The organism is Solitalea koreensis (assembly GCF_900182575.1).
Taxonomy (GTDB): Bacteria; Bacteroidota; Bacteroidia; order Sphingobacteriales; family Sphingobacteriaceae; genus Solitalea; species Solitalea koreensis.
In genome coordinates this window covers 115,344-173,014 of record NZ_FXSZ01000005.1, presented here as the reverse complement: position 1 = coordinate 173,014, position 57,671 = coordinate 115,344, and the positions used below count along the sequence as shown (strand labels likewise).

52 protein-coding genes (2 of these 52 cut by a window edge) are annotated in these 57,671 nt (G+C 37.7%); 28 read left to right on the top strand and 24 right to left on the bottom strand.

The annotated features are described in order from the left end of the window. From gldC to FN756_RS09660, 3 genes are all read right to left on the bottom strand, one after another. Positions 1–287, bottom strand: partial view of a gliding motility protein GldC gene (gldC, locus tag FN756_RS09670; RefSeq protein ID WP_142603744.1) — the 5' portion only. It extends 49 nt beyond the left edge of the window; only the first 287 of its 336 coding nucleotides appear in the window; it begins with the start codon at positions 285–287; its stop codon lies off the left edge, out of view. Positions 288–445: 158 nt separating this feature from the next. After that, positions 446–1,852, bottom strand: coding sequence for a DEAD/DEAH box helicase (locus FN756_RS09665; protein WP_142603742.1), 1,407 nt, complete (start codon positions 1,850–1,852; stop codon positions 446–448). A 52-nt stretch (positions 1,853–1,904) separates the two neighbouring features. Next, positions 1,905–2,477 (bottom strand): ORF6N domain-containing protein, encoded by a 573-nt coding sequence (locus tag FN756_RS09660; protein ID WP_142603740.1) that lies wholly within the window; start codon positions 2,475–2,477, stop codon positions 1,905–1,907. A gap of 125 nt (positions 2,478–2,602) precedes the next feature. Here FN756_RS09660 and FN756_RS09655 point away from each other — a divergent pair, with 125 nt between their 5' ends. Further along, positions 2,603–3,943 carry a dihydroorotase gene (locus FN756_RS09655; protein ID WP_142603738.1) on the top strand — a complete coding sequence of 447 codons (1,341 nt, stop codon included), beginning with the start codon at positions 2,603–2,605 and terminating at the stop codon, positions 3,941–3,943. Between the two features lie 144 nt (positions 3,944–4,087). On the opposite strand, the gene FN756_RS09650 is transcribed toward FN756_RS09655, so the two are convergent. Continuing rightward, positions 4,088–5,245 carry a beta-ketoacyl synthase N-terminal-like domain-containing protein gene (locus FN756_RS09650; RefSeq protein WP_142603735.1) on the bottom strand — a complete coding sequence of 386 codons (1,158 nt, stop codon included), beginning with the start codon at positions 5,243–5,245 and terminating at the stop codon, positions 4,088–4,090. A gap of 235 nt (positions 5,246–5,480) precedes the next feature. On the opposite strand from FN756_RS09650, the gene FN756_RS09645 reads away from it, so the two are divergent. The 3 genes from FN756_RS09645 to FN756_RS09635 all read left to right on the top strand — a co-directional run bounded on the left by FN756_RS09645 (position 5,481) and on the right by FN756_RS09635 (position 9,151). Further along, the gene (locus FN756_RS09645) at positions 5,481–6,536 is read left to right on the top strand and encodes a PLP-dependent cysteine synthase family protein (protein ID WP_142603733.1); all 1,056 of its coding nucleotides are present in this window, start codon (positions 5,481–5,483) and stop codon (positions 6,534–6,536) included. Between the two features lie 239 nt (positions 6,537–6,775). Next, positions 6,776–8,632 (top strand): Fe-S protein assembly chaperone HscA, encoded by a 1,857-nt coding sequence (gene hscA, locus FN756_RS09640; RefSeq protein WP_142603731.1) that lies wholly within the window; start codon positions 6,776–6,778, stop codon positions 8,630–8,632. Positions 8,633–8,707: 75 nt separating this feature from the next. Beyond that, the gene (locus tag FN756_RS09635) at positions 8,708–9,151 is read left to right on the top strand and encodes an NUDIX domain-containing protein (RefSeq protein ID WP_142603729.1); all 444 of its coding nucleotides are present in this window, start codon (positions 8,708–8,710) and stop codon (positions 9,149–9,151) included. Between the two features lie 110 nt (positions 9,152–9,261). Here the strand turns inward: FN756_RS09635 and FN756_RS09630 are convergent, their stop codons facing one another. The 3 genes from FN756_RS09630 to accC form a co-directional block, all read right to left on the bottom strand. Continuing rightward, positions 9,262–10,467, bottom strand: coding sequence for a serine hydrolase domain-containing protein (locus FN756_RS09630; RefSeq protein ID WP_142603727.1), 1,206 nt, complete (start codon positions 10,465–10,467; stop codon positions 9,262–9,264). A 226-nt stretch (positions 10,468–10,693) separates the two neighbouring features. After that, positions 10,694–11,278: a riboflavin synthase gene (locus tag FN756_RS09625; protein WP_142603725.1), complete on the bottom strand. Its 585-nt coding sequence runs from the start codon at positions 11,276–11,278 to the stop codon at positions 10,694–10,696. 75 nt (positions 11,279–11,353) lie between these two features. Beyond that, entirely contained in the window at positions 11,354–12,832 is a 1,479-nt protein-coding gene (gene accC / locus FN756_RS09620; RefSeq protein ID WP_142603723.1) for an acetyl-CoA carboxylase biotin carboxylase subunit, read from the bottom strand. Positions 12,833–12,967: 135 nt separating this feature from the next. Between accC and FN756_RS09615 the strand changes: the two genes are divergently transcribed. After that, positions 12,968–13,468: a hypothetical protein gene (locus tag FN756_RS09615; RefSeq protein WP_142603721.1), complete on the top strand. Its 501-nt coding sequence runs from the start codon at positions 12,968–12,970 to the stop codon at positions 13,466–13,468. Between the two features lie 4 nt (positions 13,469–13,472). On the opposite strand, the gene arfB is transcribed toward FN756_RS09615, so the two are convergent. Continuing rightward, positions 13,473–13,883, bottom strand: a complete 411-nt coding sequence (gene arfB / locus FN756_RS09610; RefSeq protein ID WP_142603720.1) for an alternative ribosome rescue aminoacyl-tRNA hydrolase ArfB — start codon at positions 13,881–13,883, stop codon at positions 13,473–13,475. Positions 13,884–13,963: 80 nt separating this feature from the next. On the opposite strand from arfB, the gene cmk reads away from it, so the two are divergent. The 11 genes from cmk (at position 13,964) to FN756_RS09555 (ending at position 27,571) form a co-directional block, all read left to right on the top strand. Then, entirely contained in the window at positions 13,964–14,647 is a 684-nt protein-coding gene (gene cmk / locus FN756_RS09605; RefSeq protein ID WP_142603875.1) for a (d)CMP kinase, read from the top strand. 163 nt (positions 14,648–14,810) lie between these two features. Continuing rightward, on the top strand, positions 14,811–16,745 hold the full coding sequence (rpsA, locus tag FN756_RS09600; protein WP_142603718.1) for a 30S ribosomal protein S1: 1,935 nt from the start codon (positions 14,811–14,813) through the stop codon (positions 16,743–16,745). Positions 16,746–17,091: 346 nt separating this feature from the next. Next, positions 17,092–17,634 carry a bifunctional pyr operon transcriptional regulator/uracil phosphoribosyltransferase PyrR gene (gene pyrR, locus FN756_RS09595; protein ID WP_142603716.1) on the top strand — a complete coding sequence of 181 codons (543 nt, stop codon included), beginning with the start codon at positions 17,092–17,094 and terminating at the stop codon, positions 17,632–17,634. 89 nt (positions 17,635–17,723) lie between these two features. Beyond that, on the top strand, positions 17,724–18,656 hold the full coding sequence (locus FN756_RS09590) for an aspartate carbamoyltransferase catalytic subunit (protein WP_142603714.1): 933 nt from the start codon (positions 17,724–17,726) through the stop codon (positions 18,654–18,656). 210 nt (positions 18,657–18,866) lie between these two features. Further along, positions 18,867–21,908 carry a tetratricopeptide repeat protein gene (locus tag FN756_RS09585; RefSeq protein ID WP_142603712.1) on the top strand — a complete coding sequence of 1,014 codons (3,042 nt, stop codon included), beginning with the start codon at positions 18,867–18,869 and terminating at the stop codon, positions 21,906–21,908. A gap of 5 nt (positions 21,909–21,913) precedes the next feature. Then, positions 21,914–23,542, top strand: coding sequence for a TonB-dependent receptor (locus FN756_RS09580; RefSeq protein ID WP_142603710.1), 1,629 nt, complete (start codon positions 21,914–21,916; stop codon positions 23,540–23,542). Between the two features lie 7 nt (positions 23,543–23,549). Further along, positions 23,550–24,131 carry an HU domain-containing protein gene (locus FN756_RS09575; protein ID WP_142603708.1) on the top strand — a complete coding sequence of 194 codons (582 nt, stop codon included), beginning with the start codon at positions 23,550–23,552 and terminating at the stop codon, positions 24,129–24,131. Positions 24,132–24,150: 19 nt separating this feature from the next. Beyond that, positions 24,151–24,858: a MotA/TolQ/ExbB proton channel family protein gene (locus tag FN756_RS09570; RefSeq protein ID WP_142603706.1), complete on the top strand. Its 708-nt coding sequence runs from the start codon at positions 24,151–24,153 to the stop codon at positions 24,856–24,858. Continuing rightward, positions 24,855–25,250: an ExbD/TolR family protein gene (locus tag FN756_RS09565; protein ID WP_142603705.1), complete on the top strand. Its 396-nt coding sequence runs from the start codon at positions 24,855–24,857 to the stop codon at positions 25,248–25,250. The genes FN756_RS09570 and FN756_RS09565 overlap by 4 nt, the downstream gene beginning before the upstream one ends. A gap of 86 nt (positions 25,251–25,336) precedes the next feature. After that, complete coding sequence (locus FN756_RS09560; protein ID WP_142603703.1) at positions 25,337–26,185, top strand: energy transducer TonB; 849 nt, start codon at positions 25,337–25,339, stop codon at positions 26,183–26,185. A 144-nt stretch (positions 26,186–26,329) separates the two neighbouring features. Further along, positions 26,330–27,571, top strand: a complete 1,242-nt coding sequence (locus FN756_RS09555) for a bifunctional folylpolyglutamate synthase/dihydrofolate synthase (protein WP_142603701.1) — start codon at positions 26,330–26,332, stop codon at positions 27,569–27,571. A 64-nt stretch (positions 27,572–27,635) separates the two neighbouring features. Here FN756_RS09555 and FN756_RS09550 read toward each other — a convergent pair whose 3' ends face one another. Continuing rightward, entirely contained in the window at positions 27,636–27,824 is a 189-nt protein-coding gene (locus FN756_RS09550; RefSeq protein WP_142603699.1) for a cold-shock protein, read from the bottom strand. A gap of 169 nt (positions 27,825–27,993) precedes the next feature. After that, positions 27,994–29,478, bottom strand: a complete 1,485-nt coding sequence (locus FN756_RS09545; protein ID WP_142603698.1) for an APC family permease — start codon at positions 29,476–29,478, stop codon at positions 27,994–27,996. Between the two features lie 212 nt (positions 29,479–29,690). Here FN756_RS09545 and FN756_RS09540 point away from each other — a divergent pair, with 212 nt between their 5' ends. From FN756_RS09540 to FN756_RS09515, 6 genes are all read left to right on the top strand, one after another. Further along, positions 29,691–31,955, top strand: a complete 2,265-nt coding sequence (locus FN756_RS09540; RefSeq protein WP_142603696.1) for a sodium-translocating pyrophosphatase — start codon at positions 29,691–29,693, stop codon at positions 31,953–31,955. Between the two features lie 119 nt (positions 31,956–32,074). Continuing rightward, the gene (locus tag FN756_RS09535; RefSeq protein WP_142603695.1) at positions 32,075–33,757 is read left to right on the top strand and encodes an amino acid permease; all 1,683 of its coding nucleotides are present in this window, start codon (positions 32,075–32,077) and stop codon (positions 33,755–33,757) included. A 114-nt stretch (positions 33,758–33,871) separates the two neighbouring features. Beyond that, positions 33,872–34,438: a MarC family protein gene (locus FN756_RS09530; RefSeq protein WP_142603693.1), complete on the top strand. Its 567-nt coding sequence runs from the start codon at positions 33,872–33,874 to the stop codon at positions 34,436–34,438. Positions 34,439–34,520: 82 nt separating this feature from the next. Continuing rightward, positions 34,521–35,243 (top strand): YebC/PmpR family DNA-binding transcriptional regulator, encoded by a 723-nt coding sequence (locus FN756_RS09525; RefSeq protein ID WP_142603690.1) that lies wholly within the window; start codon positions 34,521–34,523, stop codon positions 35,241–35,243. A gap of 92 nt (positions 35,244–35,335) precedes the next feature. Then, positions 35,336–35,992, top strand: coding sequence for a DUF2490 domain-containing protein (locus tag FN756_RS09520; RefSeq protein WP_185955240.1), 657 nt, complete (start codon positions 35,336–35,338; stop codon positions 35,990–35,992). Positions 35,993–36,045: 53 nt separating this feature from the next. After that, entirely contained in the window at positions 36,046–36,804 is a 759-nt protein-coding gene (locus FN756_RS09515) for a tetratricopeptide repeat protein (protein WP_142603686.1), read from the top strand. Between the two features lie 94 nt (positions 36,805–36,898). Here FN756_RS09515 and FN756_RS09510 read toward each other — a convergent pair whose 3' ends face one another. From FN756_RS09510 to FN756_RS09490, 5 genes are all read right to left on the bottom strand, one after another. Further along, positions 36,899–37,705, bottom strand: a complete 807-nt coding sequence (locus tag FN756_RS09510) for a metallophosphoesterase family protein (RefSeq protein WP_246085460.1) — start codon at positions 37,703–37,705, stop codon at positions 36,899–36,901. A 309-nt stretch (positions 37,706–38,014) separates the two neighbouring features. After that, complete coding sequence (locus tag FN756_RS09505) at positions 38,015–39,202, bottom strand: RsmB/NOP family class I SAM-dependent RNA methyltransferase (RefSeq protein WP_142603684.1); 1,188 nt, start codon at positions 39,200–39,202, stop codon at positions 38,015–38,017. Continuing rightward, positions 39,199–40,467, bottom strand: coding sequence for an ABC transporter substrate-binding protein (locus FN756_RS09500; protein WP_142603682.1), 1,269 nt, complete (start codon positions 40,465–40,467; stop codon positions 39,199–39,201). The genes FN756_RS09505 and FN756_RS09500 overlap by 4 nt, the downstream gene beginning before the upstream one ends. Next, the gene (guaA, locus tag FN756_RS09495) at positions 40,424–41,953 is read right to left on the bottom strand and encodes a glutamine-hydrolyzing GMP synthase (protein WP_142603681.1); all 1,530 of its coding nucleotides are present in this window, start codon (positions 41,951–41,953) and stop codon (positions 40,424–40,426) included. The genes FN756_RS09500 and guaA overlap by 44 nt, the downstream gene beginning before the upstream one ends. 128 nt (positions 41,954–42,081) lie before the next feature. Continuing rightward, the gene (locus FN756_RS09490; RefSeq protein WP_142603679.1) at positions 42,082–42,543 is read right to left on the bottom strand and encodes a deoxycytidylate deaminase; all 462 of its coding nucleotides are present in this window, start codon (positions 42,541–42,543) and stop codon (positions 42,082–42,084) included. Between the two features lie 103 nt (positions 42,544–42,646). Here FN756_RS09490 and FN756_RS09485 point away from each other — a divergent pair, with 103 nt between their 5' ends. Both FN756_RS09485 and FN756_RS09480 read left to right on the top strand, forming a co-directional pair. Beyond that, on the top strand, positions 42,647–43,261 hold the full coding sequence (locus tag FN756_RS09485) for a LysE family translocator (protein ID WP_142603677.1): 615 nt from the start codon (positions 42,647–42,649) through the stop codon (positions 43,259–43,261). 144 nt (positions 43,262–43,405) lie between these two features. Continuing rightward, positions 43,406–43,777: a VOC family protein gene (locus tag FN756_RS09480; protein ID WP_142603675.1), complete on the top strand. Its 372-nt coding sequence runs from the start codon at positions 43,406–43,408 to the stop codon at positions 43,775–43,777. A gap of 126 nt (positions 43,778–43,903) precedes the next feature. Here the strand turns inward: FN756_RS09480 and FN756_RS09475 are convergent, their stop codons facing one another. After that, positions 43,904–45,805 carry an amidophosphoribosyltransferase gene (locus tag FN756_RS09475; RefSeq protein WP_142603673.1) on the bottom strand — a complete coding sequence of 634 codons (1,902 nt, stop codon included), beginning with the start codon at positions 45,803–45,805 and terminating at the stop codon, positions 43,904–43,906. Between the two features lie 110 nt (positions 45,806–45,915). On the opposite strand from FN756_RS09475, the gene FN756_RS09470 reads away from it, so the two are divergent. Further along, positions 45,916–46,362: a GNAT family N-acetyltransferase gene (locus tag FN756_RS09470; RefSeq protein ID WP_142603671.1), complete on the top strand. Its 447-nt coding sequence runs from the start codon at positions 45,916–45,918 to the stop codon at positions 46,360–46,362. 1 nt (position 46,363) lies between these two features. On the opposite strand, the gene FN756_RS09465 is transcribed toward FN756_RS09470, so the two are convergent. The 3 genes from FN756_RS09465 to FN756_RS09455 all read right to left on the bottom strand — a co-directional run bounded on the left by FN756_RS09465 (position 46,364) and on the right by FN756_RS09455 (position 49,393). Then, a complete protein-coding gene (locus FN756_RS09465; RefSeq protein ID WP_142603669.1) occupies positions 46,364–47,119 on the bottom strand; it encodes a carbonic anhydrase family protein in 756 nt (251 codons plus the stop codon). Between the two features lie 186 nt (positions 47,120–47,305). Next, positions 47,306–48,358 (bottom strand): agmatine deiminase family protein, encoded by a 1,053-nt coding sequence (locus FN756_RS09460; RefSeq protein ID WP_142603667.1) that lies wholly within the window; start codon positions 48,356–48,358, stop codon positions 47,306–47,308. A 165-nt stretch (positions 48,359–48,523) separates the two neighbouring features. Continuing rightward, the gene (locus tag FN756_RS09455) at positions 48,524–49,393 is read right to left on the bottom strand and encodes a carbon-nitrogen hydrolase (protein ID WP_142603665.1); all 870 of its coding nucleotides are present in this window, start codon (positions 49,391–49,393) and stop codon (positions 48,524–48,526) included. Positions 49,394–49,639: 246 nt separating this feature from the next. Here FN756_RS09455 and FN756_RS09450 point away from each other — a divergent pair, with 246 nt between their 5' ends. After that, complete coding sequence (locus tag FN756_RS09450) at positions 49,640–50,779, top strand: carbon-nitrogen hydrolase family protein (RefSeq protein ID WP_142603664.1); 1,140 nt, start codon at positions 49,640–49,642, stop codon at positions 50,777–50,779. 118 nt (positions 50,780–50,897) lie between these two features. Here the strand turns inward: FN756_RS09450 and FN756_RS09445 are convergent, their stop codons facing one another. Both FN756_RS09445 and FN756_RS09440 read right to left on the bottom strand, forming a co-directional pair. After that, on the bottom strand, positions 50,898–52,121 hold the full coding sequence (locus FN756_RS09445; RefSeq protein ID WP_142603662.1) for a BamA/TamA family outer membrane protein: 1,224 nt from the start codon (positions 52,119–52,121) through the stop codon (positions 50,898–50,900). 43 nt (positions 52,122–52,164) lie between these two features. Further along, entirely contained in the window at positions 52,165–53,313 is a 1,149-nt protein-coding gene (locus FN756_RS09440; protein WP_142603660.1) for an NAD(P)/FAD-dependent oxidoreductase, read from the bottom strand. Positions 53,314–53,535: 222 nt separating this feature from the next. Here FN756_RS09440 and FN756_RS09435 point away from each other — a divergent pair, with 222 nt between their 5' ends. Together FN756_RS09435 and FN756_RS09430 are read left to right on the top strand one after the other, a co-directional pair. Then, positions 53,536–54,837 carry a DEAD/DEAH box helicase gene (locus FN756_RS09435; RefSeq protein WP_142603658.1) on the top strand — a complete coding sequence of 434 codons (1,302 nt, stop codon included), beginning with the start codon at positions 53,536–53,538 and terminating at the stop codon, positions 54,835–54,837. A gap of 82 nt (positions 54,838–54,919) precedes the next feature. Then, positions 54,920–56,320, top strand: a complete 1,401-nt coding sequence (locus tag FN756_RS09430; RefSeq protein WP_142603656.1) for an MBL fold metallo-hydrolase RNA specificity domain-containing protein — start codon at positions 54,920–54,922, stop codon at positions 56,318–56,320. A 46-nt stretch (positions 56,321–56,366) separates the two neighbouring features. Here FN756_RS09430 and FN756_RS09425 read toward each other — a convergent pair whose 3' ends face one another. The 3 genes in view from FN756_RS09425 to FN756_RS09415 are tightly spaced (at most 42 nt apart) and all read right to left on the bottom strand, a layout consistent with a single transcriptional unit that may run on beyond the window. After that, entirely contained in the window at positions 56,367–56,711 is a 345-nt protein-coding gene (locus tag FN756_RS09425) for a TfoX/Sxy family protein (protein WP_142603654.1), read from the bottom strand. A gap of 42 nt (positions 56,712–56,753) precedes the next feature. Then, complete coding sequence (locus FN756_RS09420) at positions 56,754–57,095, bottom strand: hypothetical protein (RefSeq protein ID WP_142603652.1); 342 nt, start codon at positions 57,093–57,095, stop codon at positions 56,754–56,756. A 31-nt stretch (positions 57,096–57,126) separates the two neighbouring features. Further along, positions 57,127–57,671, bottom strand: partial view of a hypothetical protein gene (locus FN756_RS09415; protein WP_142603650.1) — the 3' portion only. Its footprint extends 124 nt past the window's final position; only the last 545 of its 669 coding nucleotides appear in the window; its start codon lies off the right edge, out of view; its stop codon occupies positions 57,127–57,129.

Sequence of the window (57,671 nt, the reverse complement as noted above, 5' to 3'; positions counted from 1 at the left end):
TCACGCAAATCTTCTACGATGGCTGTTTCCCCTGTTGCACGCAAAAAAGTATCACCCATGGTCATTAAAGTTTCAAAAAAGAATTGCTTCATTTCATCAACAGGCATTTCTTTTGTCCAAAGGTCAATTTTCAACGTGTTTTTATAGTTATGATCCCAGATGGATAGCATAAAAGCTTTTGCAGGCAATGCATCTTTACTTTCTGAATCAGTTGATTCCCAAGTAATGTTTTCCGGTATTTTATTGTCGTCGAGCTCTACAGTTAATTTGATTTCTGATTTTTTCATTGATTATATTATATTGGATTACACCGATTAATTATTGATTACACTAATTAGAATTGTGAGTTTCGGGTAAGGAATTAAACAAACCTCTATCCTAAAACCTTTGACCTACTACCCCAATGCCTACTAATGACTTAAGACTGATGATTCAATACTGAAGATTATCTTCTCTTTCTTCCGCCGGCACTTCCTTTACCGCCCGGCACCGGACTGCTTGACCGGGATGCTACTTTTGAATATCCTGATTTCGAGTCTTTCTTCTCCTTGAAACCTTTCCCTTTTTTTCCATCCGATTTCTTGGCACTGGCAGCAATTTTGGCTGCATGTTTTTTCTCATGAAAAGCCCCTTTAAATTCAGGGTTCTCTTTTCGTTTCTGCATATCAATTTCGCGAGCAATGTTTTGTTTTTCTTCGAAAGGAGTTTCATCGATGAAAACCTCCGAAGGAATTCCAAAAACAGGAATTTGCTGGCGAATCAGTTTCTGAATCTTATTTAAATGATACTCTTCTGCAGGGTTGCAAAACGTAATGGAATCACCCGTTTTGTTAGCACGACCTGTACGCCCGATACGATGCACATAGTCTTCATAAATCAACGGAACATCGAAATTGATAACGTGACTTACATCCGAAACATCCAAACCACGGGCCGCCACATCGGTAGCTACCAGGATTCGGATATTATCATTTTTAAAATCATTTATTGAATTGATACGTGTATTCTGTCCTTTGTTGGCATGAATCACCCGCACTTGCTCAGCTCCGAACTTGCGGCTCAAATAATGAAAAATATTATCGGCAGTTACCTTACTCTTACAGAATATGATCAATTTGTTTACGCTCTCCTCATCTTTAAGCAGATGCATCATTAAGTTGATCTTCGTTTTAAAGTTCGGAACAAAATACAATGCCTGACTTACGGTTTGCGCCGGAGTTGCCTGTGGAGTAATTGCCACTTCTACCGGAAACTTTAAAAAATCACCGGCCAGATTGCGCACCCGGTCAGACATGGTTGCTGAAAACAGTAAATTCTGACGCTTACGCGGAACAATTTCTAAAATACGATGTATTTGAGGAATGAAACCCATGTCCATCATCTTATCAGCCTCGTCAATTACAAAGTAAGTAAGGTGCTTTAAAACGATGTGTTCATCCAGGTATAGTTCCATGAAACGGCCCGGAGTTGCAATCAAAACATCGATACCTTTTGAAAGCGCTTCTTTTTGAGTTTTAGGCCCCAATCCACCATAAATAGCAAGCACCCGAAGATCAGTATAGATATTCAACAGATCGATGGCATCTTTTACCTGAAGCGCCAATTCGCGTGTAGGAACCAAAATTAAAGCACGCGGATCTTGTCCTTGAGCATATTTTAATTTCATGAGCATGGGCAAAACATAGGCAGCCGTTTTACCGGTACCGGTTTGCGCAATTCCCATCAAGTCTTGCCCTGCAAGTATTGGTGTAATGGCCTTTTCCTGAATCAGTGTAGGCTCCTCAAAACCTGCATCTGTAATTGCATTTAAAATCTGCTTATTGAATTTGAAATCCTCAAACGTTTTTGCCATGCAGCAAAGATAGTGTATTCAAGTTGAGAATTGTGGATGGAAGAGTTCGAGATTACTCTCCTTTAGGCTTATTCTCCTTTTCTTCTTCTTTCTTAATCTGAAATCCGATGGGTGATCGTGGTGTTTTGCTCGTATTTGTAGTCTTTTTTGATTCCAACACCTGTAAGAGCACTTTGAAAAACAACTCTATCTTTTCGACAGAATTGTTAGTTTCGATTTTACTTTCAGTTTTAGCAGTTGCTGAACTTTTCTTTTTGGCGTCGACCGAATTGCGAAATTTTATAAATGATCTGACTACGAAAATATCAGTTTCAATGGCTACCCTGGTATTTAAAATACTCGATAGCATCACAGCTCCCTGCTCTGTAAAAACATAAGGAAGTTCACTTAAGCTGCCGTGTCTTTGCTGACTTGGTGCTAACTTCAGGTATTCTTCATACTCGTTCTCCGTTAATTGGAACATGAAATCATCAGGAAATCGAAAGCTGTTTTTTTGCACTTGTTCAAGTAAACGCTTGGTTGTAACTTCATACATAGAAGCCATTTCACAATCAAGCATTACTTTATGTCCTCTGAAAAAATAAATCTGGGAGGCTATATTAGCTTCGTTAACTAACTGTTTCATAAACGATTAATCCTATCATAATTTACTTTAAAACTTCTCAAATAACAATAAGGCAAACATTTCAATTAACAACAGAAAAACCAACCATTTTTTTTGCATTTTTACTCATCTAATTTTGAAAACACATGAGCACCATCCTAATAAAAAATGCAACTATCGTTAATGAAGGTAAACAGTTTATTGCCGATGTATTTGTTAAAGACGGATTGATTGACAAAATCGACAAAAACATAACACTTGCCGCAGACAAGGAGATTAATGCAGAAGGGCAATATCTTTTGCCGGGCTTTATTGATGATCAGGTACATTTCCGCGAACCAGGACTTACGCATAAGGCAAATATTTACACTGAATCAAAAGCTGCAGTTGCAGGAGGTATAACTTCATTTATGGAGATGCCCAACACTGTTCCCAATACGCTTACTCAAAAGTTATTAGAAGATAAATACAAAATTGCTTCAAAAACATCCTTAGCGAATTACTCATTTTTTATGGGTGCTAGCAATAAAAATTTAGAAGAGGTATTAAAAACAAATCCTAAAAATGTTTGCGGGGTAAAGGTCTTCATGGGTTCTTCAACCGGAAATATGTTGGTTGACAATGAGCAAACACTGGAAGGTATTTTCTCAAAAGTACCTATGCTTATTGCAACTCATTGTGAAGATGAGGCTACCATTAAAGCTAATTTGGAACATTTTAAAACTGAATATGGAGAAGATAAACTAACGCCTGAAATGCATCCGCTAATACGTAGTGCTGAAGCTTGCTACACCTCCTCTAGCCTGGCTGTTGATCTGGCCAGAATGTTCAACACGCGATTACATATTCTGCACATCTCTACAGGAGTTGAGACCACCTTATTCCACAATCATACCCCTTTAAAAGATAAGCGTATTACGGCAGAAGCTTGTATTCATCACCTTTGGTTCAGTGATGCCGATTATAAGAAAAAAGGAAATTACATCAAATGGAATCCGGCTGTAAAGGCAGATAGAGATCGCAAGCAAATTCTAGAGGCGCTAATCAATGATCATATTGATGTAATTGCTACTGATCATGCACCACACACGATTGAAGAAAAAGAACAACCTTATAGCCAAGCTCCTTCGGGCGGGCCACTTGTGCAACATGCCCTTACGGCAATGCTAGAACTTCATAAACAAGGTAAAATCACTTTAGAAAAGATTGTTGAAAAGATGGCACATAACGTGGCCATTTGTTTCCAAATTGAAAAACGTGGTTTTATTCGTGAAGGTTATCATGCTGATCTTGTGTTAGTGGATCTGAACTCACCTTGGGTAGTGAACAAAAGCAACATTCTTTACCATTGTGGATGGTCACCTTTTGAAGGGCAAAAATTTCACTCAAAAGTTACCCATACCATTGTTAGCGGAAATTTAGTGTACGCCAATGGAAATTTTGATGAAAGCAGTAAAGGACAACGCATGCTGTTCGAAAGGAATTAAGCATTGAGAGGCTTATTTAAAGCAGAACAATCTATTTTTATCACGTTGAGCGGAGTCGAAACATTTTTCATTGATGTTACAGCCCCTTCGACTCCGCTCAGGGTGACACGAGAGGGCCCACTTTTCTACTAAACTGACAACACGTTAGTCTTTACTTACCAAAACACTTACAGCATTTCCTCCAAAGCCAACGGCATTTACCAATATTTTATTAAGCTTATGCTTTTGAATTATAGTTCCTAAATACGGAATACCAATAAAGATTTGATGCTGAAGCATAAGCAATGCCATTTCCATACTTAGTGTGCCTGAGGCGCCAAAGGTATGGCCAATTTTCCATTTGTTTGAAGTAAGCAAGGGCTGATGAGCACCAAATACTTTTTCAACTGCCCGAAGTTCTGCTTCATCGCCTTTTATCGTTCCCGGAGCATGCAATATTACCGCATCAATACTTGCAGGATCATGCCCTTCAATGGCCATTCGCATTGATTTTTGCATGCACTCCGCATCTGTCGAGATAGAAACATTGTGTTTTTGCAATTCGGTTCCATATCCAATTCCAACAATATAAGCCAAAGCTTTTTCACGCTCACGTTCTAAACAGAACATAGATGCCCCATCTCCTAAAATCATGGAATTATGCTTTTTCTTAGGATCAAGTGCACGACAGGGAAACTCACCTTGTTCATGAGAATAAATCTTTAGCGATTTCATCTGAGCAATAGTGAAAGGCGTAAGCGGAGCCTCACTCCCTCCTACTAAAAACTTGTCGCTTAAACCCGATTGAAGCCAAGCCACTCCATTTAATACAGCATGCAATGCTGATGAACATGTTATGGAATGTGAAATTTCCGGACCCTGCGAACCTAAATCATAAGCGACCCAGCTGGCAATATTGCCGAGTGTGGTGGTCGGCGAGCTTAATGGATCGGTTACTTCCTTACCGATAAATCCCTCGTGATACTTTTCAAATAGTGTAGTTGCTCCTCTTGATGAACCAACGTTGATTCCGAAATTATCTTCAGCTTTCCATCCTGCTTGCATTACGGCTTCACGAGCAGCCACAAGTGCATAATGCACAGATGGATCCAATTTTTGATACTTTGAATTTTCTGCAATAAGGGCCTTTACTTTTGATTGTTCTTGGTGTTGCAAAGGAGCCATCCACTCCGAGTCATGTAAAACAGGTTGCTTTACAAACAGATGTTTAGGCTGAAGGTAATTCTCCCACACTTGTCCAGCAGACGAGCCAAGTGCCGACACCGATCCGTATCCTGTAATAGCAATCTTCAAATTTTTCATGTGCTCCAATCGTAAATTTCAATCAAGGGCAAAAGTATTGAACCTATAACAAGAGGGAAAATTTTCTTTTGATTATTTCAATTAAAATCGAATAAACCAAAACCTGCTTATTCACCTGGACTACATCATTGTCAGTTTTTTTTCATAACATATACATTTACAGATAAATACAATTGATTTTCATTTTTCAATTCCATACCTTTGCGACCGTAAATCTAAAATCAGTAAAAGACTTATGATTGAACAATTAAATGGTTCTTGCTTTACTCCGGCCTTAGAAAATAAGTTTCGTCACCTATGGAAAATGGTAGGAAATACTCCAATGTTGGAAATTCACTATACCTATAAAAACGAAGCGAGAAAGATCTATGTAAAATGTGAGCATTATAATCTTACAGGAAGTATCAAAGACCGTATGGCTTTATATATTCTTGAACATGCTTACAGAAGCGGAAACATCAAGCCTGGCGCTACCATTGTTGAAGCAACCAGCGGTAATACCGGTATTGCGTTTGCAGCTATTGGTAAAGCTTTGGGTCACAATGTAACGATTATTATGCCTAACTGGCTCAGTAAAGAACGTATCGATATCATCAAAAGTTTGGGTGCTGATGTTATTTTGATTAGCAAAGAAGAAGGTGGCTTCCTGGGAAGCATTAAACTTTCTCAAGAAATGGCTGCTACCGACCCGAACGTATTCCTGCCAAAACAATTCGAGAATGAGTTTAATTGTAAAGCTCATGAAATTTCAACGGGTGTAGAAATCTGGAATCAAATGCGCTCAGTTGGAAAAACTCCTGATGCTTTTGTAGCAGGTGTAGGCACAGGCGGAACAGTTATGGGAGTAGGAAACTCGCTCCGTACAAAAAATCCGAATATTAAAGTTCATCCTTTGGAACCTGCTGAATCACCAACACTATCAACCGGATATAAAGTTGGGTCACACCGTATTCAAGGAATTTCTGATGATTTCATTCCTGCCATTGTTAAATTGAACAATCTTGATAAAGTAATGCAGGCTTCAGACGGTGATTCAATTCTTGTAGCGCAGAAACTTTCAAAACAATTAGGTTTAGCTGTAGGAATTTCTTCAGGCGCTAACATTATTGGTGCAATCAGATTACAGAATGAGATGGGACCAAATGCAAATGTGGTTACTGTTTTATCAGATAGTAATAAGAAATACCTAAGCACCGATCTAATGAAAGATGAACCTGTAAAAGAAGGTTATCTTGCTCCAGATCTTGAGTTCATCGATTTCAGCCCAATTGAACGATGTAATTGCATTTAACCACTTAATACTCCTCTATATTGAGCCTTTCATTTAAATTGAAAGGCTTTTTCTTTAACAACATTTATTCGTTAATCTAGTGTCAAAATCCTGTTTTTGCCTCCAGAGTCAAACTAATCCTTATCTTTGCCCTTAATTTAAAAAGTTATCAGTTATTGGTTATCAGATAATAGTAAATCTTGAAAAGACTCTATATGCAGCCAATAACATGTAACTACTTACTAATAACTAAATAATAGATGGCGAAAGTCTCAATTAACCTTTCTACAGGCTCACTACAAAAAGAAGATATTATTGTCGGCATTGACCTTGGAACCACTAATTCATTGGTGGCTTTTATTAATCCTGAAAAACATCCACAGGTCATTAATGATATGGGCAAAGGAGTATTGGTCCCTTCTATTATTCATTTTCCCAATAGCGGCAATGTTATTGTCGGCAACGATGCCAAATCGCATTTACTTGAAGATCCTGAACATACCATCTTTTCAGTAAAACGTTTGTTAGGTCGATCATATAAAGACATCGAACACTACCAAAATTTCTTTTCTTATAAGATTGTTGATGACGATACCGAAACATTGGTAAAGGTTAAAATCGGAGATAAGTTTTACTCTCCTATTGAACTTTCAGCTCTGATTTTAAAAGAACTTAAAGCCCGCGCCGAGCATGCTTTAAAAACTCCGGTAACTCGTGCCGTCATCACCGTTCCTGCTTATTTTAACGACTCTCAACGGCAGGCTACCCGTGATGCAGGTAAACTTGCCGGATTGGATGTTTTACGTATTGTAAACGAACCAACTGCGGCTAGTTTGGCTTATGGCATTGGCTTAAACCCTGAAGAAGAAAAAACAATTGCCGTTTACGACCTTGGCGGTGGAACTTTTGATATTTCCATCCTGAAAATACAAAACGGTATTTTCGAAGTATTATCAACTAACGGAGATACTTTTTTAGGTGGAGACGATTTCGACCGTTCCATCATTAATTTTTGGATAGAACGTAGCAAGCTTACTCCGGATGAGCTAAAACAATACAAAGAGATTCATCAATCCTTACGATTGAAAGCCGAAGAAGCGAAAAAACACCTCAGTTTCAAATATCATTTTGAAGGTGAAGTTCAAGGCATTAACTGCAACATCGACAAGAAAACATTCGAAATGTTGATCATGCCAAAGGTGGAGCAAACGCTAAAATGCTGTTCAAATGCACTCAACGATGCAAACCTTACAGCAGCCGACATAGATTCAGTGATTATGGTTGGTGGTTCTACGCGAACACCTTTAATCAAAAAATTAGTAGCCGATTTCTTTGATCAAACTGTAAACGACACTCTTGATCCTGATGAAGTGGTTGCATTGGGAGCCGCTATTCAAGCCGATATTTTATCAGGCAACCGTAAAGACATTCTTCTACTTGATGTAACTCCGCTTTCATTAGGCGTGGAAACCATGGGCGGATTAATGGACGTGATCATTCCTCGAAACTCAAAAATACCTACCAAAGCAGGCCGACAATACACAACCGCTATTGACGGACAAGCAAACATGAAGATCTCTGTTTTTCAGGGAGAACGAGATTTGGTAAACGCCAACCGTAAACTTGCTGAATTTGATTTAAAAGGCATTCCGGGAATGCCTGCAGGACTTCCGAAAGTGGATATTAATTTCCTTCTGAATGCCGATGGCATTTTAACCGTGCAAGCCATCGAGCTTCGTTCGGGAGTAAAACAAGAAGTGGAAGTTAAACCAACTTATGGATTAACGGACGCTGAAGTTGAAAAAATGTTAATTGAGTCCGTTACGCATGCGTCCGATGATGTTGCAACACGTATGATAATTGAAGCGCGTACCGAAGGCGAACAGATGCTTTATACGGTTGATCGCTTTTTGCATAATCAAGGCGAACATTTAAATGAAGCCGAAATAGCAGAAACCAAAAGATTAACTGAAGAATTAAAGTTGATTCTTCCAACAGGAACTAAAGATCAAATTCTTGCAGCAATTGATATATTGAATGAATATACTCGTCCTTTTGCTGAGCGTGTTATGGATATTACCGTATCACAGGCAATGAAAGGCAAAGCAATAGAATAATCTTGAGAAGAATTTTGTTCCTAGATTTTTATCTTTAAAATTCGAAACAAGGTTAAAGAGTAGATAATTAAGTTGATGAAAGTAAGACCCTCAGTAGTAATTTTAGAAGGTTATTCGGTTTTGTTAATGCGATATGTATATAATGGAACCGAAGTGTATTGTTTGCCGGGAGGAAATCCTGATCCTATGGAGACTCTACAAGAAGCCGTTGAACGTGAGCTAAAGGAAGAGTTAGGTTTAAAAGTAGAAGTACAGGACCTTCTTTTCGTAGCCGAAACGCATAAACCTGAAAAGCAAGAAATTGTCTTGCATCATATTTTCGAAGGAAAAATTGCAGAAGGCAATCCGACAATAAACCCTGAACAAACCAGTGCATTATCAGCAGAATGGATCGAAGTCGACAAACTGGGTGATAAAAACCTCTATCCAAACATCGGAGCCGAAATCAGCATTCTGTTAGGTTTAGGCTCAAAGGATAGGATCACCTATCTGGGAAACATTAACCAGCACTGGTTTTAATAAATTATTCAAATTTATAAATGATCATCCTGATTTACAGAGAGGAGTCAAAGAAAAAGATCCGAGTGTTCTGACCCGGATCCCTTTTATAGTTTCATACATACTACCTGTTAATCTGTAATATCTTCCTCAATATTTTGTACGTTATTATCTTCTTCAAGTATTTTCAACAGGCTCTTGATGCGATAAACTGTACCGTTTTTACAATTTGAAAGAATAATGATTACATAATCATCTTGGGGGCTGAACCAAAACAAAGTGCTATAGCCTTTCCACCAGCCATTATGATAAATATATTTGGCATGTTTTTGATCTTCATCAAGCAACATTCGGAAACCGTAACCATAATTTTTCAAACCTTTTCGTTCAAAACTGCGTGGTTCAAAAGCTTCATGCAGAGTTTTCTTGCTTAAAAGACAATTTGTACTCAACGCTTTATACCATTTCAACAAATCATCAACAGTAGAATAAACACCTTTATCTCCACATACATTATCATAGTAATCCTTGCAAATCAATCTTCTCCCTTCATGACCTTGCGTTCTATTGATATTGATAGAATCATTGCTTGTTGTTGATAGCCAGGTATTTTTCATACCCAAAGGCATAAAGACCTCTGAACGCAAAAATTGATCAAATGGCTTCCCTGATACCTTTTCAACAATAGACGCCAACAACATAAAATTGGTATTGTTATAAGCGAAACTTCGGTTAGGTGAATTATAAAGGGCCGGTTTTGACTGTTTAAACCAACGAATAATATCAAGATTAGTAGGAGGCGTTTTTACTCTACGAACGCTATCATCAAATGCATAGGCATAGTATGGCAAACCACTTCTATGCGATAACAACATTTTAATTTGAATTCCAGGGTAAGGAAATTCAGGAAAAAACTTCTGAACAGTATCTTCTAAACTCAACTTTTTCCGTTCGTATAACAGTAGCACGGCTGCGGCAGTGAACGTTTTCGACATGGATGCCAGCTGAAATTTTGAATCGATTCGAAGCGTATCATTCCGTTTTCTATCAAATTTGGCAAATCCAAATGACTTTCTGTAAAGCACCACTCCTTTTTGAGCAACGAGTACATTGCCATTAAAGCCTTCTCTCTTAACTTTCTTTTGAATTGCTGTATCTATTTGGTAGGTTTTCTTATCAGCATGAATTCGTTTCCTGATTCTTGCCAACTTAGCCGGGCTGAGTTCATCTTGTTCTATACAAATTTTAGTTTGTTGATGAGTTTGTGGTTTGTTTTCAGTGCATGACTGAAATAAAGTACTTACGATTAAACTACAAAGGAGTATTTTATGCTTCATCCTGATCACAATCATTTCCTATACAAGTACAAAAATGCAATTTTATGTTACTTAAGCAAGAGTAATTTTTACATGAATTAATACGAGATAAATTTCACTAACCCGTTGTGAGATTTGACTGACACAAGCTGAGCGGAGTCGAATCGTTTTTGCAATAAGTTTTCAACTTCGCTCAAACTGACCACTATTGAAAATCAGTATCTTAATATCGCACAACGCGTTCTCCCTATTTATTCATTAGTCGGGCAACATACTTACCGATAATATCAAATTCTAAGTTTACAACAGTTCCAATGTTGATCATGTGGAAACTAGTATGCTCATAGGTATAAGGGATAATAGCAACTGAAAACTCTCCTTCTTTAGAATTTACAACTGTAAGGCTAGTTCCGTTAACGGTTATTGAACCCTTTTCTACAGTCACATTTCCTTGAGAAGGATCGTATTGAAAGGTAAATTCCCAACTTCCGTCTTTAGCTTCAACTCTAGAGCATATTCCGGTTTGATCAACATGACCTTGAACAATATGCCCATCTAATCTTCCGTTCATCAACATGCAACGCTCCAGATTTAGCTTATCTCCTACTCCAATTTTACCTAAATTGGTTTTATTTAACGTTTCTTCAATTGCAGTAACTGTATGTGTTTGCCCATCAAGTTTTACAACCGTTAAACAAACACCATTGTGAGCAATGCTTTGATCGACCTTCATTTCATTCGAAATTGATGATTCAATTGTAAAATGAAGATTAGAACCTTCGTGCTCAATATTTTTAACAACCCCTAGGGTTTCGATGATTCCTGTAAACATTCTTTCAAACTAATTATGAATGATAAATTATAAATACTGAATATTTATAATTCAAATTTTATAATTCAACATTTCTTAAATCCTACTTCTCATTTTCCAGTTGCTTCTCTCCGAACTTTGCTGAGAAACAACTGTTGCAGGTTTACTGAATAGCTTTGCGGCTATTACAGCGGCAATTTTTGACTCCTCTTCATCCTCAATAAAATTCAGACTTTCACTGTTAAAGTATTTTTCAACGAAATGTGTATCGAAATTCCCCGAAACAAAAGCCTCATGCTCCATCACAAAACGCCCGAATGGTAAAGTGGATTCAATACCTGTAATTTTATATTCTTTAATGGCCCGTATCATACGTTCAATGGCTTCTGTACGGTTTTCACCAAAAGTAATCAGCTTGGCGATCATCGGGTCATAATAAATTGGAATTTCCATACCTTGCTCAAAACCATCGTCAACACGTATACCCGGTCCCTGAGGAGTTTGATAAGTGGTTAAAGTACCAATATCAGGAAGGAAATTATTATTTGGATCTTCAGCATACACCCGAAGTTCTATTGAATGACCATTGATTCTTAAATCATCTTGCTTAAAACTCAAAGCCTCTCTCCGTGCCACCTTAATTTGTTCCTTAACCAAATCGATACCTGTAATCATTTCAGTTACCGGATGCTCAACTTGCAAACGGGTATTCATTTCCAGGAAGAAGAAATCGAGATTTTCATCAAGAATAAACTCTACCGTTCCTGCACCAACATAATTACAGGCCCGGGCTACATCCACAGCACAAGCACCCATTTGCTCACGAATCTCTGGTGTCAGCACCGATGAAGGAGCCTCTTCAATTACCTTTTGGTGACGACGCTGCACCGAACATTCACGCTCAAACAGGTGAACAATATTGCCATGCGTATCGCCTAATACCTGAAACTCAATATGACGAGGAGAAGCCACGTAACGTTCAATGAATACAGAACCGTCACCAAAAGCTGATTGTGCCTCGCTGATTGCGCGAGTCATTTGCTCTTCTAAATCGGCCTCTTTTTGAACTATACGCATACCTTTGCCACCTCCACCGGCTGAAGCTTTAATCAAAATTGGGAAACCAACCTGAACAGCCACTTTTTTAGCTTCTTCAACATTAGCAATGGCTCCTTCGGTTCCCGGAACCAATGGAATATTATATTTTCTGGCAGCAGCTTTAGCAGAGAGCTTATCGCCCATCATTTCCATAGCTTCTGGTGATGGACCAATCAAAATAATTCCTGCCTTTCGAACCTGACGTGCAAATGCTGCATTCTCTGAAAGAAAACCATATCCGGGGTGAATTGCATCGGCTCCTATTTCCAACGCCGATTTAATAATCTTTTCTCCCTGTAAATAAGATTGATTTGAAGCTGGAGGTCCAATAAGCACTGCTTCATCGGCATAACGCACATGCAAAGCATTACGATCCGCCTCTGAAAAAACAGCGACGGTTTTTATACCCATTTCGCGTGCAGAACGCATAATTCGTAGAGCAATTTCTCCACGATTGGCTACTAGTATTTTATTCATTTTCAGTATTATTGATTGGTCGAGAACGCAAAATCCTAAAAAACAAGCTGTTTTAAACTTGTCTTATTGAACTGCATAATTTTTGAATTGCTAAAATTAAGCTAATTTTTTATTAAGTAAATGCTGATATCAATTATGAAGAAATTCCCCATATTAATACTTATTTCCTTTTTTGGATTTTCTGCTTTTGCTCAAGATTTACAAAGTGCTCAAAATGAACTGAACGATTTAATAAAAAGAAGAAATGAATTATTTCAGGAATGGAAAAGAAATGAAAATGAAAACAATGCCTTTTTCGGAGGAAAATCAAAAAAGGACTTACAACGAATTATAGAAACGCAACAAACCATTATTAATATAGATAATGAAATTATGACAGCGATTCAAAAAGTTGAAGGTCAACGTTCATCAGCTGTGATAGCCAAAAGAGATGATTTATCCGAGCGGACTTTAAAATTTGATCAGGAACAAAAAAGACTTCAAAATCTCATTTCTCAACGCAATTACAAAATACGCAATCAGGATGAACAATTGGGAGACCTGGAACAACGTACTAAGAATCTTTCTTATGCTTTATTTATCTGCGTTTGTTTATTAGTAGCTCTCAGTTATTTCACCGTAGCTTGGAAAAAATAACCTGCTATTCCAAAAAACTCCTTCCTCGATTGATCTTTATATAAGCCCTTGCTTGTTTTTCTTTTAATCGTTTTTCAACAGATGCTTTGGAGGGATTGGTTGCTTTACGCTGTTTTTTAATCTTTAACGATTTTTCAAGCAGATGTGCCAACTTTTCAATTGCTTTCTGCTTATTTAACAACTGACTTCTATCCTTTTCGCAAACTACCTTTATTAAATTATCATTCGTAATCAAACTTTGCAATTTGGTTAATAATACTTCTTTCTGCTCGGGATTAAACAAGTTGGATAACAGAATATTAAAACCCACTTCTACCTTACTAGCAACCTTATTTACATTTTGACCACCCTTTCCACAGCTTCGTGAGGTTTGGTAAATCAACTCTTTGGCCAATGCCATCCTATCAATTTTCATTTTACTACTATGCCTATACAATTAACAAAGCTGCACAAAATCAGCGGATTTTTTTATTTTTGGCCGTCGCAACCCTAACTATGCCCAAAAACTGTATCATCGCCATAGATGGCTATTCTTCCTGTGGAAAAAGTACCATTGCTAAAGCTTTAGCCAAAAGACTTAATTTTATTTATGTCGATTCAGGCGCTATGTACCGGGCGACTACTTTATACTTTTTACGCAATGGTATTGATTGGCATAACCATGATGCTGTAGTTGAAGCCTTAGAAAAGGTTCACATAGAGCTTCACCTTGAAAATGATCAAACTCAGGTTTTATTAAACAATGAGGACATTTCACAAGAAATTCGTCAAATGCCCGTTTCTCTAAGCGTAAGTAAAGTTAGTGCTATTAAAGAAGTGCGTAAAGCCATGGTTGCTTTGCAGCAAAAAATGGGTAAAACGAAAAATATAGTAATGGATGGCCGGGATATAGGCACTACTGTTTTCCCTAATGCGCAGCTTAAAATTTTCATGACAGCAGAGCCCTTGATTCGAGCAGAACGTCGTTACAAAGAACTTGCAGCTAATGGTGAAACGATTACAGTACGTGAAGTACTTGATAATTTGAAAGATCGAGATCACGCCGACACTACCCGCGAAGAAAGTCCGCTTCGCAAGGCAGAAGATGCAATTATTTTAGACAATTCACACATTTCACCCGAACAACAGTTAGAATTTGTTGAGAATTTGTACATGAATTGGACAGCTCAAAAATTTTAAAAAAACAACCGCATCAGCCCCGAAAAAAGGGTCCGCCCCCCTGATTTTTACTTCAAAACTCTTTTCGTCCTCATTTTCAATTAAATAATATTTCACTTATTTCAGAGATTATCGTTACTTTTGCATCCCGCCAAAGGGCGGAAAAAGGAGACATGAAAAATTAATGGCTAAAAAAGACAAAGAACAAGAAGTTCTTTCAGCAGAACTGAAAAACGTTGCTCTTGAAAACGTAGAGAAAGTTTCTCGTCGTGAGCAAATTGAATCTGAAGCAGATTCATTGTCAATCGAAGACATCAAGTCTAAAAGTTTGACCCCAACCCCAGGCGACTTCGATTGGGACAACACAAGCAAAACAGGCTTCGGTAACTACACCGCAGCAGAGCGCGAGAAAATGGAAGCGATTTACGCTACCACTCTTAGCTCAATCACCAAAGGAGAGATCGTTACCGGTAAAGTGGTATTGATCAACAACAAAGACGTGGTATTAAACATCGGTTTTAAATCAGATGGTTTAGTTTCATTGTCTGAATTCCGTGACCAACCTGATCTTAAAGTAGGCGACAACGTTGACGTATTCGTTGAAAGTCAGGAAGATGCTAACGGACAATTAGTACTTTCACGCAAACGCGCTAAAACCCAACGTTCTTGGGAAACTATCAATAGAGCGCTCGAAATGGACGAAATCATTACTGGTTTTGTTAAGAGCCGCACAAAAGGTGGTCTTATTGTTGACATTCAAGGTGTGGAAGCATTCTTACCTGGGTCACAAATCGACATCAAACCTATCCGTGACTACGATGTTTACGTAGGTAAAACTATGGAGTTCAAGGTGGTTAAAATCAATCACGAATTTAAAAATGTGGTTGTTTCACACAAAATCCTTATCGAGGATGACCTTGAAAACCAAAAAATCGACATCATCTCTAAACTTGAAAAAGGTCAGGTACTTGAAGGTACTGTTAAAAACATCACTGCATTCGGTGTGTTTATCGACCTTGGCGGCGTAGATGGTTTGTTACACATTACCGATATTTCATGGGGTCGTATCGAACACCCAGAAGAGGTATTGAAATTAGATCAGAAAATCAACGTTGTTGTTCTTGACTTTGATGACGATAAAAAACGTATCGCTCTTGGCTTGAAACAATTACAATCACACCCTTGGGAGTCATTAGATACTAATCTTGCTATTGGTTCTAAAGTTAAAGGTAAGATCGTTACTGTAGCTGACTACGGTGCGTTCTTAGAAATTATCCCAGGTGTTGAAGGTTTGATCCACGTTTCTGAAATGTCATGGTCACAACACTTACGCAATCCTCAAGAGTTCATGAAAGTGGGCGATGAGATTGAAGCAGTTGTATTGACACTTGACCGCGAAGAGCGTAAAATGTCATTAGGTGTAAAACAACTTTCTCCAGATCCTTGGGTTGGTGTTGCTGAAAAATATCCTGTTGGAAGCAAACACAAAGCAGTTGTTAAAAACATGACCAACTTCGGTGTATTCGTTGAAATCGAAGAAGGAATTGACGGATTGATCCACATCTCTGACCTTTCATGGTCTAAGAAAGTTAACCACCCTCACGAGTTCACTAAAAACGGTGAAACTTTAGAAGTGGTTGTACTTGAAGTAGATGCTGAAAACCGCAAACTTAGCTTAGGTCACAAACAATTAGAAGAAAACCCTTGGGATACTTTTGAAACTATCTTCACGTTAGATTCAGTTCACCAAGGAACTATCATTAAAATGGCCGATAAAGGTGCTATCGTTGCTCTTCCTTACGGTGTTGAAGGATTCGCTCCTACTAAACACTTGGTAAAAGAAGACGGTAAATCTTTAGGTGCTGATGACGTAGCTGATTTCATGATCATCGAATTCAACAAAGATTCTAAGCGTATTTTGGTTTCTCACTCACGTATTTGGGAAGAAACTAAACAAGCTGAGCGTCAGGTTGAACGCGAAGTGAAGAAAAAAGAAGCTGGTGTTCAGGCTAAAGCTGTTAAGAAAGTGAAAGAATCAGTAGAGAAAACTACTCTAGGTGATCTTAACGTTCTTGCTGAGCTGAAAGAGAAAATGGACAAAGAAGACAAAAAGAAATAGATTCAATATTCTTTTTAGATAGAAAAGCCCCGCAATTGCGGGGCTTTTTGCTTTTTTTTCATTCTGAAAACGTTTTATATTTCTACCTGCTTTGTTCAAGTTAACAGTGATCACTGCATATAACTCAGCACGATCTCTGAGCTACATTACTTTTTTGACCACACATGAAATAAATTTTGCTCATCACCACTTCGTCTGATATTACAATTATTATTTTTTCTGTTTTCATAATATTGCAAAAACACATATTTATAGTATTTATTATAAGCACAGTATAAGCATTTAAAGATTCGGCATTTACACCGTTGATACTTTTTACTATATTTGCCCAATTTAAATCTATTCAATGCTACACAAACAATTGCTAAGCAGTCCGAAGTTCGAATTAACCATTAAACGTCTATGCTATCAATTGATCGAAAACCACAACGATTTTTCTGATTCAGTAATCATTGGCTTACAGCCCCGAGGCATTTACTTGGCCTCATGCATTCAAAAAGAATTGCAAAACATACTTCCTAAGTCAACCATAAATTGTGGTTTTTTAGATATTACCTTCTTCCGGGATGATTTTAGAAGACGCGAATCGCCTCTGGTTCCTAACAGCACCCGAATCGACTTCATTATCGAAGGGAAAAATGTAATTATAGTAGATGATGTATTATTCACCGGTCGTACCATACGATCAGGAATGGATGCCATGCTGGCTTACGGTCGCCCTAAAACGGTGGAATTACTGGTATTAGTTGACAGACGTTTCTCGCGCGAAATTCCTATTGAACCTGATTACATCGGCATGCAGGTTGACTCCATCGCTTCACAAAATGTGCGCGTGAGCTGGAAAGAATCAGAAGGCGAAAATAAAGTGGAATTGATCACCAATAAATAAAAAGTTTATGAACAAAGATTAAAGAAACAAAGTTCAAAGACATACTGCTCTTTCCTCTTTCATCTTTTATCTTTTATCTGAATAAAAAAATGCAAAACTTAAGCACCCGACACTTACTTGGAATCAAAGATCTTACCGAAAACGACATCCAATTAATACTCGAGACTGCCGACAATTTTAAGGAAATTATCAATCGTCCTATTAAAAAAGTTCCTTCATTACGCGATGTAACTATTGCCAACATATTCTTCGAAAACTCTACGCGTACTAAGCTCTCGTTTGAACTTGCTCAAAAACGACTTTCGGCCGATATCATCAATTTTGCAGCGTCTTCTTCATCAGTAAGCAAAGGAGAAACACTGATCGATACAGTGAATAATATTCTTGCCATGAAAGTAGATATGATTGTGATGCGCCACCCCTATCCAGGCGCCGGCATCTTCCTTTCCAAACATATCAACGCTCAGATCGTCAACGCCGGAGATGGCGCACATGAACACCCGACTCAAGCGCTTTTAGATGCATTCTCCATCCGCCAAAAATATGGTGATGTTGCTGGCAAGAAAGTGGTTATTGTAGGGGATATTTTGCACTCCCGGGTAGCGCTATCCAACATCCTTTGTTTGCAAAAATTAGGTGCCGAAGTCATGGTTTGCGGACCTACAACCTTAATGCCTCGTTATATCAAAGATTTGGGTGTTAAGGTGGAGCATAACCTGCTGAAAGCACTCAATTGGTGTGATGTAGCCAACATGCTGCGCATCCAATTGGAACGTTTTGATATTAAATACTTCCCAAGCATCCGCGAATACTCGATGATGTACGGACTCAACAAACAAATTCTTGATTCTCTCGACAAAGAAATCATTGTAATGCACCCCGGGCCTATTAATCGCGGCGTGGAAATCACCTCTGACGTAGCGGACTCTAAACAATCTGTTATACTTGAGCAGGTTGAAAATGGCGTGGCAGTTCGTATGGCTGTTATGTACTTACTTGCTAGTCAAAACCAGGTTGGTTAGGCAATTGGAAAAGGTTAAAATTGAATTATTAACTATGCTAAACAATTTTAACCTTTGGTCAAACCTTCCAATTATCTAGTTATCAAATCTAAACGAGCGTCGTAATTCTTCATTTTGTTTTCCACAACTGTGAGTAATTCGAAAACTTTTTAGTTTCACGATTACAATAAATTTACGTTTAGAACATTCTATATAAAAGTCATCATCAATATGATAAAAAAACAAACTACTCTTACGCTCGCACTTTTGCTTCTCACACTAACTACATATGCTCAGCAAACGGCTTATTACACAGTAAATTCAACATATCGTAAGGCTATAGAATTATTTTTCAGTCAGAAGTATGCTTCTGCCAATGAATTATTTCGCCAGGTATATACTGAAAACAATGCTACCCGAAATAATACGCATGATGAAAGTTCAATTTCTCTTGCAAAAATTGATGCCCGATACTATGCCGCAGTATGTGCCTTGGAGCTAAATAATAACAATGCTGAAAGTGAGTTATTAAGTTTTATTAACAATTACCCGGAGAATCCAAATGCCAAAGCAGCTAATTTCCAGATTGGAAGGGTTTATTATAAAAAAGAAAATTACAGCGAAGCCCTTAATTGGTTTTCAAAAGTTGATGACATTGACCTTAATGAAACTGACCGTACGGAATACAACTTTAAAGTAGGTTACTGCAATTTTGTTCAAAAAGATTATGCAAAAGCCCAAAATAATTTTACAAAAGTAAAAAACACAACTAATAAGTTTAGTGAAGATGCTACTTACTATTTTGGCCATATTGCATACTTAAATAAAGATTATAAAACGGCTTTAGATAATCTGAATAAAGTAAAAAACTCAACGAAATATGCTGAGGTTTATCAGTATTATTCAGCACAGATTTTCTTAATTCAGGGTCGCTACGATGATGTAATTTTGTTTACTGAACCGATTATACGTCAAGGAAAATCAAAATATATCCCTCAGTTAAACAAAATTGCCGGAGCTGCTTATTTTAACAAAGCGGATTATGTAACGGCTGCTAAGTATTTTGATACCTATCTTCAAAACACCAAGGCCACAAGTTCACAAACAACCCAAGATACCTATCAAATTGGTTTTACTTTTTATAAAATCAAGGAATACGACAAAGCAACCGCTCAATTAGAGCGATTAATTGATGCAGATGATGTATATGGCCAATACGGAATGTTGACATTGGGCCAGTGTTTTCTCATTAAAAAGAATAAAATAAATGCAAGAGCGGCTTTTCAGCGTGGTTCCAACATGACCTATGATGATGCTGTGAGAGAAGAAGCTTTATTAGCTTATGCCAAACTTGCTTATGAAACCAATTTTGCTCAGCAAGGACTTGGAGCTACACGAGAGTTTGTAACTAAATATCCACGTTCAAAAAATATAGATGAAGCAAAAACCTTGTTGGGTGAAATCCTGCTCTCATCAAAAAATTATAAAGATGCCCTGGAGATTCTTGAAACGGTAAAGAAGCGTAAAGAAAACTCCGATTTACTTTATCAAAAAGTTGCCTATTATCGGGGAGTTGAGGTTTTTAATGCGCACGATTATGCATATGCCGTACAACTGTTCGAAAAATCATTAAACTATCCTGTTGATGGAAAAATTGAAATGCTATCTATTTTCTGGAAAGCGGAGTCAATGTTTGAACTTAAAAATTATGATGAAGCCATCTCTTTATACAATGAATTCTTTTCTTACCCTAATATAGTAGGATTACCAATCTATAAATCGGCTAATTATAGCATGGCTTACGCCTATTTTGAAAAAGGTGATTATAGCAAAGCTGCTGAATATTTCGAACGCTACTCGGCAAGTGCCAATACAGAGATGAAGATGCTTAATGATGCGCTGTTACGTTTAGGAGACAGTTATTTTGTATTGAAAGCATACGACAAAGCGCTTACGAATTATAATAAGATTATAATTGCTGGTGCAGCAGGAGCCGATTATGCAACCTTCCAAAAAGCAATGATTCAAGGAGTGCAGAATAAGCTAAACGAAAAAGTATATTCATTAAAAACACTTCAAGAACTTTATCCTAACTCATCTTATATTGATGACGCACAGTATGAAATGGCTTACGCTCATTTTACCTTAAATAATACCGAGCTGGCTAAACAAGAATTTAATGAATTGATTAAGCGTTTCCCGAACAGCAGTTATGTTCCTAAATCGTTGTTAAATATCGCTTTAGTCTACTACAATACTGAGGACGATAATAACGCATTGACCGCTTATAAAAATGTAGTAGCTAAATATCCAGACTCTCCTGAAGCAAAAGAAGCTGTGTTAGCGATCAAAAACATTTACGTTGGCAAAGGAAACGCAAGTGAATTTATTGCCTACACTAAAAATACTCCCGGAGCATCACTTAGCGCGAGCGTTCAGGACTCTATTAGTTTTGAAGCAGCCAACAATCTATATTTAAAAGGCAAGTGCGATCAAAGCATTCCAGCTTTTGAAAGCTATCTCAAAGAGTTCCCGGCAGGGTATTTTATCAACGAGGCACATTTCTATCATGCAGAGTGTTTGCTAAAGCAAAAACGTAGTGATGATGCACTTCCAGACTACCAATACCTAGTTTATCGCTCAAATGGAATGTTTACTGAACGTTCTTTGGTTAATGCATCAAAAATTTTGATGAGCCAAAACAAATACGAAGAAGCGATTCCTTATTTAAAACGTTTGGAAGACAATGCTGATTATAAAGCCAATTACGGTTTTGCCGTTGCCGGTTTGATGCGTGCAAATAGCAGTGTGGCTAATGCTGATTCTACCTTATATTATGCCAAAAAGGTGATTGCGTTTGAAAAAATGCCACAAGATGAAGTAAATACAGCATATCTATTCTCAGGTAAATCCTATTTAGCATTGAGAGATACATCAAATGCCATGAAATCATTAGGAAATGTATCAACGAATACTAAGTCAGTTGCAGCTGCTGAAGCAAAGTACTTAACTGGAGTTATTCAATTCAACAAGGGTCAATATAAAACATCGCAGAAAACCTGTTTTGAGGTAATTGACAATCTTTCTAATCATGACTACTGGGTAGCTAAATCTTTCATCTTATTGGCCGATAATTATATCAAACTTGGCGACGTATTTCAGGCAAAAAGTACTTTACAAAGTATAATTGATAATTACAGCGACAATGATGATGTATTACCTACTGCTAAAAGTAAACTGGCTGAAATAAACGCTCTAACCAAACAGAATTAATTATCATGACAAGCAACAAAAAACTACATATTACTTTGCTTAGTCTGCTCCTATTGGCAGGATCAGAAGCTTTTGCACAAAAAAAACTGGAGGAAGAAATTGATGTGGTGCGTCCGTATAAACCAGTTTTGGGCGATGCTATAAAGATTCGTAAAAACCCTGATTTTAACGATGATAAGACTGAAAAACCAACATTACAATATAATATTGCCGACAAACAATACAATCAAAATGGGAATGTAAATAAAGTAGATCCTCAAAAGATCAAGTCGGAAGGCGATGCTGTGTTACCTCTTTTCTATGCTAAACTCGGATTAGGAAATGTTTCCGGCATATTGGGTGAAGCTTATTTCAATAGCGCTCAGTCACCTACCGAACAATATGGTTTTTATTATCAAAACTATTCTGCTAAAGGAAGCCTGGAAAATCAGGATATGAGTAGAAATAATGTTGGTTTATTTGGTAAGTTTCTTTCCAAAACAATCACTACAACAGCAAACATCAATTTTAAACAAAACAACACATATTTCTACGGATATAACAATCTAGACACCAGCTTTAGTCGGTCATCAGTTCTACACAAGATGAATAACTTTAACGGAGAAGTTGAACTCAGCAATAATGAGCAGGGCAATGCTGATGCCCTTACCTATGCCTTTAAACTGGGCGGATACACCTTTAAAGACAATTACACTGCAAGTGAAAACAATCTTTTGTTAAATACTTTATTAGCTAAAACCTTTAATAGAATCTCTGGAAATCTGGTAGTAAACTTCGACTTTAACAATTATAAAGATTCATTGAAGATCAAAAATAACTTCACCCGAATTGTCCCTACGGTGGTTTTTAACCGTGAAAACTACTATATAAAAGCGGGTTTCAATTTGGTAGCTCAGTTTGGAACCGAAAGTAAATTCAATGCCTTTCCAACCGTGTTTGCTGAATACCATCTTATTCCTAAATACTTGAACATGTTTGGAGGCTTTAATGGTGATGTAAGAAAAAATACGTTAAAAGACTTTTCTCATAACAATGGCTTTTTAAGTCAAAATATTCAGGTATTAAATTCAACGGAAAGAATGAAATTATTTGGAGGTTTGGAAGGAACCATTGTAAATGGCTTGGGCTTCAAAACTCAATTTGTGTACAGCGACATCGACAACCTACCTTTCTTTGTGAATAATGATCAGGATATTAAAAAGTTTGAAGTAGTTTATGCGGGAAATCATAGTAAACAAAGCACATTAACCGCCGAGTTCAACTATACTGCATCTGATCGTTTTAAATTAGGGTTAGAAGGTATTTATAATAATTATGACCTCAACGGATTGGATAAAGCATGGTATGCGCCTAAATTTAAGCTGAATACTTCATCTATTGTTAATGTAAATAAGCAATTATCTTTTTCAGCTGATCTTTTCTATTCAGGTGAACAATTTGCCCGTTTAGATGAGAACACATCTACTACCTTGAAAGGCTATACCGATTTAAACCTAGGTTTTAATTATCGCTTTCATAAAAACTTCGGTGTATTTACCAACGCTAATAATATTTTAGGTAACAATTATGATTTGTTCCTCAACTATCCAAGCTACGGTTTTAACTTTATCGCCGGGATTAGCGCAACCTTTTAAGTAAAACATGGAAACATTAAAATATTTAATTGACTCCTTTTCAACGTCTGACCAGGTTATAGTACCTGACTTAGGTTGTTTTTTTGTAAGTCGACATGAGCTTAATCATGATAAAGGTGCAGGAATTGTAGTTCCTCCTTACATTTCAGTGCTTTTTAATCCGTACATAGCAAATAATGATGGTGTATTGGAGCGATATATTTCAAAGGAAAAAAATATTACGCTTGAATCTGCAGCCAATGATTTACAAAAGTTTATCCTTAAAATTAAACATGAATTAAATCATAAAGGTGAATTCGAAATACCAAGAATTGGCAAATTAAGGACTGACAAAACGGGTAATATAACTTTTACTCAACAAGAAAATTCATTCATTAACCGAAGTTCATTTGGATTAACATCTGTTCCTGCAAAAATACATCCGCAGGATAGAGCACAAATGGCCATTGAACAAAAAATAAAGCGTAACTCTGGCGAAAAAGAAGAAAGTAGTGTTTTAAAATGGTTGTTTATATCTTTGGCGATCATTATTATTACTTCACTCGCCCTATTATTAGCCTTCCAGTATTATTACAACAGTAAGTTTTAACGTTAACTCAAAATAAACTATGCTATTATTGCAGATTAGTGAACCCGTAAACCAATTAGCCGATACCGCACATCAGGTAGCTGTTCAAGCAGTAAATCAACAACCACAAAGTCTTAACCTTATTGATTTGTTATCAAAAGGAGGATGGGTAATGATTCCGCTTGCTATACTTTTATTTTTAGCCTTTTACATCTTTTTTGAACGCTATTTTACGATCAGAAAAGCAGGAAAAAGCGAAACTTCTATCATGTTTCAAATTCGTCAATATGTGTTGGCCGGCAATCTAGAGGCAGCTTCTACCGTTTGTAAAAATAGTAACACTCCTATTGGACGTATGTTGGCAAAAGGATTAGCCCGTATCGGCAAGCCTATTAAAGAAATTGAAGGGGCCATCGAAAACGTAGGTAAACTAGAAGTATCAAAACTTGAAAAAAACACCAACATTCTTGGAATCATAGCAGGGGTTGCTCCTATGTTAGGTTTTGTGGGAACTATTTCAGGCGTTATCCGCATTTTCTACAACATCTCACAAGCCGGTGAAATTAATATTGGTTTGGTTTCAGGAGGTCTATATGAAAAGATGATTACTTCGGCTACCGGTTTAATTATTGGTATTTTTGCATATATCGGACATCACATTTTATCAATGATGGTTGATAAGATAATTTTGAAGATGGAAACTGATGCGATTGATTTTATTGACCTGTTAGAAGAACCGACACGATGAATTTAAGAAGAAGACATAAAATAGGTGCAGAAGTTAATACTTCGTCATTGAATGATATCATGTTCTTTCTGCTCCTATTCTTCCTGCTTGCTTCAACCCTGGTTGCTCCTCATGTTATTAAAGTAACATTACCCAAAGCATCCACCGGACAAAGCGTTCCAAAGAAGAATGTAAGCGTTTCTGTAAACAGAGAAGGGCAATATTTTATTGAAAAAACTCTTGTTACAGAACAACAACTTAATGAAGAATTAAAGAGTTACCAAGGAAAAGCAGAAGAAGTTACGGTGATTATTAATGCTGACTCTGCTGCAATGGTACAACCTTTCGTTAACGTAATGGATATTGCCAGTCGCTATAAATTAAAACTGGTAGTAGCTGCACAAAAGAAATGATTGAATAAAGGAATGATTGAAGGATTGAATAAATCTTTTATCATTCTTTAATTCTATCATTCTCACATTCACTCATTTTTTAAAACATGGCAATCGCTCAACATAAAGAAGAAGAAGATAACTCAGGAAAAGCTTTTTTGTTCACGACGTTATTATACGTGTTCCTGATTGCTCTTTGTTTTCTTTTTCGTATCACTAATCCGTACACTCCTGAAGACTCGGAGGGGGGTATTGTAGTTAATTATGGCACTTCTGATGTGGGGATGGGCGATGATTTTACAAGCGTAGAAGAACCATCTGTTGATCCTAATGCCAACGGAAAACAGCCTAAAGAACGAGTAGAAGAAACAACTCCTACAAAATCGAATTCTTCACAGAATGAAAAAGCATTAATTACTCAAGATGATCCGGAAGCTCCGGAACTAAAAACAGCGGTAAACAAAACTGTTAAAGTCAAAACTGAAACTCCGGTTACTACCCCTCCCAAAACTGAAACTCCAAAAGAGCAACCTCATATAGCCGATCCGAATGCTTTATATAAAGGCAAAAAGAACACCGGAGTTGGCACTGGGGATGGCACTGGCACCGAACCCGGTAATCAGGGTAAAACGACTGGAGACCCTAACTCTAACAGTTATTCAGGAACAGGAACCGGTGGCGGAGGAATTGCATTAAATCTATCAGGCAGAAAATTCATTAGCAGACCTACTATTGAAGACAATGGACAGACTGCAGGTAAGGTAGCTGTAGAGATTGTGGTTGATCGTAATGGAAACATTTCGAGTGCGAAGGCAGGAGCTCGGGGTACAACCATATCAAATGTTGCCCTATGGAAAAAATGCGAAATTGCAATAATGAATTGTAAACTTAACGCGATTAGTACCGGCCCAGACACTCAGGTAGGAATGGTCGTAATTACGTTCAGATTAGAATAAAAAAAGAAAAGGCAATAGATGGTTTATTCAATTCTATTGCCTTTTCACTTTTCACTTTCAAACCGGCTTGTTACTTTTGTTAATCTAAAGCCATCCGCATTGAATTACCAACAAACATTAGAGTATCTTTTTAGTCATCTGCCTATGTTTCATAGGGTTGGTGTAAAAGCGTACAAAGCCGATCTTCATAACATCTTAGCAATTAGCGAAGTACTTGATCATCCTGACAGAAAATTCAAAACTATACATATTGCAGGTACCAATGGAAAAGGTTCTACCTCACACATGCTGGCCGCTATTTTACAAGAAGCCGGTTATAAAACCGGGCTCTACACATCTCCTCATCTGAAAGATTTTCGTGAACGGATTCGGATAAACGGACAAATGATTCCCGAAAAAAAAGTCACTAATTTCGTAGCAAAACACAGAAACGATTTTGCCAAAATAGAGCCCTCTTTTTTTGAGATGAGTGTAGGCTTGGCCTTTGATTATTTTGCAGAAAAACAAGTTGATATTGCTATAATTGAAACGGGTTTAGGAGGAAGACTAGACTCCACCAATATCATTACTCCCCTGCTTTCCGTTATAACCAATATTGGATTTGACCATATGGCTATTTTAGGAAATACACTCGAAAAAATAGCTCATGAGAAAGCCGGAATCATAAAACCGAATATTCCAGTAGTAATTGGACAATACAACACTGAAACAGCTCCTGTTTTCATTCAAAAAGCAAAAGAATGTGATTCGGAAATTCATTTTGCTTCTGAAGAATATGAAGTGGAGTATTCAGAACTAAAAAATGGATACCTAAACCTCAATATTGATCGCTTTAATAAAGACATCTTAAAAAATTTAGAACTTGATCTGACAGGCATTTATCAAAAGAAAAATATTTGTACTGTACTCTGTGCTGTTCATCAATTGATTGAACAAGGTTTTAAGATTGACGAAAAAACTATCCGTTCTGCCTTAAAAAAAGTCAAAGAATCTACCGGATTAATGGGCCGTTGGTACACAATTTTAACCCATCCGTTAACCATTTGCGATACAGGACATAATGAAGATGGAATTACGGAAGTAGTTAAACAGATTCAGCAAACTCCGCATGAACATTTACATATGGTTTTTGGGATGGTAAAAGATAAAGACATTAACCATGTTTTAGAGCTATTACCCAAAAATGCTACCTATTATTTCTGTAAAGCGGATATTCCGAGAGGTATGGATGCAGAGGAACTCAGCACACTTGCCCGTGAGCACGGATTAAAAGGAATTCTATTCTCTTCTGTTAAGGATGCCTTAAAAGCTGCACAAACAGCCGCTCAAGCCCATGATTTGGTATTTGTTGGTGGCAGTACATTTGTAGTGGCTGAAGTCGTTTAAAAACAAAATGGGAGTTTGTTTTATCAACAACCTCCCATTAAAGCAAAAAAACACTAAATATATCTTAAGCTAACCTTACGTCCACTGCATTTAATCCTTTTTTGCCTTGGGCAACTTCGTAAGTTACATCGTCATTCTCACGAACTTTGTCGATAAGACCTGTAACGTGAACGAAGATCTCGTTGCCTTCGTCGCCTTTAATAAATCCATAACCCTTAGACTCATTAAAAAATTTAACTTTTCCTGTTTTCATTATTAATTATTAAAAATTGAACATTTTAGGTAGAATCATTAAAAAGTAAATGGCTAACCTGTTTTAATTTGGAAAAGTCGGTTTTACTATTTCAATCAATTCAAAAAGGAAACTTTAACCACCTGTTAAAGTGACCGAGCAATAAAAATAAAAAAAATATTTAATTTTCTTAATTTTTCTTTGAAAGATAATAAACCGGAATTCCGGTCAATACTATTGCTAATCCTATAAAGCTGGTTTGAGGCTTCACAACTAATAAATCAATACAAATTGAACCTGCTAAAAGGATATATAATGCCGGTAAAACCGGATAACCAAAGGCTTTATAAGGCCTTTCTGCATTAGGTTGTTTTTTACGCAATATAAAAATTCCTGCTATGGTTAACGAGTAGAAAATCAGTACTGCAAAAATTACATAATCAAGTAGCTCATTGTATTTTCCTGAAAAACATAGAACAGAGGCCCATACCCCTTGAATAATCAATCCGAAGGCAGGAACCCCTTTATCATTTAAAGTCTCAGCCTGTTTAAAGAATAAACGATCCTTAGCCATTGCATAATACAAGCGCGATCCAGCCATAATAAGTCCATTGTTACATCCAAAAGTGGAAACCATAATCAGAACAGCCATAATAATAACGGCTGCACTACCGAAAATAATTTCTGCTCCGGCAGTAGCTACCCGATCATTAGTGGCGAACATAATTCCTCTTGATAGTACATCGGTACCTGCAGGATTTCCATTTACCGGCAATAAGGCTAAATAAGCCACATTCGCTAAAATATACAATACCGTTACGATCAGCGTTCCGAAAAATAAACTCAACGGAATATTACGTTTCGGATTTTTCACTTCCCCGGCAGTATAGGTAATGTTATTCCAGGCATCTGATGAGAATAATGAGCCTACCAAAGCCCCCCCGATCGCACCAATTAACGACCATCCTGAAAGTTTTACTACTTCCAATATGGAACTATGCTTATCGGTTATCGTTTGGAATGGCGTAGCAAAGAAATTAGAAAAATTAAAATGGAACGCATCAGAATTTAAACCGAAAGCAAGACCCAAAACAATTAGTCCTAATAAAGAAACGATTTTTGCCACTGTAAAAACACCTTGAATTATTTTAGCATTTTTAACCCCATAAAGATTTATAAAAGTTAACAATGCTATCAGTGCAACCCCTAAAAACTGTTGACTGGATAATGCTAATCTACCCAAATGGAACACTGGATTATCATTAATTAAATCAGGCAATAGAACACCAGTATATTTGGCAAACGCAATAGCAACAGCGGCAATAGTTCCGGTTTGAATAACTGCAAACGTTGTCCAGCCGAAAAGAAATCCAATTAGCTTATTATAGGCTTCTCGTAAATACACATATTGACCACCGGCCTTTGGCATCATTCCGGCCAACTCTCCGTAACTTAATGCTGCCATAAGGGTAATTACACCTGTTAAAAGCCAAACGAAGAGAATCCAAAAAGGTGAGCCCAACAAACGTGAAATATCACTGGTTACAATAAAAATACCCGAACCTATCATTGACCCCACCACAATCATGGTAGAATCAAACAGTCCAAGTTCACGCTTCAAACCTGTTTCCTCTAAAAGAATTGGATTTGAAGATTCAGTCAAAGTTTGATCCATAAAATTAAATTAGGTTGATTAAACCGCAATGTATAAAATTAAAATTAAGCAGTAGCAAAAAACACCCGCTTATATCAAGGATTTATGAACCAATCGATTTAGTTACATTAAACATCAAATACAAGTATTACTTCACTTCATAAAATTTATTTGAATATTAACTTCTCTAAAAGTATTTTAGGCGTTAGAGATATTAAATCAATAGAAAATTTATGAACTTTTTTTACAACAATTTAATTTACATGATTCCGCTTTTTGGCATTGTGGGATTGATATCAATGGCTGCTAAAAGAGCCTGGGTAGCAAAACAAGATGCCGGAGATGCAAACATGATCGAGCTATCGGGACACATTGCGGATGGAGCAATGGCATTTCTTCGTGCTGAATGGAAAATACTTAGTTATTATGCCATCATAGCCGGTGTGTTATTGGGTTTTTCAGGAACAATGAAAGGGACGGCTGAGCATCCTGTTCACTCTAGTCCTATCATTGCAATTGCTTTTTTAATTGGTGCTGTATTTTCAGCTACTGCTGGTTACATCGGAATGAAAGTAGCAACAAAAGCAAACGTACGTACCACACAAGCGGCACGTACAAGTTTGGCAAAAGCCCTCAAAGTTTCATTTACCGGAGGTTCTGTAATGGGACTAGGGGTAGCTGGCCTGGCAATATTAGGTTTAGGAAGTTTATTCATTGTTTTCTATAAATATTTCGTTCCTGCAGGTGCTTCAATTACCGGTGTTGAAATGAGAACAGCCATTGAAGTACTGACAGGTTTCTCTTTAGGCTCTGAATCGATAGCATTGTTCGCTCGTGTTGGTGGAGGTATCTATACTAAAGCTGCCGATGTAGGTGCCGATTTAGTTGGAAAAGTAGAAGCCGGAATTCCAGAAGATGACGTGCGTAACCCTGCCACTATTGCAGATAACGTAGGTGATAACGTAGGTGATGTTGCAGGTATGGGGGCCGATCTTTTCGGTTCATATGTAGCAACCATGCTTGCCACTATGGTTTTAGGCCAGGAGATAGATTCTAAGGATCATTTTGGTGGCATTGCCCCTATCCTGCTGCCGATGTTGATTGCCGGTATTGGTTTGATATTCTCTATCGTAGGAACCTGGTTTGTACGCATCAAAAATGAAACGGATAGTGTACAAAAAGCCTTGAACCTGGGTAACTGGTCATCGATAATTTTTACCGCCATCGTTTCCTATTTTGCGGTACATTTTCTTTTACCGGAAACAATGGTACTAAGAGGCACACAAGCTTTCACTCCTCACGATGTGTATATGTCCATCATTGTTGGACTGGTTGTAGGTACATTAATGAGTCTCATCACTGAATACTATACCGCAATGGGCAGAGGCCCGGTTAATTCAATTGTTCAGCAATCATCAACTGGTCATGCCACAAATATTATCGGAGGCTTGGCTGTTGGTATGCAATCGACTGTTATGCCCATCATTGTTTTAGCTGCAGGTATATACGGTTCCTATTATTTCGCAGGCTTATACGGTGTATCGATCGCCGCAGCGGGAATGATGGCTACAACAGCTATGCAACTTTCAATTGATGCATTCGGCCCGATTGCTGATAACGCCGGTGGTATAGCAGAGATGAGTGGTTTACCTAAAGAAGTTCGCGGCCGTACTGATAATTTAGATGCTGTAGGAAACACTACCGCTGCAACAGGTAAAGGTTTCGCAATTGCTTCTGCAGCCTTAACATCATTAGCCTTATTTGCAGCTTTTGTTGGGGTGGCCGGTATTCATACAATTGATATCTACAAGGCCGACGTTTTAGCCGGTTTATTTATCGGAGGAATGATTCCGTTTATCTTCTCTTCTCTTTGTATATCAGCCGTAGGAAGAGCGGCGATGGCCATGGTTCAGGAAGTTCGTCGTCAGTTCCGTGAAATCCCTGGCATCATGGAGCACAAAGCTCAACCTGAATACGAAAAATGCGTAGCCATCTCTACTGAAGCTTCGATTCGTGAAATGATTCTTCCTGGCGCCATTGCGCTAATTGTTCCGGTTATTATTGGTTTTATTTTCGGACCGGAAGTATTGGGAGGAACGCTGGCAGGTGTAACAGTTTCGGGAGTATTAATGGGCATGTTCCAAAGTAATGCGGGTGGAGCCTGGGACAATGCTAAAAAATCATTTGAAAAAGGTGTAAATATAAATGGAGAGATGTTTTACAAAGGCTCTGAACCTCATAAGGCATCCGTAACCGGTGATACTGTAGGTGATCCTTTCAAAGACACATCAGGTCCATCAATGAACATCCTTATTAAATTGATGTCGATTGTTTCATTAGTCATTGCTCCGCATATTGCATCAAAAGGCAGCAACATGGAAACGCAATCTAATCAGGTTAAAATTCGTAAAGAACTCAAAATTAGAACTATTGACTCAGCTGGCATAACCAAAACTGATACTGTAAGTTTTAAGCAGGACACAACAACAACCAAATAATCTTTCGAGAATTACCAAAAAAGGAATCTTTTATTAGGATTCCTTTTTTGGTTTCTGCGAAATTTAATTAGGTTTGAAAAATTAACCTTTAATTCAATTATAGCAACTTTTTACTAATCATGAAGTTTAGAAAACCATTAGAAGCCCTTCTTAGTGAGGCCAATGCGGTCGGAGAACACTCTCTGAAACGTACCTTAACAAGCTATCACCTGGTAGCTTTAGGTATTGGTGCCATCATTGGTGCTGGATTATTTTCAATTACAGGAGGAGCTGCAGCAAATAACGCAGGACCAGCTATTACCATTTCATTTGTTATTGCAGCTATTGGTTGCGCGTTTGCGGGTTTATGTTATGCTGAGTTTGCTTCCATGATACCGGTAGCAGGTAGTGCCTACACGTATTCGTATGCTACTATGGGTGAGTTTATTGCTTGGGTAATTGGATGGGACCTTGTGCTTGAATATGCTGTAGGAGCGGCAACAGTTTCTATTAGTTGGAGCAGGTATTTGGTTAAATTCCTTGATTATTATAATATCCATTTACCAGCCTCAATGACAATGTCGCCATTTGATACAGCTTCACTTGCGGATGGATCAATAGTTACCGGATTTGTAAACTTCCCAGCTGTTTTCATTGTAGTAGTAATGTCTTTAATCTTAATAAAAGGAACAAAAGAATCTGCTACAGTAAATGGTATAATAGTTCTATTGAAAGTTTCCGTTGTCTTAATCTTTATTGCACTGGGTTGGGCCTACATCAAAACGGAGAATTACACTCCTTATGTACCTCATAACGCCGGAACATTTGGTGAATTTGGATTTAGCGGAATCGTACGTGCTGCAGCAATTGTATTCTTTGCCTACATAGGTTTTGACGCAGTATCAACGGCTGCACAAGAAGCTAAAAACCCGAAACGTGATATGCCAATTGGTATTTTGGTTTCTCTCCTAATCTGCACAGTGCTTTATATCTTATTTGCACATGTAATGACTGGTGTGACTAGCTACCTATCATTTAAAGGCCAGGATGGTATTGCCCCGGTAGCGGTAGCAATTGATCATATGGGAACCAAAAATTCAGCAGGTATAATTGAACCAGCATTCCCATGGTTAAACAAAGCCATCATTTTAGCCATTTTGGCTGGATATTCTTCAGTAATACTGGTGATGTTAATGGGACAATCACGCGTATTCTTCTCTATGAGTAAAGATGGTTTAGTTCCGAAAGTATTTTCTGACGTAAGCACCAGGTTCCGTACTCCATCAAAAAACAACTTGTTATTCATGTTATTTGTGAGTTTGTTCGCGGCTTTTGTTCCTGCACGTGTTGTTGGTGAAATGACCAGTATCGGAACTTTATTCGCGTTCATTTTGGTTTGCATAGGTATTATTGTAATGCGTAAAAAAATGCCTGATGCTCCACGTTCATTTAAAACGCCATTAGTTCCATTGATTCCTATTTTAGGCGTAGCAACTTGTTTATTTATGATGGTATTCCTACCATTAGATACCTGGATCCGTTTAATTGTATGGATGATAATTGGTGTAAACGTTTACTTATCATTTGGAATGAAAAACAGTGTTTTGTCGGATAATAAAATTGAAACACTAAACACATCCAACAAAACTGTTTCATGGATAGGACTTGCACTTGCGGTATTATTAATTGGTGTAGCTATTACTCATCGCCTGACAGCGACAAGTGATGATACGGTTCTCTACTCATTCTCATTAATATTTGCTATTGTACATATAGTATTCTATTTATACAGAGCATTAGCATTTAAGCCAACAGCAAAATAATTAAGAAAACTAACTAATAGAAAAGGCTTCGAGATCGGAGCCTTTTTCTATTAGTTAAAATCCTATCAATAATAATTTTAGTTATTCCGTTATCTTTGCCACACAAATTTATTTATGGAAATATCTATCAAAGAAATCATCTCTGTGACAATGATCCTGTTTGCGATCATTGATATTTTAGGCTCTATACCAGTTGTTATTGAACTTCGTAATCGAGTTGGCCACATCGAATCCGAAAAAGCCAGCATGGTTGCCATGATATTGATGATTCTTTTTCTTTTTGTAGGACAACAGTTATTAAATATTATTGGGGTTGATGTAAAATCTTTTGCGATTGCCGGTTCATTGGTAATCTTTTTTATTGCGATGGAGATGGTCTTGGGAATTCATTTTTTTAAAGATCAATTGCCCGAAACTGCTTCTATTGTTCCTCTGGCATTTCCGTTAATTGCCGGAGCAGGAACAATGACTACTCTACTTTCCCTTAAATCTGAATATCAAACTATAAATATCATTATTGGTATTGTTATCAATATGATGTTTGTTTATTTCGTGCTCAAGAATGTAAAAAGACTTGAAGCATTATTAGGGAAAGCCGGTGTTGAAATATTACGTAAAGCTTTTGGTGTTATTTTATTAGCTATCGCGATAAAATTATTTAGAAGTAATACCGGCCTCTAGAATACAAGTATTAAAATTTTGAAAATTGTGGGGTTTCAGTAATTTTGAAATCTTAAAACAAAAGTAAAAGCTACATATAATAATGGGAAGAGCATTTGAAGCAAGAAAAGCAGGCAAGATGAAACGTTGGGGAAAAATGGCGAAGCTGTTTACCCGTATCGGAAAAGATATTGTAATTGCTGTTAAAGCCGGCGGACCTAACCCTGACTCGAATGCACGTTTGCGCGTAATTATGCAAAATGCAAAAGGTGCAAACATGCCTAAAGATCGTATTGAAGCAGCCATTAAACGTGCTACTGACAAAGATACTTCTAACTACGAGGAAATCGTTTATGAAGGTTACGGACCTCATAAGGTTGCCATTTTAGTGGAAACCTCTACCGACAACATCAATCGTACTGTTGGAAACGTAAGAAGTTATATCACTCGTTCAGGTGGAAGTTTGGGAACTTCAGGTTTATTAAACTTTATTTTTGAACGCAAAGCCGTATTCCGTGTGGCTGCTGAAGGTCAGGATGTTGAAGAATTAGAATTCGAGCTCATTGACTTTGGTGCTGAAGAAGTTTTCCTGGATGAAAACGAGATTACCATCACTACAGAATTTGAAGATTTTGGTAAGATGCAAAAAGCATTGGAAGAAAAAGGATTGAATATCATCAGTTCTGAATTTGAGCGTTTCGTAACTACTTTTAAAGAAGTTACTCCTGAACAAGAAGCTGAAGTTCAAAAATTGATCGACAAACTTGAAGAAGATGATGATGTGAATGCTGTGTATCACAACATGGCACCACGCGATGAAGCATAAATTTACAACCTAACAGTCCTGAGTTTTTCAGGACTGTTTCTTTTTACCCATCTCCTGTTTTGAAATCAAAAGGTTACTTTCTATTTATTTCATTGTTAACATCATCGTTATCAGCCTTTGCCCAGCAAAATCAAGTATGGACCGATGGTTCCTTGCAGTATAAATTCACCCCAAAATGGATTTTAACAACTGATCTGAGTTCGCGCCTAACCGTAAATGGACTAAAGCAAGACACTTATATGTTGGGAAGTTCGATTGGCTACAAAATAACTCCTCAATTAACCGCAATAGCTGATGTAGCATGGTTTTATACTGATGAACCCGGTGAAAGGAATACCAATGAAATTAGAGTTTATAATGGCATTCGGTATGGATTTCCAATTTTAAAACGTGTTTTATTAAGCCAGTTTCTCCGTTTGGAACAACGGTATTTAAGCGGATTACAGAGCAAAAACAGTGTTCGATTGAGATTTCAATTAGGGGCAACTATTCCCGTTAATCATCCCATTATGGCTCCGAACACGGCTTATTTTAATTTATCAGCCGAAGCATTTGACAACCTGACAGGAAGCTCAAGTGACATTATAGTCAACCGATACAGATTAACCAGCGGTTTTGGTTACATCTTACCTCAAAAAATCAAAACAGAAGTAAGCTATAACGTTCAACCTTTCAGAACTTCTGCTAATCCTCATTTCGGGCTTGGAGAAGAATTTCTAAGATTAAGGTTTATTTATCCGCTAAATTAGCGAAATTAATTATAGGTTAAACCCTTACACTAAAATTGACTAATTTAGCTCCTATGATTAAAACGCTCATCAGCCTTCTTTTATTAATCGTATTTACACAGTTTGCAAATGCGCAGAACTCAACTACAGCCGATAGCTTATATAATGCTGCTTTGACTGAATATGATCAACAACATATCAGTAAAGCAATCGAAGGCTTTCAAAAAGTACTTGCAATAAATCCAAATCATTTGGATGCCTTGTTTAATTTGGCCTCTTTAACTTATCAAGAAGGAGAAAAAGAAAAAGCAATCGAATTATTTCAGCACGCGGCTGCTTTGGGCGACAAACAATCAAAAAATATATTGAAAGATAAACTTCATATCAGGTTAATATATACTGATACGATGAATATTGATGATGTAGATAAAAAACCTTTGTTAATTGTTGGAGATAAAACTGAGCAACTGGAAATAAATGATGTTCTTAACAAGAATTTGATCACCCCAATTGTGGAGCGAATCGCAAAATCACAGGCAATCAGAAAACAGGCACTGGACGCTAAAGCCAAAGAAGATAAAATACCATTAAACAAAGTTACCGGAGCACGCCTTACACTCAGCATATGCTTTGGCAAAGATGGATCCATTTTCAATCAAGTAATGGGTTACGATGCTGAAAGCAGAAAAAAGATTCAGACTGAAGTCGATAAAGAATCCTCACATTTAGGAAAAGTGCAACCAGGCGAATACGATGGAAAAACGGTCAATGTTATAGGCTATTTATTTCCTATCAATTTTTATCCCGAAGAACCTACAATCAATACCAACTAGTAGCAGATTGCCTCCTCAACTTTAACTTGCTAAAACAAAGTCGCACAGAATCAACCTAATATTCTTCTGCGACTCCATTTTATTTTACCATCAATTAAAAGCCATGAGCAATATATTGATTAGTTACAGAACCATCTTCAAACAAATCAATAATAGCATATCCCGGAGGTGTTTGTTTGTAATACGATTTCCCAGCTGATTCCTTATCCCCTTCTTCCCACCAAAAAACACTTAATGCGCCATTACAGAAATACTGAACTCCATTATACTCCGCTTCATCCTGCAAATGAATGTGGCCACTCAAACAAGTAATTTTTTTATCCTTGTGTTTATAAAACAATTCACTAATGTATTTCGAATCAGTATGATTGCCCCCCTCAAGAATCGTACATACAGCCAATATTGGATAATGGCTAAAACAAATAACAGGTGTGCCTGCTTGTAATTTTGCAAGGCCTTCTTCCAACCATTTACGCTGATCATCATCCAATGCCCCGGCATTTTTATTATTGCTATCCAGAATAACGAAATGCCATCCTTGCTTATCAAAACTATAATAGCGATTTGGTATACTCAGTTGCTTAACAACATGATCTTTCCCATACATGGTATCCTGTTTGTCGGGAGCGGCCCACCACATATCATGATTCCCCAAACAACTATGTACTTCATAAGCATTGAGTTCAGTCCTCAATTTCTTCCATATGGCCCATTGCTCATTTACCCGTTCACGGGTAATATTACCATAATCTGCCGCAAAAATGGTATCACCGCCATTAAGAAAGAAATCAACCTTATGCTTTTTAATTTCTTCCATGCATTTGCGAAAGCGGTTGGGAGCATCATACTCAGGGCGCATGTGCACATCGGTAATATGCGCAATATGTAAGACCCGTTTCATTTTTTGTTTTTGTTCCCCAGCAAAAGCAGCACTGCCACTAATGGCTACTGAGCCTGCTGCAAGTCCTATGCTTTTTAGTAGTTCTTTTCATTTTTTCTTCAAATTCATAAGAATTCTGTGAAAATTTCTGAAGAAATGATCAAACTAGCAAATTCGAAATTATTGCGATTAACAATTAAAGAGAATTTCGCCTATTCCAAGCCAAACACTCATGTGCGTAATTTTCAATTATTGCGAAACACTAAAGGAATACTGGAAGCATTTTCTATTAAAAAACGATAACCGAGCGATTAATTTAAAGAGTAGTATTTAAATTGAAGACAATACTTCTTTCTTAATCAGTCTTGCTACAAACATGGTATCAGCAGTGTGTTCATATCCTTTTAAGACTTCCATTTTATCCAACTGAAAACCTAACTCAGTTTGAATGTATTCAACAACTGCTTCGTTTTCTTCTTTAAAAGCCGAACAGGTTATGTAGATAAGTGGCTTACCAGGTTTTAACCATTTGGCCACATTTGTGGCAATTTTCTTTTGAAGAGTACTAAACCATTCAATTTTGCTTTCTTCAAAAGCAGAAATCATTTCAGGAGTTCGCCCCCAGGTTCCTGAGCCACTGCACGGTGCATCTAAAACAATCCCATCAAATTCACGACCGGGCAAATACGGATCTAAGTTCTTAAGCAAATCGAGCTCCTTACGTTGGTACCCTTTAATACCAGCAGCCTTAAAACGTTCATCCAGATTATCCAGAATGCTTTCTCTTATATCAGAAACCAACAGTTTTATACCCGGTTCCTGATCAAACAGCATGAGTGATTTTCCACCTGAAGCGGCGCAGCAATCCCACCATTTTTCCCATTTAGCAGGGTTGAAGTAAGTACCGGTAAGCTGCGAACTGTAATCTTGTACCTCAAAAGGTTTATTGCTTGAACCTTCATACAAATGATCAATTTTGGTAGCATTTTTTAAAGAAAAACAGTTTTCATTTACTATTTCAAATTCAATCTGTTCAGCTACCATGCGTTCTTTCACCTCATTTACCCTACCCTTTCGGATGCGGATGAATAATTTAGGTTGCTCTAATTGAGCGGCAACAAAGGCGTTCTGATCTATTGAAATGGACAGATGCGCTGTAAAAGGAAATAGTTGTTTAGGGTCAAATTGTTCAAAAGCAGCATGAACGAACTTAAACTTTTCCTCAATTGAAAGACACATCTTATCATTCCAATCGGGTTTGTAATGAGCTAACAAAGCGTTGGGCTCGTTATTACAAAGGAAAAGACCCGAAAGAATTTTATCTTCCGGGCTTGCTCCTTCTAATGATTTACCAACTCTGAAATAGGAATACAAAAGCGTTGATGCCGTTTTCCGATCCTTGGAACCCATCTGCTTGTTCTTACGAAAGTAATTCGCCAGGAACTTTGCCAAGGGCATTTCAAATCCATACTCGTTGATAATTTCAACGGCAATTCGCAGCTGATTCTCAAATCTCATCGTTGTTCGGTAATGTGTCCGTTTTGGACTTTCAATATTTTGAGGCTTTGATTGAGATATCCGTTTGGAGTTTTGACAAACTGAAAGTTATTATGAACACCACTGTAAAACTTCCCTACATTTTGAGCGAAATTATTTTTATTAGTGCCTAACAAACGCGCAAAGTAAAAACCAATATCAAACCCTTTTATTGCATATTCGTTGGCATCTGCAGCATATATTGATTTATACTTTTCAAAAAAGCCCACATTTGCAGGATCATGCTTATCGACATGAAAGGATGACGTAAAATATACGTTTGCCTTTTCAACTGTTGAAAGCCCAATAGAAGTTGCTAACTTATCAAAGCCGGGATAAGCAAATAATGTAAACTGATAATTTGAAGAATTAGCATTTACAAACTTGATCAGATCCAACCAAAATGATTTATTGGATGAAGCAATAACAAGAATATTGTTTGCACCTTTCACCAATACGCTACGAATTCCTGAGAAATTATTACTTCCGATGCGAAACTCAGAAACGCCTACCCCAACACTTAATTCATCAACCTCTTTTTTGAATGAATCCACAAATTTGGAATCAAATCCGGCCGAATCTTTTATTAAAACAATACGTTTTGCTTCAAATTTTTCAATAATAAATTCAGCCTCCCGTTTTGCATGAACATCCAGCGGACTGTTCGGCATGATTAGGAAAGGGTTATTACTGATCGTCACCTTAGGCGATAAAGGCGAAACAAAAAACTGCTCATTTTCTTTAGTTATCGGGCTAATTACAGAAATTTCGGAAGGGTAAACAGGACCTATAACTAAGTTACTGTTCACTACTGCCGGGCTCTGTGCTAAACGCCTCACTTCACTGGCATCATCTCTTGTATCAAAGACCTGCAATTTAATCTTTGAACCTGCTTTAGTAGCTGAATCAACCCCCATACGAAAGCCCTGATAAAAATCGAGGGCTATACTTGAGTTTTGAAGGTCTTTTTTATTATTTACCGATTCAACATCAATATTATTGAGATTAAAAGGCAACAACAGTGAAATAACCGGTACAGGATTTGACTTACGTTTCATCGCTGCAGTTTTGGTTTTATCTTCAAAAGATGATGAATCCACTTTTGTTTCCGATTTTACAACAGGACTTTTAGTAGGTGCACTCACCTTTTTTGAACATGAAACAACAAAAAAGGCAAGGGCTAATAAAAGAAGTCTGGAAAACCTATTCCCATTCAATGGTTGCAGGCGGTTTTGAACTGATGTCATAAACTACGCGGTTAATTCCTTTTACGTTATTAATGATCTCATTCGAGATTTTAGCTAGTAATTCATACGGAAGGTGACTCCAGTCAGCAGTCATACCATCAACCGATTCAACAGCACGAAGACATATTACGTTTTCGTAAGTACGCTCATCTCCCATCACTCCTACTGAATGAACCGGTAGGAAAATAGCTCCTGCTTGCCAAACTTTGTCGTACCAACCTGAAGAACGTAAGTTTTCAATATAAATTGAATCTGCATGCTGTAAGATAGCTACTTTTTCAGGAGTAACATCTCCGAGAATACGAATAGCCAAACCCGGACCAGGGAAAGGGTGTCGACCTAACAATTGATCAGAGATCCCAAGCGATTTACCTACTCTGCGAACCTCATCTTTAAAGAGTAAACGCAAAGGCTCAACTACTTGCAATTTCATAAAATCAGGTAAACCACCAACGTTATGATGTGACTTAATAGTTGCAGAAGGTCCTTTTACTGAAACCGATTCAATAACGTCAGGATAAATCGTTCCTTGACCTAACCATTTTACATCTTCAATTTGATGAGCTTCATCGTCGAACACCTCAATGAATACACGACCAATGGCTTTACGTTTCAACTCAGGATCAGAGACTCCGGCTAATTGGCTATAGAAACGATCTTTCGAATCAACACCTTTAACATTTAGTCCCATTCCTTCGTATTGTTTCAACACACTAGCAAACTCATCTTTACGAAGCAATCCGTTATCTACAAAAATACAATAGAGGTTTTTGCCAATAGCCTGGTGCAATAATACCGCTGCAACCGTTGAATCAACTCCGCCTGAAAGACCAAGCACTACCTTGTCATTTCCGATCTTTTCTTTAAGATCATGAATAGTAGTTTCAATGAATGAATTTGGAGTCCAATTTTGTTTACAACCACAAACCTGAACCAGGAAATTATCAAGCAATAACTTACCTTCTAAAGAGTGAGTTACTTCCGGATGGAACTGAATTCCGTAAGTTTGAGTTCCTTTAATATGAAATGCAGCTACACGCACGTTATCGGTGCTGGCAATTATTTCGAAATCTTCTCTTACTTCTGTAATAGTATCACCATGCGACATCCAAACCTGTGAATTGTCGGTTAAGCCTTTAAGCAATTCATGGTCATTATTAATGGTACTTAAATTAGCCCTTCCGTACTCGCGAGTTTTTGACGGTAAAACATTTCCGCCCAAACTTTGAGCCAGGTATTGAGCACCATAACAAACTCCTAACGCAGGAAACTTGTTGAGAATTAGTGATAGATCAATTCCAGGAGCATTTTCTTCACGAACTGAATGCGGTGAACCTGATAGAATTACTCCCTTAACGGTTTCGTCGAATTCAGGAAGATGATTGTAGGGATGAATCTCACAGTAAACATTGAGTTCTCTAACTCTGCGGGCAATTAATTGAGTGAACTGAGAACCAAAATCGAGGATAATAATTTTTTCCAGCATGCGCAAAGATATGGATTTTGAGGAATTTGAAGAGTTCGAATTTGAAATTTGTAAATTGAGCTTAGTCGCCATTTTTCCTAACAAAAAACGCTTTTACCAAGCTCAATATGAATATCTCAAAAACACAATTATTTACCAGCAACGTATTTAGTAACCTCAACTCCAAATTTTGTCAGGAAATCAACACCTTCATCGGAGGTCAATCCTTTATAATGAGCATATGATTTTTTGTAGATTACTTTTTTGATCCCTGAAGTAAATATCAGCCGAGCACAAGGCAAACAAGGAGATAAGGTAGTGTACAACGTTGAACCCTCCAAAGATGCACCATTTTTAACGGCGTATAAAATTGCATTTTCTTCTGCGTGAACCGCCAATGAACAACTCCCTCGTGAATCACCAGGACAACCGGTTTCCGGCCATTCTTCATCACAATTATGCGTACCTGCTGGTGGGCCGTTATAGCCGATTGAAATAATTCGAGTATCTTTTGTAAGCACTGCACCTACCTGTGCTTTAACGCAATGTGACCGGCTTGACAGCTCAGATGCCAGATGCATAAAAATATCATTGAACTCAGGACGCTTCATTAATAACCACTTATGTTTTGGGAGCGCAAATTAAAGAGAAAAAATTTGGCTTTTAACTTCATAAGTTAGATTTTTACGAGAACCATCACAGAATCAAGCACGAATGTTGACAGCTATTGCTACAGGAATTATTGTAGGATTTATTCTTTCTCTTTTAACCGGACCTACATTTTTTTCCTTGTTGAAAATCAGCATCAGTCGCGGTTTCCGTTCAGGGATCTACTTTTCTTTTGGAGTTTTTCTTGGTGATCTTATTTATATCAGCCTAGCTGTCATTTTCAGTATATTGGTTGCATTTGAAGATCAATATCGACAACTTATTTCAATAGTTGGAGGATTGTTTCTTTTAGGAATTGGACTATACTATATCATCAGAAAGGTCACTATATCTAATGAGCCTACCAAAATCCTAAGAAACACAGCTTATTTTTTTAAAGGTTTTCTGATGTGTGTACTCAATCCAATCATGCTACTTTATTGGATTACTATCGCTACCAAATTCACTGAATCATATAATCAAACAGAACTGATAGGTTTTCTAGGCGCTACCTCCATAACCATTCTGAGTTCAGACGTATCAAAATCGTACTTTGTAAGTAAGTACAGAAGTCACATTAACGAAAACCATATTCTTTGGCTCAACAGAGTTGCAGGAGTTGTTATTATTGGATACGCTGTATTTCGCTTGCTAATACCTGTTATTTTAAAGCACGTTTAGATTTAGAGTCCATAAACTATGGAAGTAGTCCATAGTTCTTGTATCGTCCTCTTCAAATCTCCCATCTTTCATAAGCCTTGAACCATCGACTATGGACTTTTTTCATTAACTTTAATTCACACTCCTAAATCAACTACTATGACGATGCCTCAACACGCTATCAATTGGTTTGAAATCCCTGTTTCAGATTTTGAACGCGCACGCAAATTCTACTCAACTATTCTGGAAATTGAAATGTATGATATGATAATGGGAGAAAATCGAATGGGATTTTTTCCAAGTGAAGCAGGAAGTGTTTCCGGGGCAATTGTATCAGGAAAAGGATACGAACCCTGCACTAAGGGCAGCTTAATCTATTTAAGCTGTGGAGACGATTTGAGTAATACATTGGGTAAAGTTGTAGAAAATGGTGGTTCGGTATTGGTTCCTAAAACGATTATTTCACCGGAATATGGATTTTATGCCTTCTTTTCTGACACTGAAGGAAATAAAGTAGGCTTACATTCGCCACACTGATTATTCAGAGTCAAGACATAAGTATCAAGACACAAGAGCAAAGGATCATAAGACCAAGAGCCAGTAACATGACAAATCAGCTGTCATGTTACTGGCTCTTGTTTCTTTATACTTACTTCTGTGAAATTAAGCGTATGCTCGCTGATTTCTACCTTCTACAAAGTTCATAAATGCCCTGCTTACTACTTTGTTACCACCCGGAGTTGGATAATCTCCTGAGAAATACCAATCGCCTGTGTGATCAGGACAAGCAGCATGCAGATTTTCAAGTGTTTGATAAATCACTTCTACTTCAGCATTTATACCTGTCGGAGTTACAATTCGAGCAACTTCCTGCGAAATTTCATCATATGTAAATGGAGCATATATCTCTTTTACATAATTTTTTACTTCCTCTTTCGGTAAATGAGCTTGCTCTCTACATTTGTCGTACACTTCATGAATAATATATTCTCTGCCGCTTTTCTTTAACAAAGAAACTGCTGCCTGAAAAGCAACGAACTCCCCCATACGGCTCATATCAATACCGTAACAGTCAGGATAACGAATTTGAGGGGCTGAAGAAACGATAATGATTTTTTTAGGACCAAGACGATCCAAAATACGAATGATACTTTGTTTAAGGGTGGTACCTCTCACAATTGAATCATCAACCACAACCAAATTATCAATTCCGGGTTTAATTACACCATAAGTAACATCATACACATGGTTTACCAAATCATTACGATCTGAATCCTGAGTGATAAATGTACGCAACTTGGCATCCTTAATGGCTATTTTCTCAACCCTAGGTTTCAAACTAAACAATTCATCCAGCTCAGCAGAACTTATGTTTTTATTTTTCAGAAGTTGATCTTTTTGGAAATCACGAATGTGGTCGTGTATTCCTTCTACCATTCCGTAAAATGCTACCTCTGCAGTATTAGGAATAAAGGAGAAAACCGTATTCTTAATATCATTATTCACTGATTCAAGAATATCAGGGATTACCAATTTACCCAATTGTTTACGTTCGCGATAGATATCAGTATCACTGCCGCGTGAGAAATAAATCCGCTCAAATGAGCATGAAGCACGTTTAGCTGGCTCACGGAACATAGTTTCTGTATAAGAACCATCTTTCTTAATGATAAGTGCGTGCCCAGGAGACACTTCATCAATATCTTCCATAGGAACATTGAAGGCTGTTTGTATCGCAGGTCGCTCAGAGGCAACTACAATAACTTCGTCATCAATGTATTTAAACGCCGGACGAATACCATTCGGATCTCGCATCACAAAGGCATCACCATGGCCCATCATCCCAGCAATGGTATAACCACCATCCCAGGTTTTGGCTGAGCGGGTAAGTATATTAGCTACATCCAAATGATCGGCAATTAAATGAGAGATCGCTATGTTACTGTGTCCTTTTTTCTTAAAATGATCGAAAAGTTTTTGGTTTTCATCATCCAAAAAGTGGCCAATTTTCTCCAATACGGTAACTGTATCGGCACGTTCTTTAGGATGTTGTCCTAACTCGTACAATTGAAGCAACAGCTCATCAACATTTGTCATGTTAAAGTTACCGGCAACAACCAGGTTACGGGTCATCCAGTTGTTTTGACGAAGAAAAGGATGACAGTTTTCAATGCTGTTTTTACCATGCGTACCGTAACGCAGGTGGCCCATCAGCACTTCACCTAAAAAGCTTACGTTTTCTTTCAGCCACTGTACATCATTCATCAGTTCAGGATCTTTACGATGTACTTCAGCAAATTTGCCCAGTACATATTCAAAGATTTCGTTAACTGCTCTTGAAGAAGTAGAACGATGACGACTGATATAACGATTACCAGGTTCAATATCAAGTTTGATAGTTGCAATACCGGCACCATCCTGTCCACGGTTTACTTGCTTTTCCATCATAAGGTAAAGCTTATTTAAACCATAAAGCGCGGAGCCGTATTTTTCCTGATAATAAGTTAGGGGTTTTCTTAATCGGATGAGTGCGATTCCGCACTCGTGTTTTATAGCATCACTCATTGTTTAACCTCGAATCTGGTTCTGATTTTTTGAGAGCGCAAAGATAACTATTATTTATTCAAACTAATGTCGATTTTTATTTATAAAATTACTTAAAACTACTTGATTACATGCAGATTACAAAAGCATTTCTTCTTCATATCGATGAAGTTACATTCCTTTTTGAAGCTTATCGTGCTTTTTATAACATGACGCCTGATCAGGAGAAAGCACGATTATTTATAAAAGATCGGATAAAAAATGAAGATTCGGTGATTTTTCTTGCCAAAACTGACGATGGGACAGCTGTTGGATTCACACAATTGTATCCCTTATTTTCTTCCACCCGCATGACGAAATGGTGGTTATTGAATGATCTGTTTGTTTTACCTGAACATCGTGGACAAGGAATTTCAATTACCTTAATTAACGCTGCAAAAGATTTATGCCGAAAAACCGGAGCGGGCGGATTAAGCCTGGAAACGATGAAAACGAATACCATTGGCAATACCCTTTATCCTAAGACCGGCTTTAAGTTAGATGAAGAGAATAATTATTACACATGGGAGTGTGAGTAGTTTATTGAAAGAAATCAACTTTACCAGTTTCCATGTGATATTCGGCGCCTACAATCACGATTTCTCCTTTTTGCTCCATTTCCTTCAATATAGGACTGAGCGTTCGTATATCTTCGATTGCCTTTTTAACATTTTGATGACACACTGCTTCGACGAATTGCTGGTTTTTAGAAGTCTTTTCCTCTTTAAAATCGTTGAGGGAGTTAACTGAGGGCTTGATCTTGGATAACAAAGCGGTGATGTTTCCTAATTCCACATTATCAATAGCCGACTTAATAGCACCGCAATGTTCATGACCTAAAACAACAATGGCTTTGGCCCCTGATACCTTACAGGCATATTCCAGACTTCCCAAAATATCTTCATTTACAATATTTCCGGCTACCCGGGCTACAAATAAGTCACCGATGCCACAATGAAATACATCCTCAACCGGAACACGTGAATCCAGGCAGGATAAAACAACAGCTCCCGGATACTGTCCTAACGATGCTTCCCGGATTCGGAATGAAGTGTTCCGAACCGTCAAATTATCTTCCGTATAATCTTTATTTCCCGCTTTAAGGACTTCTAGGATCTTTTGGGGTGTTAGTTCGGATTGTTTTTCGGCAGTCAGAAACTCTGAATTGATAATTTCTTCATTTTTAATAACCGTTTGCCTCTCATTGTTTTCAATCGTAGTTGATTTGTTTTTACAAGAATTTAAGCAGCAATATAAGTACAATAATGATAAAACGAGAATGAATGCCTTTTTCATAAGCGTAGGTTTATGGTATTAAGTTCCGTAATTTTTTTAAAAAAATCATGGTTTTATTGCTCATAAACAATATCATTTCTACCAACAGTCACAAAACGATTAAGGATATACAATCCGGAGCAAAATAAAAAACTCCTGCATGACTTGTAAGGTATTGCAGGAGTTTCCATTTAAATTTTATCATTATTAAACCGCCGGCTCTTGCTGGCTCAGGCAGTGAAAACTTCCTAATCCCCAGATGATATCTGTAGAGTCGAGCCCGATTACTTTGCGATCCGGGAAACATCGAGTAAGAATATCTAATGCAGCCTCATCGTTTTTACAACGATAGGTTGGAACCACCACCGCAGCATTAGAAATATAGAAATTAGCATACGATGCCGGCAAACGCATATCATCATAAATCACAGCCGAAGGCATAGGCAACTCAACCACATTTAGTTGCTTGCCATTTAACAAACGCATTTTATGTAGGGCATCTAAATTTTCTTTGAGCAGATGATAGTTCTCATCATTTTTATCGTGCTCCACAACGGTCACTACGGTGTCTTCGTTCACAAAACGCGTGATATCATCTATATGGCCATCGGTATCGTCGCCAACAATACCATCTCCCAACCATAAAATTTGCTCAGCACCATAATAAGTACACAGGTACTCTTCAATTTGCTGCTGATTTAAATGCGGGTTACGGTTCTGATTTAACAAACAGGCCGTTGTGGTTAAAATGGTTCCTTTTCCGTTAAAATCAACCGAACCTCCTTCCATCACAATACCCGGATAATATACCGGTATATCATAATGTTTCGCGATTCTGGTTGGAATCACATCATCCAAATCATATGGAGGATATTTATCGCCCCAGGCATTATAGCCCCAGTCAACAATGATTTTTTTCTTTTCCTCCGGATTTATCAAAAATGCAGGTCCGTGATCACGGCACCATGCATCATTGGTAGGATGAATGAAAAAAGAAACCTTCGATAAATCAACGCCTTCTTTTTGCAAATGAGCCGTTGCAACAGCCTTCATTTGTTCATCATTTACATTGATGCAAACTTGTTCGCCTTCAGTAACTGCTTTAATAAACTGGCTGTAAATCGGATAAATCAAATCGATTTTACCCGGCCATGAGGCTTCTTTATGAGGCCAGCTCAGCCATGTTGCCGTATGTTTAGCCCATTCAGCTGGGAAAGAATATCCGGAAGGAAGTTTAGTATGGATGTTTGTATGTTGCATTAGTTCTTAGTTAATAGTTCATAGACATTGGTTATGCCTATAAAAAGTGTCATCCCGAGGAAGGGAACTGTTTGCCCAAAAGTACGCTATTGGGGATAACGTAATTGGACTCTAGATGCTTCGTTCCTCAGCATGACAACAAAATGCGTTCATTCAGTCTGTAGACTAATCCTCGTCAATAAACCTTTTGGTAATTGGCTGATACGAATCGATACGTCGGTCACGCAGGAACGGCCAGTGGGTACGGTAGCTATCGCTTGATTTTTTATCGATATCAACAACGGCTACTTCTTCATCTTCATGTGAAGCTTTATACAGTAATGAACCAAACGCATTCGTTACGAATGATCCGCCCCAGAATTTCATGAGTCCGTCTTGCTCAAAACCTACTCTATTTACACTTACCACCGGTACACCATTAGCTACTGAATGACTGCGCTGAATCGTTTGCCAAGCATTGTATTGTTCAGTATTGGTAGCCTCATCTTGTGATGTTGCCCAGCCAATAGCAGTAGGATAGAATAAGATTTCTGCACCCATCAACGAAGTAATGCGGGCCGCTTCAGGATACCATTGATCCCAGCAAATCAATACACCAAGGGTAGCAAATTTGGTTTTAAATACTTTATACCCCAAATCGCCAGGCGTAAAGTAAAATTTCTCATAATAAGCCGGATCATCAGGAATATGCATTTTGCGATATTTACCCAAGTAAGATCCATCGGCATCGATAACCGCCGTGGTATTATGATATAATCCTTGAGTTCGTTTTTCAAATAATGAGGCAATAATTACAACACCCAATTCGGCCGCAACTTTTTGCAATGCATCTGTTGATGGGCCAGGTATAGCTTCTGCCAGTTTAAAATTATCGTAGTCTTCCACATCGCAGAAATACAACGAAGTAAAAAGCTCTTGCAAGCAAACGATTTGAGCACCTTTGGCAGCTGCTTCTTTAATTTTCGTGATCGCTTTTTCAAGATTCAAGGCCGGCTCTTTCACGCACGACATTTGAACTAATCCAACTTTTACCAATTTTTATATCGTTTTAAATTCGCCGCAAAAATACGAAAATTTAATTGGGCGTAAAAAGTGGATTTCAGAATAGAAAATGGATCTAGCGTGACCGAAAAAGCAAGCTAAGATTTTATTAAATTCTTAAAACTTAATATTTCTTGCATGGTTCATCCCTTCGACTTAAATTGCTTGCTTAAACACCATCGGTTTTTCATAATAAATGGAAGTATCGGTTAACCAAATCAGCAACCAACAGTTAAATATATGACGTTTCGCTTTATCCGAATTGTATTTATTATTGTTTTTCTGTTGGGCATCTTCCAACTATGGGCACAATTTGGAAAAATCACAGAAATAAAATCATCGGGTAGTAAAATTATAGATTATCAAGAAGTTGGCCTATATTCTGGAAAAGGTAATTTATTAGCCATTCAACCTTACCTCTACCCTTCTGACTATGCCAATGAAGCTACATTTTACACCAAACTTTCGGGATATCTGATCCAGGCAAAAAGCAAAGGCCTGCTTAATAAAAAAACCATAGTCGTTTTTCCTGAATATACAGGAACCTGGTTAGTGGCTTGTGATGAAAAAGCGTCTGTTTATACTACTCCTTCAGTTGCTAAAGCCATGGAAATGGTAATACTCACCCACCCTTTTACTTTTTTTAGAAACTTTATTGTCGCCCCGGTTGCTGACAAGGCAAAGTATGCAGTATTCAGAATGAAGGGAGCAGAAATGGCAAGCATTTACGAGCGTGTTTTTTCAAAAATGGCTAAAGAATTTAAAATCACCATCGTTGCAGGATCAATTGTGTTACCTGAACCATCAATTTCCAAAGATGGCCATCTACAAGCTGGAAAAGGAAATCTATACAACATAACAGGAGTATTCGGGCCAACTGGAAAAATAATGAAACCATTAGTTGTAAAAGCATTCCCCATCAATGAAGAGAAACATTTTACAAGTTCAGGTAAAGTAGAAGATTCTCCTGTATTTCAAACTTCCGCCGGCCGACTGGGGGTGCTTATCTGTGCAGATTCATGGTATCCGGCAGCATACAAGGCACTTCAAAACAAACACGCAGAAATAATTGCCATTCCTTCTTTTTCTGCTTCTGAAAATAGTTGGGCAACCAAGTGGAAAGGATATAATGGAGCTGCAACGCCAACGGATGTCGACAAAACCGATATTGGCAAAATTACCGAAGCTGACGCCTGGCTAAAATACAGCATGGGTGGTCACGCTGCAAAATCCGGAATTACCAAAGGTATTAATGTATTTCTACGAGGCCAACTTTGGGATTTAGGCTCAGATGGGAGTACAATTTATATGGAACAGGACTCCGTGGCCAAAAAATCTAAAATTATAGAAGGAGCCAGTTTGATCAATCTTTGGTTGTAGGGTTACAAATATTTAAAGAAATGGAAGAAGAAAATATTCAACAAAATGATCGGCTATGATTGAACCTGAATTTCAACTGGGTACTATTTAGGGGCAATATCCCTGAAGATAATTTTTTCTAAAAAGCTTCCTGAACGTTAAAATAAATTCCTGAAGAATTTTGCTGTCCTCGTCCGTAATCAACTGTAATATTTGTTCGGGATAATTTATTGAGTTTTATGCGCAATCCTGCTCCATATCCAGGCCTGATTGTATTGAATAATTTTACGGAGCCATCGTCATTACTGGCGGTGGTGGCGTTTACAAACATCACCCCGCCTAACAATCCACTATTTACAATTGGGAATCGATATTCCGTTTCAGCATAAACCAATTGCTTCCCTCTAAAACGTCCTTGTTCATAACCTCTACCTGCATTACTGTAGGTATCCCAACCAATGGCAGGTAAGCTCATATAAGGTGCAGTACCCGAAATAATTAGGTTTGCATAAACCCAAAATGCTAATCGGCGATGTGCATTACGACTTAATCGCTGGTAAGCTCTAAACTCAGCTAAAAATTGCGACCAATTACTTGAACCTCCCAAGCCTTTCATATAAAACCGTTGACCCAATGAAGCGTATATCCCCTTATAAGCATTGATGGTGTTATCTCTGGAATCAACCTGCAAAGTCAGCCCCAATCCATTGGAATTATACTCACTTGGATCAAAACCATACTTCTCGGCATATTGTTGATAAGGGTCTTCAGCAGTGCCGTGATCGGCAATATTATAGTATTTGTCAATATAAAGGCCTGCACCGGCGTAAAAGGGTCCCGCCAATCGAACGACCACATTTTCATAAAAACGAAGCAAACTGTAATCTAAGTTGATGTCATCCTGAGCATTTGTTTGAGTTCCTAAACCGAAAGTAGGTTGTGAAGAGATATACCAACGCCAATCTCCAGTAAAATTAAGCCTGTTATTATCTGTGATAATATTTGAACGTATATAGCTAAAAAACTGCTTATTGGTTGTGTAAGATAAACGTACATTAACCACCGATAAACGCGTAGTAAGGTGATCGCCTAAATAAAAAGCGGTATTATTGAGCACCCCGAATTCAAAGCCAGTAGAAGGGTTATAAGAAACAACAGGAAGAAATACTTTATGAACCTTTTTGCTGCTATCCCGAGTTTCAAGCTTTAGTTCCTTATCACTTTTAAAAATATCCCAAATATCTTTCTCCGGCACTGCAGACGTATCGCTAATTTGAGCAAAAGAAACATGTGGCAGAATGATACATGTGAGAAGCAGTACACTCACTAAACAAAGTAGATTAAATCGGATAGGCACAAGCATATATAAAGGTAGCCGCAAATTTAGGGAATCGAACTCACAGTTATTAATTACTTTCCGTGAGCATCTCAGTCAGTTCTTTGGCCACTTTACTACCCAAGGCAACCCCCATTCCATTAAATCTGAACCCAGCAGCTATACGATTTCCATAGCGTATAATTTCAGGGGTAATTTCTTTTCCGAAAGCCATAATACCCGACCATCGGTTTTCAATAGTAAAATCTACTCCGGGCAAAATCATTTCTCGCAAATAAAACTCTAATTTCTCCTGAATAATCGGAGTTAAACCGAATTCATTGGTGGTTTCATAATCATAATCAATGTTTCTAGCTCCACCAAAAAGAACGCGTCCGTTAATGTTTCGAAAATAATAGTAACCTTCTGTAAATTGAAATGTTCCTTTTATTTTTAATTCCGGAATTACTGAAGTGCATACAACCTGTCCGCGACCCGGCTCTACATCAGCATTAGGAAAGAATCTTTTTGAGAAAGCATTGGTACAAACGGCCAACTGATTACAAGTAAATTGCAGATTGCTATCAGCCCCGTAAAGTGGATTTTTCACATTGATTTCAACGCAATCCGGTGTTTCATTAAACTCAGTTACCTCACAGCCTGTAAGCACTCGAATCTTTAATGAATAGGCGTAATCGAGCAAAGCATTCATCATTTTACCGGTATCGATCTGGCCTTCAATCGGATTTTGAATAATTGTTTTAACCATCTTCGGGTTCAAACCAAACCCTTGAATCAGGTCTTTGCGCTCTGAATATAAACGACACTGGAAATAGGGCTCCATCATATCATTTATTTTCTCTATTGCTAATTCATAATGGTAGGTATCATCATTGAGTACCAATTCATAACCGCTGTTCCGCTGAAAATCCATTTTTGCATCTCCAATTCGCGAACGCAGTAGCTGCAATCCTTCCCAACGATCAATCGTGAGCTTTGTTAATTTCTCCTCTCCAATTAATTTCAAATCAGCATACATCTCTCCCACATTACCGATGCAGGCAAAACCGGCATTTTTAGTACTTGCACCCGTTGGAAATATTCCTCTTTCCAATACCAGGACAGTAGCATCGGGATTTTTTTCTTTAATGCAACAGGCCGTTGATAAACCTACGATACCACTACCGATGATAATGTAATTATAGTGCATGAAAGACGTCTGCTCCCAGTAACTGAGCATAAAATTTTAGTTATTAGTGATAAGTGTTCCTAAATTTAGGAATTATATAAGAAAGGAATGTTAAGTAGATAGCATTGAACTATTATTCGGTAGAAGTTGATTACTTTTGGGAATTATCAAAAAGAAAATCCACTTTCACTTCTTATGGAAGAATTATTAAACAGAGCAGTGTTTTTCTTAATAACTGATAATAAATAATTAACAACTAAAATATTCGGATCCGTGTCGCTTGATAAATTAAAACTCAGCAAACAACTGGTAGCAGCTATGACTGATGCCGGCTACTTAACCCCAAAAGAAATTCAAACTAAAACGTTGTCGCGTATTATTGGCGGACAGGATATAATTGGTATTGGCCCGGAAGGTTGTGGTAAAACAACAGCCTATGTACTTGGGGTTTTAATGCGTTTGAAATACTCAACCGAAGATGCACCGCGAGCATTAATTTTGGTACCGGATGCTGAACGCGTTGAAGCCGTTATTGACCAATTTAAACTGCTCGCCAAAAACAAAAGCGTCCGCGTTATTGGATTGCATCCACAAATGGGTCAGGAAGAACAGCTGGATTTACTTGCTGAAGGTTGTGATATTGTAGTTGCCACCCCTGATCGTGCACGTTCACATTATTTAAAATTTGCCCTCAATTTAAATCTGATTCAAGTATTGGTTATTGATGATGCCGAACTGCTTATTAAAAAAGGCTTTCAACTACCTATTACCGAGCTTGCCAGAAGCATTACCAAATGTCAGCGCTTGGTATTTTCAGAAGTTATTCATTCCAAATTGGAAAAACTGATCGAACCGTTTATGAATCAACCGGCATTGATTGAGGTAAACCTTTTAGCTGAAAACAAAGCCGAAACACATGAGCAGCTTTTGTATCATGTTCCCAATTTCAGAACGAAACAAAATCTTCTCAACCTGTTAATGAGTGATGATGAGATTTTCACCAAAGTACTTGTTTTCGTAAACACTCGCTATAATGCCCAAGTACTCTATAAGAGTTTAAATAAACGTCTGCCGGGAGAGGTTGTATTATATAAACCAATGTTTTTTGATCAACTAGCTGTTGATTCGGTTGAAGAGTTTAAGGAACTTCCTGAAACTCGCATTTTAATTATAGCCAATGAGACCTACGAATCAACCGATATTCACGACGTTCCGTTTATCATTCATTTTGAATTACCATTAGAGAAAGAAACCTTAGTTGGTCGAATAGTAAAACGTTCTGAAGCGAGTACCGAAGAAATTTTGGCCATCACTTTTGCAACCGACCTGGAACTAAGTATGGTTCGTAAAATCGAACAATCAACGGGGCAAAAAATGCCTTTAGCTGATTTCCCTCCAGGTTTGATCATTGTTGGCGACAGACAAAAAAGTGAAGCATCTGATTCGGAAGAAGAGGAAGAAGAAAAAGACACTACTCCAACCAAAGGAGCTGCCTTTCATCCCAAGAAAGAGAAGAATGCAAAAACCACGAACTATAGTTCAAAAGTTAAAGCAAAAATGAAATATAAGAAATAGTGTTCTGGGGCTTAAGGATGTAACTTATCATTATCAGTCTAAATCCTTAAGCCCTGAAAACTAAAATTTCTTATATTTAAGAATGAACATAACCTTTCATGGTGCTGCCCAGTGCGTAACCGGCAGCAAGCACCTTATAACCCTTAATAACGGTCTAACTATTTTATTGGACTGTGGATTGTTTCAAGGACATGGAGCCGATACTGAAAATCTAAACAGATCTTTCGGATTTAATCCAATTGACGTCGACATTCTCGTTCTCTCTCATGCACACATTGATCATTCGGGATTGATTCCTCGTTTAGTTAAGGAAGGTTTTGAAGGGAAAATTTACTGCACGCCAGCTACTGTTGATCTAACCAAAATTCTGCTTCGGGATTCGGCGCATATTCAGGAAATGGATGTAAAATTCATCAATAAAAGAAGAGCAAGACAGCACAAACGGTTAATTAAGCCCTTATACATAGGCAAGGATGCCGAAAATTGTTTCGGTTTATTTCAGGCTGTCGAATACAACACGCCTTTTATCATTGCCCCCGGAGTTGAATTGACCTTTACAGATGCAGGACATATTATTGGCAGTGCAGCTGTTCATTTAAAAATTACTGAAAACCAAAATACCATTCATCTAACTTTTAGTGGTGATTTAGGGCGTTATAGTTCAGAAATTTTACGTTCACCTCAAATTTTCCCACAGGCTGATTATATCCTTCTTGAATCTACTTATGGAAATCGATTACACGAAGATCAAATTAATACTGAAAAAGAATTACTACGTCATATCACAGAAACCTGCATTGAAAAAGGCGGAAAACTTATCATTCCTTCTTTCAGTGTAGGCCGTACACAGGAAATTCTGTACACTTTGAATAATTTGGAGCTAGTAGGCAAGCTGCCTGAACTTGATTACTTTGTAGATAGTCCGCTTTCTGAACAGGCCACACTACTGCTTAAAAGCTTTCCGGATTATTACAACGAAACAGTTGCCAATACGATGAAATATGATAAAGATCCGTTTGATTTTAAAGGTTTGCATTTTATTGAAGATGTTGAAGAATCAAAAGCTCTTAATCAACGTAAAGAGCCCTGTGTAATTATTTCAGCATCAGGTATGGCCGAAGCTGGCCGAGTAAAACATCATATTAAAAATAATATTGAGGATGCGCGCAACCGGATTTTAATGGTGGGTTATTGTGAGCCTCAATCTTTAGGAGGTCGATTATTAGCGGGTACTGATTTGGTGCATATTTTTGGAGAAGGATTTATAGTTAAAGCCTCCGTTGCCAAAATAGATTCCTTAAGTGCTCATGGTGACTACAATGATTTAATTCATTTTCTAGCTTGTCAGGATCCTGGAAAAGTGAAAAAACTTTTTTTGGTACACGGCGATCCGGCAACAATGATCGAATTTTCAGCAAGACTAAAAGAAAAAGGATTTGCGAATGTAGAAATGCCTCGAATGCATCAAAACTATAGTTTGTAATTTGACAAACAGGTTCACTTATGTCTTCCTTGAAGAGTTAATGTTTTTACTTCTTTTTCTTAGCAGCCTTTGCTATTTTATTATACTCCAAAGCAAGCCCAACCCAGTACTCCAAATTCTGCATTGTATTTAAAGCGTCAATATCAACAAAAACAAAACCCTTCATTAGTTTTCCCGTAAATTCCATTGGAGTACACCCCTCCTGTCCTAAAGCTTCATCAAACTTTTCCGGATCCAAGCGAACCATCAAACTATCAAGCTGTACTCCCACACACATTTTATCATTCACCATAAAACACAAGCCCCCAAACATCTTTTTCTCTTCCACATTGTCATGGGTCATGGCAATTATTTCTCGTGTTCTGTTAGCTAAGTTTTCGTTATAGGCCATATAGAATAATTAGAAAACGCTAAAAGTTTTTAAAACAGATAATCAATTGATAGCTAAAGCATCTCCAGGAAAGCTTCTTGCCGAATGAGTTTCGTAAACAAAAACACCTTCTATTACACCTGGGTCAGCATCCATTATTTTTTTAGTCTCCCCTTCATCCGCATTAAAAATGCCTATACCCTTAACCTCGCTTTCATCCGTAACCGGACAAACGATCGACAACAATCCATCGGCTCGAAGGGCAAAGTTTCTACGAGCATGCTCCCAAATAATCTGTTGCACATCAGGCCTTTCTCTATTCGGTCCGGCTTTTAATATTACAACGGTATAACCTTTAGTCGATGTAAGCATTTGTTTCATGAAATCGTCTGAAATAGTTGTCATTTATAGAAGTGATTGGATAATGATAATCGTATTATTTTAGTAATTGCCGGATCGTTGCCAAATGCGAAAACAAAACCAAGGGAACTACACAACAAGGTAACCAAACAAAGGGAAAATATAAAACAGCAATATTAGGTTGATCAAAAGCGAATTGCTGAAATGGAAACGGGGCTGATAACACAGCATTAATCACAATATTGAACAAGAGCCCCAAACAGAGTATATTCCAAAACAGAAGCGCTGTTTTACCGATTTGTTTTTTCACATAACCGAAATAATAGATAACTGGTGCTGTTAACCCTGATAAAATATCAAAGTTCCGGCCTTCAAAGGTCATCAGCTGCGGGATAACTTTATAGAGAAATAGCCAAAGTAAAACTACTTCAACAGGAATTCTTACTACATGTAGAATCGTTAATATTCTCACATCAAGACTATCAATAAATTTTCTGCCTTTCGTTGTTGTGAAAAAAAGTATGATAAATAAAACAGGAGGAAAAACTAAAAGTGCAAACCTTGGGGGAATGGAATCTGTTTTGGTGTAAAAATCCGTAAAACTAATGATACCCTGTGGAA

Coding starts and splice junctions, on each gene's coding strand:
- FN756_RS09665 (WP_142603742.1), bottom strand. CDS start 1,852: ATGGCAAAAACGTTTGAGGATTTCAAATTCAATAAGCAGATTTTAAAT.
- FN756_RS09660 (WP_142603740.1), bottom strand. CDS start 2,477: ATGAAACAGTTAGTTAACGAAGCTAATATAGCCTCCCAGATTTATTTT.
- FN756_RS09655 (WP_142603738.1), top strand. CDS start 2,603: ATGAGCACCATCCTAATAAAAAATGCAACTATCGTTAATGAAGGTAAA.
- FN756_RS09650 (WP_142603735.1), bottom strand. CDS start 5,245: ATGAAAAATTTGAAGATTGCTATTACAGGATACGGATCGGTGTCGGCA.
- FN756_RS09645 (WP_142603733.1), top strand. CDS start 5,481: ATGATTGAACAATTAAATGGTTCTTGCTTTACTCCGGCCTTAGAAAAT.
- hscA (WP_142603731.1), top strand. CDS start 6,776: ATGGCGAAAGTCTCAATTAACCTTTCTACAGGCTCACTACAAAAAGAA.
- FN756_RS09635 (WP_142603729.1), top strand. CDS start 8,708: ATGAAAGTAAGACCCTCAGTAGTAATTTTAGAAGGTTATTCGGTTTTG.
- FN756_RS09630 (WP_142603727.1), bottom strand. CDS start 10,467: ATGAAGCATAAAATACTCCTTTGTAGTTTAATCGTAAGTACTTTATTT.
- FN756_RS09625 (WP_142603725.1), bottom strand. CDS start 11,278: ATGTTTACAGGAATCATCGAAACCCTAGGGGTTGTTAAAAATATTGAG.
- accC (WP_142603723.1), bottom strand. CDS start 12,832: ATGAATAAAATACTAGTAGCCAATCGTGGAGAAATTGCTCTACGAATT.
- FN756_RS09615 (WP_142603721.1), top strand. CDS start 12,968: ATGAAGAAATTCCCCATATTAATACTTATTTCCTTTTTTGGATTTTCT.
- arfB (WP_142603720.1), bottom strand. CDS start 13,883: ATGAAAATTGATAGGATGGCATTGGCCAAAGAGTTGATTTACCAAACC.
- cmk (WP_142603875.1), top strand. CDS start 13,964: ATGCCCAAAAACTGTATCATCGCCATAGATGGCTATTCTTCCTGTGGA.
- rpsA (WP_142603718.1), top strand. CDS start 14,811: ATGGCTAAAAAAGACAAAGAACAAGAAGTTCTTTCAGCAGAACTGAAA.
- pyrR (WP_142603716.1), top strand. CDS start 17,092: ATGCTACACAAACAATTGCTAAGCAGTCCGAAGTTCGAATTAACCATT.
- FN756_RS09590 (WP_142603714.1), top strand. CDS start 17,724: ATGCAAAACTTAAGCACCCGACACTTACTTGGAATCAAAGATCTTACC.
- FN756_RS09585 (WP_142603712.1), top strand. CDS start 18,867: ATGATAAAAAAACAAACTACTCTTACGCTCGCACTTTTGCTTCTCACA.
- FN756_RS09580 (WP_142603710.1), top strand. CDS start 21,914: ATGACAAGCAACAAAAAACTACATATTACTTTGCTTAGTCTGCTCCTA.
- FN756_RS09575 (WP_142603708.1), top strand. CDS start 23,550: ATGGAAACATTAAAATATTTAATTGACTCCTTTTCAACGTCTGACCAG.
- FN756_RS09570 (WP_142603706.1), top strand. CDS start 24,151: ATGCTATTATTGCAGATTAGTGAACCCGTAAACCAATTAGCCGATACC.
- FN756_RS09565 (WP_142603705.1), top strand. CDS start 24,855: ATGAATTTAAGAAGAAGACATAAAATAGGTGCAGAAGTTAATACTTCG.
- FN756_RS09560 (WP_142603703.1), top strand. CDS start 25,337: ATGGCAATCGCTCAACATAAAGAAGAAGAAGATAACTCAGGAAAAGCT.
- FN756_RS09555 (WP_142603701.1), top strand. CDS start 26,330: ATGTTTCATAGGGTTGGTGTAAAAGCGTACAAAGCCGATCTTCATAAC.
- FN756_RS09550 (WP_142603699.1), bottom strand. CDS start 27,824: ATGAAAACAGGAAAAGTTAAATTTTTTAATGAGTCTAAGGGTTATGGA.
- FN756_RS09545 (WP_142603698.1), bottom strand. CDS start 29,478: ATGGATCAAACTTTGACTGAATCTTCAAATCCAATTCTTTTAGAGGAA.
- FN756_RS09540 (WP_142603696.1), top strand. CDS start 29,691: ATGAACTTTTTTTACAACAATTTAATTTACATGATTCCGCTTTTTGGC.
- FN756_RS09535 (WP_142603695.1), top strand. CDS start 32,075: ATGAAGTTTAGAAAACCATTAGAAGCCCTTCTTAGTGAGGCCAATGCG.
- FN756_RS09530 (WP_142603693.1), top strand. CDS start 33,872: ATGGAAATATCTATCAAAGAAATCATCTCTGTGACAATGATCCTGTTT.
- FN756_RS09525 (WP_142603690.1), top strand. CDS start 34,521: ATGGGAAGAGCATTTGAAGCAAGAAAAGCAGGCAAGATGAAACGTTGG.
- FN756_RS09515 (WP_142603686.1), top strand. CDS start 36,046: ATGATTAAAACGCTCATCAGCCTTCTTTTATTAATCGTATTTACACAG.
- FN756_RS09510 (WP_246085460.1), bottom strand. CDS start 37,705: ATGAAACGGGTCTTACATATTGCGCATATTACCGATGTGCACATGCGC.
- FN756_RS09505 (WP_142603684.1), bottom strand. CDS start 39,202: ATGAGATTTGAGAATCAGCTGCGAATTGCCGTTGAAATTATCAACGAG.
- FN756_RS09500 (WP_142603682.1), bottom strand. CDS start 40,467: ATGACATCAGTTCAAAACCGCCTGCAACCATTGAATGGGAATAGGTTT.
- guaA (WP_142603681.1), bottom strand. CDS start 41,953: ATGCTGGAAAAAATTATTATCCTCGATTTTGGTTCTCAGTTCACTCAA.
- FN756_RS09490 (WP_142603679.1), bottom strand. CDS start 42,543: ATGAAGCGTCCTGAGTTCAATGATATTTTTATGCATCTGGCATCTGAG.
- FN756_RS09485 (WP_142603677.1), top strand. CDS start 42,647: ATGTTGACAGCTATTGCTACAGGAATTATTGTAGGATTTATTCTTTCT.
- FN756_RS09480 (WP_142603675.1), top strand. CDS start 43,406: ATGCCTCAACACGCTATCAATTGGTTTGAAATCCCTGTTTCAGATTTT.
- FN756_RS09475 (WP_142603673.1), bottom strand. CDS start 45,805: ATGAGTGATGCTATAAAACACGAGTGCGGAATCGCACTCATCCGATTA.
- FN756_RS09470 (WP_142603671.1), top strand. CDS start 45,916: ATGCAGATTACAAAAGCATTTCTTCTTCATATCGATGAAGTTACATTC.
- FN756_RS09465 (WP_142603669.1), bottom strand. CDS start 47,119: ATGAAAAAGGCATTCATTCTCGTTTTATCATTATTGTACTTATATTGC.
- FN756_RS09460 (WP_142603667.1), bottom strand. CDS start 48,358: ATGCAACATACAAACATCCATACTAAACTTCCTTCCGGATATTCTTTC.
- FN756_RS09450 (WP_142603664.1), top strand. CDS start 49,640: ATGACGTTTCGCTTTATCCGAATTGTATTTATTATTGTTTTTCTGTTG.
- FN756_RS09445 (WP_142603662.1), bottom strand. CDS start 52,121: ATGCTTGTGCCTATCCGATTTAATCTACTTTGTTTAGTGAGTGTACTG.
- FN756_RS09440 (WP_142603660.1), bottom strand. CDS start 53,313: ATGCTCAGTTACTGGGAGCAGACGTCTTTCATGCACTATAATTACATT.
- FN756_RS09430 (WP_142603656.1), top strand. CDS start 54,920: ATGAACATAACCTTTCATGGTGCTGCCCAGTGCGTAACCGGCAGCAAG.
- FN756_RS09425 (WP_142603654.1), bottom strand. CDS start 56,711: ATGGCCTATAACGAAAACTTAGCTAACAGAACACGAGAAATAATTGCC.
- FN756_RS09420 (WP_142603652.1), bottom strand. CDS start 57,095: ATGACAACTATTTCAGACGATTTCATGAAACAAATGCTTACATCGACT.